The organism is Candidatus Poriferisodalis sp. (genome assembly GCF_965237655.1).
Taxonomy (GTDB): Bacteria; Actinomycetota; Acidimicrobiia; order Acidimicrobiales; family Poriferisodalaceae; genus Poriferisodalis.
Genome location: NZ_CBDEGB010000002.1, coordinates 455,661 through 511,786, shown reverse-complemented (window position 1 = coordinate 511,786; position 56,126 = coordinate 455,661). Strand labels below are relative to the sequence as shown.

The window sequence follows — 56,126 nt, the reverse complement described above, 5'->3', positions numbered from 1 at the left end:
TTCGGCGAGCAGCGCCTGGGCTGTGGGGTAGCGGCCGCGGTCCTCGCCGATCTCTGAGATCAGCTCGGCCGCGGTGACACGGCCAACGGCGGGGAAGCTGTCGATGATCTGATGGTCGGGATGGTCGGCGAGGAGTTCATCGAGGCGCCGGTTGTAGGACCGGAGCTGGTTGTTCAGCAGCTCGAGCTGGTCAGCCAACGCCAGAGCCGCGTAGCTGTGTCCGGCGACGCTGCCCTCTGCTGCGGTGAGCAGGTTGGTGCGGAGCCGCTCGGCGAGCACAGCAGGCGGGACCCGGCCCGAGTAGCCCGTACGGCGACAGAAGCCGGCCATGCGCGCTTCGCCGACCCGGCCAGCAGCCGCCGGGGTCGGGTAGTCACGCAGAAAGGCAAGCGTGACGTCGCGGTCAACGCTGGAGAACAAGCCGGTCACAGAGGGGTGATACGCGATCAGGGTCTCGCGTAGCTGCGCCTCCACGGTGATCTGGTTCTCGACACACTGGCGTCGATGCCGGGTCACGGCCCGCAGCTCGGCCCCCAGCGCCGACGCGGGCGAGAGCGGCCGCCATCTCCAGCTGTCGGTTCGCATCAGGTCGGCCAACACGAATGCGTCGAAGCGGTCGTTCTTGCGAACGGCGGCCTGGTGCCGTTCGCGGGCAGCTGCTGAAACCCGCGGGCTCACCGGGAACACTGCGAAGCCCTCGCTGTGGAGCCGCTCGACGAGCAGCCCCTCGCTTCGCTCGATCGTGACTCCAACGAGTTCGTCGTGACCGCGCAGCACAACGACGAGCTCGTCGATGCCCGCTCGGTCGTGGGCGAAGCGCTGGTTGGTCAGCTCTCGCCCGATGTCATCGACGACTGCGGCTTGGTGATGAGCCCCGCCCCAGTCGATGCCGGCAAAGGTTGCCATGTGTTGTCCTCCGTCGAGGTCGGCTCATCCGCCTCGACAGGCCACCACCGTCACTCGTTTCGGCGCTCGCAGCGCAACTCCTGATTGCAGTTCGAAGCCCGCCATCGACGGAAGGAACAGGTCTGCGTCTGGACCTCCCGGGTCGGTCTGCACTGGTTCTCTTCCGCCGATGCGGATGACACCCGGAACCTTTCCGGGCCCGCCCATGATGAACCAACGAGGTCTGCACCGTGGCCGTCGGGCCAGGTGGCCCGGATCGACTCGGGCAGACCCCGCAGACCGTCGCAGCACACGATCAAAGCGTCGGCCAGGCCGCGGTTTCGCAGCTCGGTGAGCATCGCAGCCCACTGCTTGGCGCCCTCCCCGCCGGCGGGGCCCAGCCACAGCCCCAGAACGTCGCGCTCGCCTTGAAGATCGACCCCGATGGCCACATACACGGGCCGGTTGGCGACCTGGGAGTCACGGACCTTCACGACGATCGCGTCGAACGCAGCACCGGATACACCGGATCGAGGGGCCGGTTCTGCCACACCGCCATGTCGGCCACGATCCCCTCGGTGATCTTCGAGATCGTCTCCCGGCTCACCGACGTGTCATAGATCTCGGCCAGGTGCGCCTGGATCTCGCCGGTCGTGAGGCCCTTCGCGTACAGCGAGATCACGTTCCCCGACAGGCCCTCGAGCCGGCGCCGATGCTTGGGGACCGTCACCGGCGCGAACGTGCCCTCTCGGTCGCGAGGCACCGCCAGATCGACCTCGCCGATCTCGGTCTTCACACGCTTGGGCGTCGACCCGTTGCGCGAGTTCGGCGTCCCGCGTCCCTCGGGGGCATGACGCTCGTAGCCCAGATGCTCGGCCATCTCGACCTCCAGGCCGGTCTGGAGCACCTGGCGCACCAGACCCGTCAGCAGCCCCCCGTCGCCGGTCAGCTCCACGCCCTCGGTGCGCGCCCTGGCGACCAACAGCTCGGCCCAGTCCTTCATCGCCGCCTCGCCCGCAGCGTCGCCAGCCGGCAACGCCGACAGATTCTGATCAGTCACAGACATGATCCTTCCCGGCCCACAGCACACAGCTGCGGACCCTCAGACCACGCCCGATACACAAAATTCCGGACAGTCCCCTGCCGATCGGCATTCCAGCTATAAGCGCCGGGGCAATCCGGGCGCTCGGTGCTGTCGTGGTCGTGGTCGGCAGGGGTTGAGGTGTGGCAGGTGCCTGAGCCGTGGGGGTGCTGGTGCTCGGTCGTCTCGCAGTGGTGGTTAGCCGGGGTCTCGGTGTGGCAGCTCGTTGAGCCGTGCCAGTGCCCGGTACCGGTGCAGTGGTGGCTCGTCGCGGTGTTCGTGTGGCATCCGCCCGCGCCGTGTGTGTGCTGGTGCTCGGCGGCGTCGCAGTGATGATTAGTCGGGGTGGACGTGTGGCAGTTGGTGCTCCCGTGAGTGTGCGCGGTGCCGGTGCAGTGGTGAATGGTCGCGGTGTTGGCGTGGCAGGTGCCTGAGCCGTGGGGGTGCTGGTGCTCGGTCGTCTCGCAGTGGTGGTTAGCCGGGGTCTCGGGGTGACAGCTCGTTGAGCCGTGCCAGTGCCCGGTACCGGTGCAGTGGTGGCTCGTCGCGGTGTTCGTGTGGCATCCGCCCGCGCCGTGTGTGTGCTGATGCTCGGCGGCGTCGCAGTGATGATTAGTCGGGGTGGACGTGTGGCAGTTGGTGCTCCCGTGAGTGTGCGCGGTGCCGGTGCAGTGGTGAATGGTCGCGGTGTTGGCGTGGCAGGTGCCGGTGCCATGAGGGTGCTCGTGGTCGGTGCCGGTGCAGTGGTGATTGTCCGGCGTCTTGGGGTGACAGCTCGTGGTGTCGTGGTAGTGCGCGGTACTGCTGCAATGGTGATTCGACGGGGTGCTCGAATGGCAGGTGCCGGTGCCATGAGGGTGCTGGTGGGCGGCGGTGCTGGTGCAGTGGTGGTTCGCGGGGGTCTCGGTGTGGCAGTCGGTGGTGCCGTGGTCGTGCTGAGTCGAGCTGCACTCCGGCGGCGGGCAGGGGCGTCGGGGCACCGGGGTGTGGCCGTGGCCCGGGCTCCATGTCCCGGTGCCGCACGATGGCGGGGTGAAGCTGTGCGCGTGGCAGTTGCGGCCGGCTCCGCCGTTTGAGTGCTGCCCCGATGGGCACGACGGCGGGCGGGGCGTGGTGTCGGGCGGCGGCGCAATGATCGGGGCGGTGTGCGTGTGGGTCACCGGCACCTGTCGGCAGTTGAAGGGAACGTTGGTGAGGGGGTCGTAGTCGCAGCGCTGCTCGGTCTGGTCGTGCGCGGCGGCTTCGTCGGCGGTGGCTGCGGGCACTGTCACCAGCACCGCGGCGAACAGCAGGAATATCGCACAGGGGGCTCGGCGTCGCTGGCTGCGTCGGATCATGGCGGGTACCTCCGGTTTGTGTGGGATTCCTTCGTTTTGCGCACGCGGGAATCGGACAGAAACAGACACGGCACGGAGAGCCGGCTGGTCGCGCGGGTGCGCGACGCCGGGGCAGGCGTTCTTCAGCGGCTACGCGGGTTTGCGGCTATCGCGCGCTGTTCGGCATGCCAGCAGAGCCCACGCGGCGAATTGGCTTGACAGGCCCACGTGGACGCGCTAGCAATACGAACGTTTCACGCACACCCCAAAACCGCCTCTGAACTGCGGTTTCAGGTAGCTGTCAGCTTCCGGGAGGCCTTCGGCTGGCGAGCACGTGAACTGAGGCGTGGCCTGCAAGTCCGGCTACGGCGCCGTATGCCCCGACGAGCAGAGAGCCCAAGCCCTGGCCAAGTTGGACAGCGGGCGAGACTCCGTCAGGGGCGCACTTCGACGAAGCCCGCTGCGCTGAAGTCGCCGTCGAATGCAAGCGCTTCGGTGATTCTCTCGCGGCGCATGATCTCGAAGCTCGTGGCGTCGACATAGGAGTACGAGCGCTCGTCGTGGGTGGCCAGCCATTCCCAGGCCCGTTCGTCAACGGCGGAATCGGCCAGCGCAATCGAGACGCGCGGCGACTGTCTCACCAGGTTGACGAAGCGCAGAGCCGCCGAATGGCCAGCACGGCGGCGCAACCACGTCCAGGTCTCCCCCATCACCAAGTTGGACGTCCGCAGCGGACTGTTGCCCGGCCACAACGCGGCTGCGTCGCTATGGCGGCGATCGCCGGGGACCAGCAGACCGATCCAGAAAGAGGTGTCGACGAACCTCACGACTCAGTGTCGTAGATGACCGCGTCCAGATCATCGTCAGGGGCGACGTCGATGCTGCCGACGAGCGCGTCCAGCGGGTCCGGGGCAAGCACACCGCCATCACCACGCAGCGCAAGGCGGACGGCCTCGCGCACGAGTGCCGAACGCGAGACCCCGCGTCGGGCGGCAACCGCCGACAGCGCATCGTCGATGTCTGGCTCAATGTATAGCTGTATACGCCGCATATATGGAGTATACATTACTTCTCGCACCATCAGCGGGCCCGGCCGGCGAGACCTCAGAGCTGCCAACCGACTCAAGGCCCAGCGGCCGACGCGCTAGGAGCTGCAGGAGAGCTGGCTGCAGCCGACGCGGGTGCGCGCCCAGTCCGGGCGCAGCGCGGCGTAGGACTCCCGTTCAGGCTGTTCGTCGTAGGGACGGCGCACGACGTCGAGCAGCTCGCCGATGGCATCGGGCCGTCCCTGCGTTGCGCTGTCGATGGCCAGCTGCGCCAAGTAGTTCCGCAGCACGTACTTGGGGTTGACCCGGTTCATTGCCTCGGTCCGGGCCGGGTCGGCAATGCCCAGTGCCCGTGCCCGCGCCGAATAGTGCTCGACGAACTCGGTTGTCGCCGAGCGGTGCTCGTCGGTCACCTCGGCGGGCCGGTAGTAGGCGTTTGCCAGCGGGGCGATGCGCTCAGCCGAATCCAAGCCGTCGGCTGTGACCACCGTGGCGAGACGCCGCCAGAACACCGTCATGTCGGTCTCGACCAGCCGCAGCACCGCCAGCACGCCCGAGGCCAGCTCACGGTCAGCATCGGAATCGATAGCGGGCAGCCCCAGCTTGGCGGCCATCATCGCCGACCACTTCTGCTCGAAATACGGCACGTAGCCGTCAAGCGCCGCCTGCAGGCCCTCTGCCTCGCCGATCAGCGGGTACAGCGCGTTGGCAAGCTGCATGAGGTTCCACTGTGCGACCGCCGGCTGTGTGCCGAACCGGTAACGGCGGTGGGCCGCGTCGGTGGTGTTGGGGGTCCAGTCGGGGTCGTAGTTGTCAATCCAGCCGTAGGGGCCGTAGTCGATGGTGAGGCCCAGGATCGACATGTTGTCGGTGTTCATCACGCCATGGACGAAGCCGACACGCAGCCACTCGCAGACCATCTCCGCGGTGCTCCGCACGACTTCGTCGAAGAACTGCACGTATCGACCGGGTGCGGGTTCGCCCGCCAGATGGGAGAAATCGGCACCAATGACAAAATCCGCCAGCGTGCGCAACGTCTCGATGTCGCCCCGGGAGGCGAAGATCTCGAAGTTGCCGAATCGCACGAACGAGGGCGCCACCCTGCAGACCACTGCTCCCGGCTCAGGCGCCGGGTTGCCGTCATAGAGCATGTCGCGGATGACGAAGTCACCGGTCCCCACGAGGCTGAGCGCCCGCGTGGTGGGCACGCCGAGGTGCGCCATGGCCTCGCTGCACAGGAACTCGCGTACCGAACTGCGCAGGACCGCCAGCCCGTCAGCCGTGCGGGAGTACGGGGTCGGCCCGGCCCCTTTCAGCTGCAGGGTTTGGTGCTGGCCGTTGCGGTCGACCATCTCGCCGAGCGCAATCGCCCTGCCGTCGCCGAGCTGACCGGCCCACGAGCCGAATTGGTGCCCGCCATAGCAATGAGCGTGGGGGTCCATGCCGTCGAGCAGCGTGCTGCCGGCGAACACGGCGGCGAACTGGGGATCGCTCACCAGGTCGGGGTCGAACCCCAGCAGGTCGACCATCTCGGCGCTGTGTGCCAGCAGGTGCGGCGTGGGCGCCGGTGTTGGCGCGACCCGCGAGTAGCAGGCGCCAATCACCTGCCGGCGGTGGTTGACGGTGTCGGGATCGGCCGGGAGCGAGGACGTGAAGCGGTTGTCGAAGCGGACCTCGTCCAGCGAGGAAATCGGCTCCGCCCCTGAGCCAACCATCGGCTCCGCCGATGTGCTCACAACAGCTTCAATCCTTCGTTGTAGCGGCGGGTCGGCAGGTGTTCCTCGCAGAGCAGGCGCGCCATGTCCCGGAATATGCCGGCGGTTTCGCTGTCGGGGTCGACAGCCGTGATCGGCATGCCTTCGTCTCCGCCCGCACGCAATTGCGGCACCAGCGGCACCTGACCCAGCAGCGGCACATCCATCTCATCGGCCAGGGCCTGGCCGCCACCCGAACCGAACAGCTCGTAGCGCTTGCCGTCGTCACCGGTGAACCAGCTCATGTTCTCGATTACCGCCCGCACCTGCAGGTTGACACGCGAGGCCATGTGGGCGGCACGCTGAGCGACCTTCTGGGCCGCGGGCTGCGGTGTGGTCACCACCAGCAGCTCCGAGCGGGGCAGGAATTGCGCCAGCGACAGCGAGATGTCGCCGGTGCCTGGCGGCAGGTCGATGAGCAGGTGGTCGGGATCGTCCCAGAAGACATCGGTGAGGAACTGTTCAAGCGCTTTGTGCAGCATCGGGCCGCGCCAGATGACCGGTTGGTCCTCGCGGGCGAAGAAGCCCATGGACATGCACCGCACACCGTGCGCCTCGGTGGGCACCACCATCTGGTCGATCACGGTGGGGGGACGGTTCACGCCGAGCATCCGGGGAATGGAGAAGCCCCACACGTCGGCGTCGATGACTGCGGTGCGCGTGCCGCGTTGGGCCAGCGCGATCGCGAGATTGACCGTCACGCTGGACTTGCCGACGCCGCCCTTGCCGCTGGCCACCAGCAGTACTCGGGTCTTGTTGCCAGCTTGGGCGAACGGCACGGACCGCCCTTCGGCGTGACCGTGACCTTCGTGGGTGCCCGCGGTGGCAGCAGGATCGCCGATGAGCTGAGCCCGCAGCGCCGATTGCTCGGCCTCGTCCATCACGGTGAATTCCACGACCACGTCGTCGATGCCGTCGAGCGCACACCCGGCCTCGCTGACAGCGTGCGAGACGTGTCCGGCAGCGGGCCAATCGCGCGACGGCAGGGCGACCAGCACCTGTGCGGCACGCCCCGCGACGGCCGCAGCGCGCAGCATGCCCATCTGGCCGATGGGCCGGCGCAGCTCCGGGTCGATCACGTCGGCCACAGCGGCGGCCAGCTGCTGATCGGTGACGGTCGCTGCTCGGCTGTCGGTGGCTGAATCTCGGCGCTTGGCCCTCACTGGGTGCCCCTGACCGGTTGCGATCGATTGCCGCGTGGTGACTGCACCGGCGTTGCAGCCGCACCAGCGGCCCGCCTCGCACGCTACTGGCGCGACCGTCAATCAGCCCACTCATTCAGTTCACAACTGTTCTCTATTCACTGCGAATGTGAATCAAGCTGACTACATGGCAAGGGGAGGAAATTCACAGTTGGTACTATATTCACAATGAATGTGAATAACAATATTGAGTGGCATCTAGGGGCAGAACTTGAAGCTGAGGTATTCCGCATCCTGCGAGCGATCCCAGAATTCAGCGTCACGGTGGAGCAAGGCCACATTCACCACGCCGATGCCGTCGTGCGCCACGGTGGCTCAGCGACACCGATAGCGATTCAAGTCAAGACCCGAGTCAGCAGCGCCGCCGCCCATCACATCGCTCATCAGGCACGACAGCTCTCGATACCGACGGTGGTCATCGCACGCGAAATGACCGACAGGGCTCGCGAAATCCTCGGCACGGAAGACATCGGGTCGATCGACGGTCTCGGCAATATCCGCTTGAACTTGCCCGGACTCATCATGAGAATCACCGGCGAGCCGCGTCCCAAGCGTGCCCCTCCCCCGACCCGCCTGTCGGGCAAGTCCAGTCTGGTGGTTCAAGCGATGCTCCTTGAGGCCAAACGCCCCTGGCGCGTTACTGACTTGGCAAAGCGAGCCGGGGTGTCGGTCGGACTTGCGCATCGAGTGTTGCAGCGCCTCGACGGAGAGGGTGTCGTCGAATTTGACGGTGCCGGACCGACCAAGACTCGGCGCCTCGCCAACCCAGCGGCCTTGCTCGATCTGTGGGCGGAGGAGCACCGTGACCGGCCGCTGCGACGACCTGCATTCCTGCTTACGCCCACCGACAGAAACCTGGCAGACGCGCTCTGCGATGGACTCGAAACGACCGCGATCGACTACGCCCTGACCGGAGCGGCAGCGGTCGCGCGTATCGCGCCACTAGTCACCAACGTCGCTGTCGCAGAAGTCTGGCTGGAGGCCACCGCAGACCCCAGCGCCGTCTGTGAAGACCTCGGTGCGCTGGAGGTCGCTTCGGGTCCGAATGTCGTATTCCTCCAAGAACCAGGTGATGCGCCGTTGGCATTTCGCACCCGCGATAACGGCGTATGGACCACCAATCGCTTCCGGCTCTTTCTCGACCTCCGGCGCGACCCAAAGCGCGGGCGTGAGCAGGCCGACTATCTGCGTCGCGAGCTCATTGGCTTTTGATGACGCCCAGTCACCAGGGCGAATACAACGCCGCAACGACGGACCTCTGCGAGCGAGTCTTGGTGACCTCGTGCTCGCCGGGCTGCTGCTGCGATCGAGATCTCGCCGCGCAACACAGCCAGCACGATTCTCGTCTTGTCCTCCACGGACTTGGTGGGCTGACGGCCCATCAGGGTTCTCCTTCAGGTCAGCACCAAACCATGACCTGTCTCAAAAAGCCTGACACGGGACACGTCCACAACGCCGCCACGAGACCCTGTGGCGGATCTGGCGGCGGCCGCCCAAGGAATACTCCGACGTGCAACGCGAGAAACCCGAGCGGGTGCTAATCATCGCTGCGATACGTCGTTGTGTTCTATGATCATGCGCCGCGGAACCTCGGATTCTGAAATCGGTTGATGACATGGGTAACGGAAGTGCTCGGCAGGGTCCGTTGGTCTGACGGACGTCTCGCCAGTTATCGGCAGGACCATGTCGCGTTTGGCCTCCACCTGTTGTCCATGGCGTCGGCGATCACAGTGACCATCCTGTGGATGGTCACTTCGAGATGGGCGATGTGGTGGGTGCTGGTACCGATGAGTATCGCGAGCAACCTTGCGCTGGAATTCATCGCACGGATCCGCTTGCGTCGCACCGTGCGTCGGGTCGAAGCTCTCGGCGTTGCAGGGCGGGATCGAGTCAAGGTGAGTCTCAAGGAAGAGATCAACCACCAGCTCAGCCACTTCGACGACTACGCGATTCGGAGTTGCGATCGGAAAGCGGAGGAGTTCCTGGCTCGAGCCGCGACGGCGAGAGCCAGCGGAGGCAAGAAATCTGATGCCAAGTACCTACGACGAGCTGAGCGTGAGCGCAAGTACAGCGAGTGGTACAGGCGCATCGTCGAGTACAACGCCCGCCGATGCTGAACGCGTCTTGTCTTCGAAGCTGTCGGCGATTCGGCTTGCGCAGGCGTGACGCTGGATCCGCTCGGCCTGCGGTCGATGCGCCAACCGGAGTGGACCCGCGCTCGGAGGTGTTCGACTGCGCGTCTTTGCTCTCGCCCTACGGTCAGCTATTCGAGTTCGGCCTGCATCTCTGTGATCGCGCTCTCGAGGGCCGCTGCCATGGCGGGGGGCGGGTTGCGCTGGAGCGCCGACTGGTAGTAACGGATGGCAGCAGGCAGGTCGCGTTCGACAAAGCGGGCCGTGTAGCCGCGGAACACCCACGGATCGAACTCGCCAGGGTTGAGCGCCACGGCCGCATCGAGCGATGCGATGCCCGCGGTGATCAGCTCGGGATCGAGGATGCGCACCAGCAGCCAGCCACGAAGGGCCAAGGCCTCGGTGTCGTTGGGATCTTCGGCCAGCACCCGGTCGAGATCGACCAGCGCCGACTGCAGGTCGCAGCCGGCGACAAGTGCATCGGCGGTTTCGCCGGAACTGGACGAGCCCTGAGCTGACAGCGATTCGCAGTGACGCAGGTGCAAGCGAGCAGACAACACCAGTGCGCCGCGCAGGTCGCGGTCGAGGCGGAAGATCTCCTCCAGCGTGGCGCGGGACTCGTCGAGCTGGTTCGCAGCGAACTGGCGCTGACCATCGACCAGCAGCGAACGGGCCGAGCGGTCGATATCTCCCGAGATGGTCTCGCCCGACAGGCGCAGCCCGACCGAACGCGCCACGAGCACGCCAGCCAGCGCGCCGACGAGCACGAGGGCGCCGACGGTCACGACCGAGACAAAGCGAAATCGCCGCGGCCGTGGCTCTTCAGGCGGATGCTGAGGCGCAGAAGCTTCCCCGGCGCCGTCTCGGGGTGGTTCGTCAGCACGCGCCCGAGCCCGCCAGCGACGAGTTGCGGCCCACAGGCCTGCCACAGCCGCGGCGAACGCGGCCACCGGGAGCGCCCACACCAGCGTGCCCACTCCCTCCCCTGGCGGTAGCGCGTTCACATCGTCGCCGTAGGCGGCAGCGAGGTCGGCCCGGATCTCCGAGTCGCTGCGACCGGCGTCCACCCAGAGATCGATCTGGCGCCGCATGGCAGCGGCCGCTGGCGCGTTCGACTCGAGCACGCTCTGGCCGTCGCAGACCGGGCAGAGCGTGGCTTGCTTCAGCTCGTAGGCGCGCTCGGCCTCCGTCGCGGGCGGGCGTGACGCCGTGGCGGCAACGACGGCAGCGATGATCGCCACGGCAACGACGACGAGCCAGCCGATACGCCGCATTCTGGGACCACGGTGCTGCGGCCGGGTCGTCGCGGCGGGCGGGGTGCTCTCGGGCGAGCTCATGCTGCGCTCATGAACCGGGCTGCGACGTCGCTGCGCCCTCGCTAGCGGAACCCAGCAGCAGCGCTATGACAACGTCGGGATCGTCAGCGCTGATCTGACCCTGCCAGCGGGCCGCCACGATGCCCTCGGGCGTAATCAGGAACGACTCAGGCGGCCGCAACACTCCGAACTCGACGGCCCATCGGGAATCGGGATCGTCGATGACCGGCCAATTGCCTCCGAGACGCTCATAGAACGCGACGGCATCGTCGGTCCGATCGCCGAACGGGACGGCAATCAAGGCGCCGTCGTACCGATGGCGGAAGACCCATTCGGCCAGCGCAGGGTGTTCACGCTCGCACGGCACGCACCACGACGCAAAGAAGTTGACGAGCACCCACCGGGGCGACGCTGCATCGATGTCGAAGCGCGCCACACCGTCGGGACCGATATGCACACCCGGCATCGCCTGCGCACCGCCGGCCTGCACGAACTGCTCCTGCGGCCAGATCAGCTCGCCTCGAAGCGGTGGCACCAATTCGCCGATGAGCGGGCTGGCAGCCCGGATGCTGCCGCCGTCGGAGTCTCGCGTCGCCAGGAGCGCGATCAGGCCCGCCGCCGCCAGTCCGACGAACACCGCCGTGATCCGAACCCAGGCTCGGCGACGCGGCGCCACCTGGCGGCTGCCGCTGTCGCTGTCGAGGGGCGCTTGCGGCTCCGCGCTCGACATCCCTTCAGGTTCTGGCGTCACGAGCGGCGCTCCCCTGTAGCCGCACCGGCTCGCTCCTGTGCAGAGTCGACGGTTGGGCGAGCACCGCCCCCGCGCGGGACCCGGTCCCGCGCTCCGATGCGGTTCGGCACCAATGCCGCAGCAATGCCCAGCGCAAGCACGGCGCCGCCCAGCCACATCCACGCCACCAATGGCTTGATGAGCACACGCAGCGCCACCTCGCTGCTGCCTTCTTCGGGAATGGTCGCAAGCGCCAGGTACACGTCGTCGACCAGGCTCGTCGCCACCGACGGCGTCGAGATCGGCTGGCCGAATTCGGCGAAGCGCGTCACCGCAGGCTCGAAGGTGCCCCGGTTTTCTACGTCCACACGCACCCGAACCACCCGGTTGCCGTTCTCGATCGTGTCGGTCAGGCCCAGGTACGTGACCTCGTGGCCGGCAACCACGCCGGATTCACCCGGCGACAGCGTGAACTCGCCTTCGGACCCGTACGCGCTCGACGCGATGAAACCGAATGCGATCACGCCCACGCCGATATGGGCGATCATGCCGCCGCCGGTGCGGCCGAGCAGGCCACGCCAGCCGTTGCGCCGCACGCCCAGCCACAACAGCCGCGCGGCACTGCCGATCACGAATCCCCCCAAGCCCAGCGCCAGCACCTGCCACAGGCCGCGCGCACCGGCCCACACCGCCAGCACCATGGTCAGCGAGCCGATCGCAGCCGGCCACAGCATCCGCCGCGAACGCAGCTCAGCAGGCGTGTCGCGCCAATTCAGCGCCGGGGACAGGGCCATCAACCCGAGCAGTGCAATGCCCACCGGTGCCAGCATCCGATCGAAGTACGGCCGCCCGACAGCCAGCCGTTCCTGCGACACAGCTTCGGCCAGAAGCGGGAACACCGTGCCAAGCAGCACCACGAACGCCGCCACCGCGAAGAGCAGGTTGTTCCCCAGGAACGACCCTTCCCGCGACCAGATCGATCCCAGGCTCGCGGGCTTTCGCAGCGCTTCGCCGCGCCACGCCACCAGCACCACGCCGGTCGCCACGATCACGGCGAAGAACGCGAGCAGTAGGGGCCCCAGCGAGGACTCGCTGAACTCGTGCACCGATTCGAGCACGCCTGAGCGGGTCAGGAACGTGCCGAAGATCGTCAACGCGAACGTCACAATGAGCAACGACAGATTCCACACACGCAGCATCTGGCGCCGCTGCTGGGTGATCAGCGAGTGCACGAACGCTGTGGCGGTCAGCCACGGCAGCAGCGAGGCGTTCTCGACGGGATCCCACGCCCAGTACCCGCCCCAGCCCAGGACCTCGTACGACCACCAGGCGCCCAGCATGATTCCCGTGCCCAAGCTGCCCCATGCCACGAGCGTCCAGCGGCGTGTATCGGCCAGCCAGCGGCTGTCGAACCGCCCCGTGACGAGCGCAGCCACAGCGAACCCGAATGGCACGGTGAAGCCGACGTAGCCGAGGTACAGCATCACCGGATGAATCGCCATCAGCGGGTGGTTGCGCAGAAGCGGATTCAAGCCGCCGCCGTCTGCGGGAGGGTTGGCCAGCGTGGCGAACGGGTTCGCCGGACCGGCGAGGAGTGCAAAGAAGAAGATGCAGACGCCCAGCATCACCGCTAGCGCCCATGCCACCGTCGGTTCGGCAGTCCGGCCGCGAAATCGCCACGCGGCGGTGCCGACGTAGCCGCACAGCACCAGTGCCCACAGCAGGATGGACCCTTCGAGCGCGCCCCACAGTGTCGCCATCTTGTAGATGAACGGGGTGGCGATGGTGGAGTTGCGCGCCACGTAGGCGACCGAGAAATTGTCGCTGAGCAGCGCGAACTCCATCGCGCCGACGGCCAGCACGCAGCCCGCAGCCATTGCCGCGATCCACGCCAGCGCCTGGCGGCACCGCTCGGGCTGCCCCAGTGCTCTCGCAGCGACCAGCGTTCCGGCACCGCCGAGCGCGCTGACGAGGCCGACGGCCACGCCGAGCGTGCCCAGCACGGCGATCACAGCCGGGGCACCTCGAACGGGCAGCTGTCAAGGAAGCCCTCGGGCGGTTCGTCGGGATCTGGGATCCGTTCCGCGTTCGCCGCCTCGTACTCATTGGTGTGCTTGATGAGCATGTTGTCGCTCGAGAAGAAGTGCGTGTCTCGACCGGCAACCGTCACGACGCTCCCGGTTACCCAGCGGCCTTCGAGCACCACCGGGATCCACGGCGATTCGAACAGGTCTGGAGGGTCGACGGAGTGCCGCACCGACACCGATGCGCAGTTGTGGATCACCTCGAAGGTGGTCACGCCGCCGTCGAGTTCCACCGACCTAGGCACCACCCGTCCCTGCAGACGGAACCGGCGGTCGCCGAGTTCGACGCGCTCGGCGATGGCCTCATCGGCGTTGCGGAAGAACAGGGTGGCGTTGCGCAGTCCGGCGATCGCTGCCGCGCCGCCCGCGATGAGCAGCAGCAGCACGAACCCGCCGACCATGGCCTTGCGTCGGCGCCCCATCTCCCTGCGTGCCGCTGCACGATCGGGAGCCTCCTCGAGCGGGTGCCGGGGGCTGAGGTCCGTCATGTTTGTGCGGTCTCGTTGCTCGGATCCCCCGCAGACTCTGTCTTGCCAATCCCCAGGTCCCGACCGAGTGCGCGGCCGCGGCGGACTAGCCAGAGGGCGTAGGTCACAACTGCGGCCGCCACCAACACGTAACCCGTGAGCACGTTTGCTGCGTAGGTCATCGTCCCGCCGCCTGTTCGCTGCGGCGCTCTTCGAGGAGCTCTTCCAGGGTTGCTTCCTCGGCGAGTTCTTCGAGGCGCAGCACCCGGTAGCGGTGGATGCCGATCCACAGCGCCACCACAGTGAAGACGGCCCATGAATACAGGAGGGTCCAATAGATCTCGCCGGCGAAATTGCGGTCGCCCCCGAGCCCGAGGTTCAAGCTGGCCTCTTGATGCAGCGTGCGCCACCAATCCACCGAGTAGTGGACGATCGGCAGGTTGACGACCGCGATGAGGGCCATCACCGCCGACCGCCGCGCCCTCGAGCGAGGTTCGGCGGGCAGGCGCCGCAGCGCCAGGTAGCCGAGATAGGTCACGAACAGCAGGACGGTGGTGGTCAGCCGGGCGTCCCATTGCCAGTAGGTGCCCCAGGTCACCTTCCCCCACAGCGACCCGGTCACCAGCGTGAGTGCGGTGAACAGCACGCCGAGCTCGGCGGCAGCTCCAGCCACGCGGTCCCACTGCCGCGCCTGTCGATCCGCGATGACGCCCTCCAAGCCTCCGGCGCCGCTGCGGGTCCGCCACAGCACTTTGGCGCTGGCGAATGCGGTCAGCACAAAGCCGCCATAGGCGACCCAGATCGAGGGCACGTGCACGTACATCAGCCGGACGGCGTCGCCTTGCACCCTGTCGGCGGGCGAGATCCACAGCGCCAGCAGTGCCATCACGGCGACTGCCGCGATCGCCACCACACCCAGCACCCGGGTCGCGACGCTGCCGGTCATCGACAGCGACGCGGTGCGTTGCGCCTGCTGGCGCAGGTCGGGCTCAGCGGTCCCGATCATCGTGAGCCCGCGTTCATGACTCAGGCGTCCTCCAGCAGCGGACCAGCCGCCGCCCAACCCACTGCGATGTAGGTAACCAGCACCACTGCCAGCAGTGCTGTCCAGCTCCAGCCTTGGTCGGCGCTGGTCCCGAGCGCCACGTCGAACGCCCGGGTTCCGGCCAAGAGCACCGGTGCTGCCACCGGGATCAGCAGCAGCGGGAGCAGGGTATCCGCCGACCGCAGACCTACCGTCATCGCCCCGTACAGCGTCCCGCAGATGGCAAACGCAGCTGTGCCACAGAGCCCTGCAACAACGACCAGGAGCCAGTCGTCGACGGTGACCGAGTAGAGCACCAGCAGACCCGCGGCGGTGAATACGGCTACCACGATGAGCTGGATGGCCAGCGCTGCCGCCTTGCCCCAGAGGATGGCCGCGGGCACCAGCCCGCCGAGGCGCAGCGCGTCCAGGTTCCCACCTTCGGCCTCGATGTCGAAGCTGCGCTTCGCCCCGAGCACGCCTCCGAACAAGACGGCCACCCAGAACAGACCGCCCGCCCCGGCGCCAAGCAAGGACGGATTTGCGTCGAATGCGAATGCGAAGACCACCAGGATGAGCAGCACCGTCGGGACGATCTGGATGAGCGTTATACGGGCCCGTCGCTCGACGGTCAGGTCCTTACGGCAGACGAGCCAGATCTCACGCCACATCGGTTGGACCGTCCGTGCGTGGCGCGGGAGCGATCGCCTCGACCCGGCCGCCGGCGAGCACTACCTGGCGAGCGGCCGCAACCCGTGCACGGCCCGTCTCGTGCGTCGCGAACATCACCGTGGCTCCCGCCTCGACGGCGTAGGCCAGCATCTCGTCGAGCGCGTCCCTGCTCGACTCGTCAAGTCCAGCGTGCGGCTCGTCCAGCAGCCACAGCCGCGGGCGGGCGATGGTCAGGCAGGCCAGCGCCACTCGCCGCTGCTGACCCTCAGAGAGCCGTCGGATGGCAACTGCGGTCAGGCGACCACCGAGTGCAAAGCGTTCGACCGCGGCTGAGACCTCGGCGGAGGCCGCGCTATGCAGGGCCGCGCAGTGGCGCAGCTGGTCGTCAACTCTCAGATCGCCGTAGAGCGGGGCCCGATGTCCCAGCAATCCGACGTGACGCCGCACTGAGCGACGGTCTGCGATGAGGTCGAAGCCCAGCACCTCGGCTCGCGCGCCTCGTAAGGGCACGAGACCCGCACACGCCCGCAACAACGTGCTCTTGCCTGCGCCGTTGGGACCCCTCAGGCAGACCATCTCGCCGGCTTGCACCGTGAGGTCCACACCCGCCAATGCAGGAAAGCGGTCCAACAGGGCCACGACGCCCTCGAAGGCAACGGCAGCTGCCACGGAGCGTCAAGGCTACGGGTGGGTTCGGCCGCTCAGGGCGTGGCGACCACCGCAAGCACATCGCCCTCGGCGACGGTGTCGCCCTCGGCCACGTGCATCTCCGCCAACGTGCCGCCCTCGGGAGCAGTGACAGGAATCTCCATCTTCATGGACTCGAGGATGAGCAATTCGTCGCCGGCAGCGACGGCGGTTCCCACGTCGGCGACCACCTTCCACACGGTCGCAGTCAACTCAGCTCGAACGTCCAACAAGTCGTTTCTCCTCCACGGACCCGGGCCAAAAGCCTGCGCCAAGCTAATCGAGGCGGCGACCGAACGCCCAGATCTCGTGGCTGGCACCTCTGTCTGCGGCGTCATTCTTGGCGCTTCACCATCCACAAGTGCGCGCGAACCGGTCGGTACTGTCGACATGCGGTGTTCTTCATCGTGCTCGCGGCGACCATCGGAATTGGCATCGGCTTCGCTGTCGCCCTTGTCAATGGCGGCACGCCGCGCGAGATCTTCGGCAGGCTGCGAGCACTTCGGATCAACCATTGGCCAGTGTTCGCGCTCGGAGTTGTCCTGTCGCTCGCTGTCGGGTTGGACACCAACATGCTCGCGGGCCGCTTCGCGCTGGGCGTCTCGCTTGCGCTGCTGCTCGCAGGTTGCCTGCTCAACCGACACATCACCGGTGCGCGTATCGCTGCGATCGGCATTGCCGCAAACCTCGCAGTGCTCCTCGTGAACGGCTACCTGCCAGTGAACGAGGGCGCTGTGGTGGCTGCAGGCATCATCGACTTCGACGGACTTGACCGGGTACTGCTCGGCGCTGCCCGCCGGTGGTCCGACGACGCGACGATTGCCGCGTGGCTCGGCGGTGCAATCCCGCTTGCACCGCTGAGAGATGTCATCACGCTGGGCGATCTGGTGACCGCCGCCGGTTTGGCCAACGTCGGATTCCGGCTCATGTGGCCGGCGGCGTGGGTTCTACGACGGCTCGAAGCGGTGTCGGGAAGCCAGTTTGAGGACTACGACGATGGGACAGTCATGCTCAGGCCGGTGGCGCCGCCCACAACCCTGGAGCATCCGCCGCTGGTCGGCGCGGCAGCAGCGTCGCCAGCGTCGCCAGCACCAACGGCACCCGCAGCCCCGACGGAACCGCCGAGCCCAGTGCCGGCACACAACGAGCCGGCGTGGGCATCGCGAGTCGAACCAGCGCCGTGGCCGGCCCCGGCCCCGTGGCCCAATGAGATCGAAACCCCCGACCGCACCTCGAGCGGCGAGCCCACCGAAGCTCACGATCCGCAGCTCTTCGGAGCCTGAAGGCCTTTCGAGCTTTCTGTGTGCAAATTTGCCGCCTGTGGCGGCATTTCTGCACAGAGTTAGGGCGGTCGGGGCAGGCAGGCATCGCCGCCTATCCGCAGTCTCCGGCTGCGGCGCCGACGTAGTACCGCGCCTACGACGGCACGACGATGCCTGTGCCGTGATCCGTGACGAGATAATGGGGGGCCGTGGCCACCGCCCGGAAGTCCAATCGCGAGATACCTGACATCGATCGCGGCCCAGCGCATGCGGCAGGCGATCCCTTCGACGATGTTCTCGTCCGGCGAGCACGGCTGAAGCGGATCTCCAGCCTCGGACAACGGACGGGGTACGGCCTGTATGTGGCATCGCTTGTCTGCGGGGCCATCGGCATCCGCTGGGGATACACACCGCTGCTCGCCACGCTGATCGCCGTGGCGCTCGTGGTCGGATCGATGCTGCTTGCGCCCACCATCGTCATAAGCCACGGCATCAAAGCCGCCGAGCGTGAAGAGCGTCGAGCCGCGGCGACCAGATCGACACAGTGAACGAGGATCGAATGGCGCAAACTGCGGGCGACAACCCGCACTCAGGCGCTCTCGAAGGCATACGCGTTGTCGATCTGACGACGGTGCTCATGGGACCGCTGGCATGCCGGATGCTGGGAGATCACGGCGCCGACGTCATCAGAGTGGAAACGCTCGTCGGCGACTCCACGCGCAACGGCCTGCCGGCCCGATCCGCTGGCATGTCTGGGTTCAGCCTCAACATTCAGCGCAACAAGCGCTCGCTGGCGCTGGATCTCAAGTCCCCGGCCGGGCGTGAGGCAATGGAAAGGCTGCTGGCCAGCGCTGACGTGCTCATCACCAACATGCGAGCGGCGGCCCTAGAACGCCTCGGTCTCGATGCCGACACCCTGCGGGCTCAACACCCGCAGCTCATCTGCTGCCGAGGGAGCGGCTACGGCAGTGGCGGTCCATATCGCGACAAACCCGCCTACGACGACGCGATCCAGGCCGCTTCGGGCCTGTCGGATCTGATCGGCCGTATCACTGGCGAACCCGGCTTCGTTCCTGCCGTGATTGCCGACAAGGTCACCGGACTGCATGTCGTCGAAGCCGTGCTCGCCGCCCTCTTCCACCGTGAGCGCACCGGTATGGCCCAGACCATCGAGGTGCCCATGTTCGAGACCATGGTGGCGTTCAATCTGGTGGAGCACTACCGCGGCGCAGTCTTCGAGCCACCAGAGGGACCCTTCGGCTACGACCGGTTGCTGACTCCGCACCGGCGCCCCTACCCCACTGCCGACGGTTGGGTGTGCCTGCTGCCCTACAACGATGCGCAATGCCGGGCCTTCTTCACATTCGTCGACCGGCCCGAACTGGCTGACGATCCGCGCTTCGCCAGTCACAACTCCCGGATTGCGCACGTCCACGAGCTGTATGCGCTCTTCGGGGAGCTCTCGGTGCGCCGCACGACGGACGAGTGGATCACCTATTGCGACGAGCTCTCGATCCCGGCCGCGAGGGTCATGGACCTGGCTGATCTCGACGGCGATCCTCAGCTGGCGGCTGTCGGCCTGGTGAGCATCTCAGAGCATCCCACTGAAGGGGCGTACCGCTACGTGGCTGACCCGGTTGTCTACTCCGAGACGCCGACGCGCCTGCGCCGTCATGCACCGCTGCTGGGCGAGCACGCGGTCGAGATTCTCAGCGAGCTCGGCTACGACGCGGCCGAGATTGACGGCTTGCGAGACGAGGGCGTCATTGTCGTGCCGGGCTAGCGGTCACGTCGAGCCCCCAGCCGTTCCGAACTCATGGAGGGCAACGCAAAAGGCACCCCCCTGAAGGGGTGCCCCTACGTCGGCTCGTTGCCGATAGCGCGGCGCCCTCACTGGCGCCGCTCATGACGCTGGCTAGTCGCCGCGTCCTCCAATGCCCTGCTTCAAGGCGCTGATTGCAGCGTCTCGAACCGGGATGAACGCAACAATGGCGATGGCCGTGGCCACATCCATACCGAAGCGTCCGAGTGACAGCACTTCGAAACTGGCCCCGTACCCAAACAAGGCTCCGCCGTCATTGGCTTGCGAAACCAGTACTAACAAGTAGGCCCAGATCAGATTCAGGTTGCTGCCGATAATCGGTATGGACTTCAGCGTGTCGTTCACTTTGGCCGTGTCAAGGACACTGTCCACGACGACCATCGCTCCCTGGAACACCATGCCCAGGATGATCAGCGTCAAAATTGTCGTCATCATGCTTATCGACCCCCCTTTGGTCGGCAGTACTTGACTGCAGCTGCCTTCCGCCTCCGCAGTCGACAACCACCGTACACACTAGTCAATGTCGTTGCGCTTCTGTGACAATTCTGTAACAGTTCTGTTTTCTTGGGATTCACCTCGCGTGCGGGGCGGTCGCTCAGTCTCGGCCACCGCCCGAGCGCGCCGGTAGCTTTGCCGCGCATGACGCAGGTGCCCGACAAGCCCACGGTCGACGGGCTCGAGGCGAAGTGGTCGCAGCGCTGGGAAGCCGACGGCGTGTACCGCTTCGATCGCACTGCCACCCGCGAGCAGGTGTTCAGCATCGACACGCCACCGCCGACCGTCAGCGGCTCGCTGCACATGGGCCACGTCTTCAGCTACACCCACACCGACAACATCGCCCGCTACCGACGCATGGCCGGCGACGAGGTCTTCTACCCGATGGGCTGGGACGACAACGGCCTGCCGACCGAGCGGCGCGTGCAGAACTACTTCGGCGTGCGCTGCGATCCCTCGCTCCCCTATAACGAGGGCTTCGCGCCTCCGTCCGACGGCGGCGATCCGGCGGCGGTCGAGGCACGCGGCGAACTGGCGATCTCGAGGCGCAACTTCATCGAACTGTGTCATGTGCTCACCGCCACCGACGAACGGGCCTTTGAGGAGCTGTGGCGCCAACTCGGACTGAGCGTGGACTGGTCGATGACCTACGCCACGATCGACGAACGCTGCCAGCGAGTCGCGCAGCGTGCATTCCTGGAGAACCTCGCGCGTGGCGAGGCGTACCAGATCGAAGCGCCGTCGCTGTGGGACGTCACCTTCGGCACCGCAGTCGCCCAGGCCGAACTCGAAGACCGCGAGCGGCCCGGCGCATACCACCGCATCGCTTTCCATCGCATGGACTCACAAGGCGGCCGCAACGTCCCAGCATCGAGTGGCCCAGCGTCAAATGGCACAGTCGAGATCGAGACGACCCGGCCGGAACTGCTGGCCGCGTGCGTGGCGCTCGTGGCCCACCCTGATGACGAGCGCTACCAGCCGCTGTTCGGCTCAACCGTGGTGACGCCGCTGTTCGGAGTGGAAGTCCCAGTGGTTGCCCACAAGCTGGCCGAGCCCGATAAGGGCACCGGCATCGCCATGATCTGCACCTTCGGCGACACCACCGACGTGACGTGGTGGCGCGAGCTGGACCTGCCCGTGCGGGCGATCGTGGACCGCCGGGGTCGCATTGCTGCGGATCCGCCTCCGGGCATCGACTCGCCTGCGGGGCGCGAGGCGTATGAGCGCCTGGCAGGCCGCACCGTTGGAGGCGCTCGGATTGCGACCGTCGAGCTGCTGCGCGACTCGGGCGAGCTCATCGGCGAGCCACGACCCGTCACTCACGCGGTGAAGTTCTTCGAGAAGGGCGACCGGCCGCTCGAGATCGTGTCGAGTCGCCAGTGGTACATCCGCAACGGCGGGCGTGATGCCGAGTTGCGTGACGCGCTGATCGCCCGTGGCTCGGAGATGACGTGGCATCCGCCGTACATGCAGGGCCGCTACACGAATTGGATCGAAGGTCTGAGCGGCGATTGGCTGATCAGCCGTCAGCGCTATTTCGGCGTGCCGATCCCGCTTTGGTACCCGCTCGACGACGCCGGCGAGCCGATCTGGGAGCGGCCGCTCGTCCCCGACGATCGTGCTCTGCCGGTCTATCCGAGCAGCGACGTGCCGGCCGGCTACGACGAGTCGCAGCGTGGCAAGCCCGGCGGCTTCGTCGGGGATCTCGATGTGATGGACACCTGGGCGACATCGTCACTGACGCCCCAGATCGCATGCGGGTGGAGTGAGGATCCTGATCTGTGGGCGCGCACCTACCCGATGGACATGCGCCCCCAGGGTCACGACATCATCCGCACCTGGCTGTTCTCTACTGCAGTGCGGAGTCACCTCGGCCACGACTGTGCGCCGTGGCGGCACTGTGCACTGTCGGGCTGGATCCTCGACCCGGACCGCAAGAAGATGTCCAAGTCCAAGGGCAATGTGGTGACGCCGGTGGACCTGCTCGACACCTACGGCGCCGACGCCGTTCGCTACTGGGCAGCCAACGGACGGCCCGGCACCGACACCGCCTTCGACGAAGGCCAGATGAAGATCGGGCGCCGCCTGGCGATCAAGCTGTTGAACGCCGCGAAGTTCGCGCTGACACTGGCGGGCGATGCCGCCCACGGCGACGGCAGCCGCCCCGACGAACCAGTCGGCAATGCGCTCGACGCTGCGTTGCTCGCTGCGCTCGCAGATCTGGTGCGCGCCACTACCGACGCATTCGAGTTATTCGACTACGCGCGGGCTCTGGAACGGACCGAGCAGTTCTTCCGGCAGTTCACCGACGACTACGTCGAACTGGTCAAGGGACGTGCGTACGGCGGTCAAGGTGCCGAGGCGGCAGCAGACGCGCATCGCACGCTCACCGTGACGCTGGACACCCTGGTGCGCCTGTTCGCGCCGTTCCTGCCCTTCGTCACCGAAGAGATCTGGTCGTGGTGGCGCGACGGCTCGGTCCACGCTGCCAGTTGGCCGAACGCCGAAGACCTCACAGCACTCGCTTCAGGCAATCACTCTGGCGCTTTGTCCGTCACTGCTGCAGTGCTGAGCGAGGTGCGCCGCGCCAAGACCGAGGCGAAGCGGAGTCTTCGAGTGCCTGCGGACCACGTCACGGTCACCGCTTCGGCCGCCGACATCGCGCTGCTGGATCTCACTCGCAGCGATCTCACCGACGCCGGTCGCATCGGCGAGCTCTCGCTTCGCGCCAACGGATCGGCGACCCGTCCCGAGGTCGCCGTCGTGCTCGGCGACGCAGACTGACGCAAGACGGTCCCGAGCAGCTCGGTCCCAGCGCCGCTGCGGTGAGCGCTGCTCGGACGAGCGCCGCTCTTTGGGGTCTACAGGTCTGAGTCGCCGCCGTCGCTGTCGGATTCGGCGTGCCCGGCCTCGCTTGAGGCTGGCGCCACCGGACGATCGAATGCGGCCGCTGCTGCGGGCGCGGTCTGGTCTGGCTCGCCATTGCGCACCCAGACAGTGCGCTGGGGGAAGGGGATCTCGATGCCGGCCTCGTCGAAGGCGTCCTTGATGCGCTTGCGCAACAGGCGTGCCGTGGCCCACTGCTCAGCGGGCTCGGTCTTCACCATGACCCGGAGGGTGACCGCGTCGGCACCGAAGGCTTGCACGCCAACCACGTTGGGTTCCTCGAGGACCGTGGTGCTCTCGCCCTGCTCGTGCCATACGTCATCCGCAACCCGTTTGATGATCGCCATTGCCTCGTCGAGGTCGGTGTCATAGGCCACGTCAAGGTCGAGCGGCACGCGAGCCCACAGCTGCGACATGTTTCCGACCCGGGCGATCGCTCCATTGGGCACATGCCAGACCGTGCCGGACAGGTCCCTAAGACGTGTGGTCCGCAGCCCCACGGACTCGACGGTGCCGACCGCATCGCCGAGATCGACCACGTCGCCGACGCCGTACTGGTCCTCGATCAGCATGAAGACGCCCGTCAGCAGGTCTCGCACGAGGGACTGGGCACCAAAGCCGACCGCGACGCCAATGATGCCGGCGCCTGCGATGAGAGGGCCGAGGTTCACGTCGAACTCGCCGAGCAGCATCATCAGCGCGACAGCCCAGATGATCGTGGAGGCGACGCTCTTGAACAGCGTCCCGAGAGTCTTCGCCCGTTGGCTGGCGCGCACCGTTCGCTCCCGCAGCTGACTCATCTTGGCCGCGAGCCGGTCGGGATCCCACGTTCGGCCCTCTTCGGCAGTGCGGGCGGCCTCATGTTGCTCTGCGTTCTTCTTGTCGCTGGCGATCCGCTCCACCATGTGGTCGATGGCGCGCCGCATGACTCGGCGAGCGACAACGGTGAGCAGCAGGATCACCAGCACCGTGAGGGGCTTGTCCACGATCCATACCGACGCCGACGCCAGCCCCTCGCTGCCCGTCCAATCCAGTAGGCGTTCGCAGATCCAGCTGGGCTCGGTACCGCACACCTCCGTACTGCGGCTGGCTTCTAGGAGTGCATCCACCGCATCGGTAGCGGACTCGGCCTGAGCGAGGAGTGAGGTCATCCCGGGCAGCCTAGGAGTCGCCCCAAAGCCCGTGAGCCAGGGGCTCGGTGCCTAGCATCGCTGCGATGACTCAGGACAACGCTGGCAAAGACGCTCACGCCCGCACACCCACCGACGACCCTGACGCTGCTGCGCTCTATTCGGTGGCAGGCGGGGTGGCAACGATCACCCTGAACCGGCCCGACTACCGCAATGCGCTCAGCGTCGAGATCGTGAACGCGATCGGCGACCACTTCGAGGCTGCGCTTGCCGATCCCGAGGTGCGCGCCGTGCTGTTCACCCATGTCGGCAACACGTTCTGCGCCGGCGCCGACTTGCGGGCCGCCCAGCCCGGGGTGCCTCAGCCGACGCTTCGCTACAACTTCGTGGAGATCCTCGAGAAGATCATGACCTGCGACAAGCCCGTGGTGGGCCGGCTGGCCGGTCACGTCACCGCTGGCGGCGTGGGACTAGCAGCGGCGATGGACATCTCCATCGCGGCCGACGACGCAATCATCGGGTTCACCGAAGTCCGCATCGGCGTGGCGCCTGCGGTGATCTCGGTGGTGTGCTTGCCGAAGCTGCGCCGTGCTGATGCCAGCGAGCTGTTCCTCGAGGGCGAACGGGTGCCCGCACCGCGTGCCGCAGCGGCCGGGCTGATCAACCGTGCCGTACCCCGAGAGCTGCTCGACGACGAAGTCGCATCGACGCTGCGGCGGTTGGTGCGGGGCGGTCCCAACGCGCTGGCACACACGAAGCAGCTGGTTGCGAGGGTGCCGCAGATGCCCCGCTCCGAGGCCTGGGAGTGGACGACGGAACTCAGCCAGCGGCTCTTTCAAAGCGACGAGGCCGCCGAGGGCATCGCCGCCTTCCGGGAACGCCGCGACGCCAGCTGGGTCCCACCCGAGGAGTGACTTCGTTCTCTTCAATTGCCTGCAACGCGGCAGAGACTCGGGCGCCGGTAGGGCAGCCATGCCTATCGCTCCCGTCATGGCCACGGCACGACCGGTAGCGTCGGCCGCCGTGAGCGGACAGGTGCATCTCGAACGTGACGGCCACGTGGGCCGCATCATCTTGGATCATCCGGAGCGGCACAACGCCATCAGCGCGCAGATGTGGGACGGCATCACCGCTGCCGCCTCCGAGCTCGAGAACGACCACGAGATCCGGGTGGTGGTGATCCGAGGGGCCGGCGAGCGCGCCTTCGCAGCAGGTGCCGACATCAGCCAATTCGGCGCGCAGCGTTCCGATGCGAGCGGCAACCGCAGCTACGACGACACGACGTCACGGGCGCACGCAGCGCTGCTGGGCTTGTCCAAGCCGCTCATCGCCGCCATCGGTGGCTACTGCATCGGCGGCGGGCTCGCGGTGGCGCTGACGGCCGACCTGCGCGTCGCGGCCGAGGACGCCCAGTTCACCATCCCCGCCGCTCGCCTGGGACTCGGTTATGGCGCCGCAGGTATCGGCACGCTGATGCGTCTGGTCGGACCATCAGCGGCCAAGCGCATCTTCTTCCTGGCTGATCGCTTCGGAGCGCAGGAGGCACTGCAGATGGGCCTCGTGAACCGGGTCGTGCCCAAGGCGCACCTAGAGGCTTCCGTCGACGAATGGACCGAGCTGATCGGCCAGAACGCACCGCTCACCATTGCGGCGGCGAAGGCGGCGTTGACGCAGTGGCAGAAGCCGGAGTCTCAGCGCGATTTCGCCGAGGTAGAAGCGATGATCCGGGCCTGCTTCGACAGCGACGACTACCAAGAGGGCGTCGACGCATTCATGAACAAGCGCCCGCCCGAATTCAAGGGCCGCTAAGCGCGGCGCTGAGGCAGTACTTCAGCCAGACGCGCGCTAGCTGCCGAATGGATCCCCGGTATCCATGTCCGCCACGAGTTCGAGGTAGGTGCTCAGGCGCTCGGTTGGCAGCTCGCCGGCTGTCACTGCAGCCGTCACAGCGCAGTCCGGCTCGACGGTGTGCGCGCAGTCCCCAAAGCGGCAGCTCTGCGCGAGTGCGGCGATCTCGCCGAATGCCATCGCAAGCCCGTCAAGCGGGCCTGACGAGCGGGGCAACCCCAGATCGCCGCCCCAGGGGATCAGATCCTGCAAGCCCGGGGTGTCCACGAGCGTCCCTCCGGCCGGCCCGCCGACGGGAACGAGCTGGCGCCGCACGGTGGTGTGCCGGCCTCGACCATCGGGACTCAGCGGGGCGACCGGTACTACTTCGGCCCCTGCGAGCCGGTTCGCCAGCGACGACTTGCCCACACCCGACGGCCCGCTGAGCGCCACAGTCGCGCCGCCGCTCGCCAACGCTCCCAAGCCGTCAAGGCCGCGACCATCGACGGCGCTCGTCACCAGGATCGGCACCTCGGCTGCTGCGGCGCCCAGGCGGTGACGCAGGGCATCGACGCTCGCCTCGCACTCGGCGCCCGACACCGTGTCGATCTTGTTCACGACAATCACCGGTCGAGCGCCTCCGGCGAACGCCGCAGTCAGATACCACTCGATCCGATGGCCGACGCTGGCCGCTTCGGTCGAAGGGGAGTCGCTGGTTGGAGCAGGCGTGGTGACGACTGCGAGGATGTCGGCGTTCGCCGCCACCAGCTGCGGCCGTGCTCGTGGCCCAGAGGCGCGACGGCACAGCAAGCAGGTGCGCTCCAGCACGTCGGTGATCACGACGCGGCGGTTGTGTCGGACTTCCAGCGAGCGAACAACCCAGTCGCCGACGGTCGGATAATCCAACGGTGTTCGGGCTGCATCGCGGACAGCGGCATCCAGCGCCCCAATCCTGGGGCCCTCGTCGTCAAGGAGTTCATACGCGCCGCGGTGCTCGACGCCAACGCGGCTCACGGTGTGACCTTTCGGGATCTGGGGGGCCGGTCCGGTTCGTCGAGACCAGCCCAGCTGCTCGGGGTTCGGCATCGGCGGCGGTAACGATTCAGTGCCGTCACTCACGGCGCAGCCACACCTCGTCATAACGGCCGACACCGAGTCGCTGGCCTTGGACCACGCTGCCGTCGGGCAGCGTCGTGGTGCCAAGCCCGGCAACATCCGCCGTCGCTGCCACGACGCTCGAGGCGTAGCCCAGGTACACGTAGGGAGCCTCGTTGGTGAGCTCCAGCATGAGCTTCGCTACGGCTTGTCGTCGGTCGTCCCCCGCGTCGGTCGCCTTGATCAGGCTCGCCAACGCCGCGAGATGCTCGCCGGTGAAGTTGGACACGTTCAGCGGCGTGGTGCGGACCGGTCCGACAGCTGCGGACGCCAGCACCGCTGGATCGGACTCGCCGCCAACCCGCCAGCACGTGGCACCGAAGTCGCCAGCGAAGGACGGGCTCTGGACCACCGAGCCCATGACACGGCTGATGAGCCCCGTGCGGGCGACTGTCTCGACGTCGACATCGACAAGGCCGGTGTCCTCCCACTGGCGTTCCAGCGTTGCCGTCATCTGCGCTAGCGCGAGATCGTCGGTGCACAAGACGCGGATCCGCACTGGCTCGCCAGGATCTCGATCGTCGGAACGCTCGGGATCCTCCGTGTACTCGCGCAGCAGGGATTGAGCCTGCTGCAGGTCATGACCCGGCCAGGCTTCCGCAACCTCAGCGGAATGCCAGATGCTGCCGGGCGCCCACCACTGCGTTGCCGCGAGCCGCTCGACATCGGGTCCTAGCGCCTCGAGCAGTTTGGTCTGGTCGGCCGCCGCGATCAGCGCCCGCCGCACCCGGATGTCATCGAGAGGCGCTCGCAGCAGATTGAACAGCACGACGCCAGCGTTGTCGTCAAAGCGTCCGATCACGTTGAGCGGGCGACCTCCGCCATCGGTTGCGACGGCTGCGGCTGTAGAGAGCTCCGCCGATCTCGACATCAGAATGTCGCCGCCACCGCCCAGCAGTACGGCGAGCCGTTCACGCTCGTCGGGAATCTCGGTGAATTGGATCTCAGCAGCCCACGGCAGAGGCGAGCCGTCGGCTGCGGTACGCCAGTAGTCGGGATTGGCCTCCAGGACCGCTGGCTCACCCGCCGACCAGCGCCGAAAGAAGAACGGTCCAGTGCCGACCGGTCCTCTGGCAAAGATGTCCGGGTCCGCTTCGGCGGCTGCGATGGAAAACACGCGTCCGACGGGCCCCGCGAGCGCCACCGGCAGCCCGGCGTTGGGCTCGCTCAATTCGAAGATCAACCTGAGCTCATCGGCAACGATGACCGATGCGATGCGGGCATCCCGCAAATGGCCGCCGCTGGCCCGGCCCGAACGCAGGTAGTCGTCGACGCCGGTCTTGATGGTGAGCGCGTCCATCGGCTCGCCGTCGGTGAAGGTGATGTCGGGCCGCAGCGTGACGGTCCAGCGCTGCAGCGACGCATCGGCCGAGACCGACTCCGCCAGCCACGGCGCGACAGAACCATCCGGGAGGACCACCGTGAGCGTTTCGAGAACGTGGTCCAGCACGTTGCGACACGACCATGCGCACACGTGGTCCCACGGCGTCCAGCCGGTGATGGGCGTCGGGTCGGCGGCCATCAGCACGTGCAGCGTCCCGCCGCGGCGCGGCGCTGTGTCCGGGGGCGCCTGTGTGGTTGGCGCAACGGCCTGCCGCACCTCGGTGGTGGGTGCGGGCGCAACGGCGGAGGTGTCGTCGGGGAGTTGGGTCGCCGGTGGAGCGACGGTCGACTCGGCCGCCTCCTCGGCGCCCGGACTGCAGGCCGCAACCAGCAGCAGGACCGTTACGAGGGCCGTCGTGGGGGCGCGCCGAGGTCTCAGGAACCGCAGCCTTCGCCGCTCGTGAACCATTCGCGCTCGCCAGCGATCATGCAATACACCGACGCCGACGCTAGTGGCGCGACGGTGGGGCCCGGCTGCGCGGGTGTTCATCGGCGCAACCGCGTCGCACCCCCTCGCTAGACAATGAGAGGCGCCTTCGGGCAGGGCTCATCCCCTGACCGTCTGTCGCCAGCTTCCACCAAGGAGTGATCCATATGTCCACCGGCCTCGCAGTCGTCTTAGGAGTGCCGGCGGGCCTCGCCGTGGGCGGGGGCATCGCATGTTCGGTGCTGTCACGCCGGCTGGCGCAGGCGGGTGCAGCACACGACTCGATGGAGCGGCGAGTCGCCGAGCTGACCAGCGAGCGCGATGTGGCCCGCACTGAGACATCGCAGCACCGCGACGTCAACGCCGGTCTGCAAGCCGAGTTGGCGTCAGCGACAGCCGACCGCGACGCGCGCGTCGAGGAGATGGCCAAGAAACAGGTTGAGATCGAGGGTCGCTTCAAGGAGATTGCCGCCCAGGTCAGCGAGACCACGCGCGCCAACTTCATGAAGGAGTTTCGCGACCTCACCACCGAGCAAACGGTCAACGCAGGCAAGACCGTCAAGGAACTCGTCGAGCCCATGCGGGAACGTCTGCGGGAACTGCGGGACCACGTCAACAAGGCCGACAAGGCCCGAGTGGAGGACACGGCCAAGGTCTCACAGAGCGTCGATCAACTGGTCTCCGAGACGAGTGGTCTGCGCCAGATCCTGCGCGACTCCAAGATGCGCGGCGCATGGGGTGAGCAGCACCTCCGCAACGTCATCGAGGCCGCAGGTATGAGCCCCCACATCGACTACATCGAGCAAGCCACCGTCGGCGAACTTGGCGCCGAAGGACGGCTGCGACCTGATGTGGTGGTGAAGGTGCCGGGGGGCGCGAGCGTCGTGATCGATGCCAAGACGCCGTTTGCCGCATACGACCGGGCTGTGCGGACCTCGGATCAAGCTGAGCAGCAGCAGGCGCTGGCTGAGCATGCCGCGGCTCTCAGTGAGCGCGCCAAGGAGCTTGGCGACCGCGACTACGGCCGTTGGGTATCAGGATCGCCCGATTTCGTGCTCATGTACGTGCCGACCGACCCGATGCTCGACGTGGCCATGGACGCTGACGGCGATGTTTGGCAGAACGCTTGGCACCGACACCGAGTGCTGATCGCAACCCCCGGCCTGTTGATCGCCTTCTTGAGGACGGTGGCATTGGCATGGCAGCGACAAGACATCGCCCGCAACGCAGAGAAAGTCGCCGACCTCGGAAACGAGCTGTACTCCCGGCTTTCAAAGTACGTCGAGCACGTCGACAAGATGGGTCGCGGCCTACGTAGCGCGGTCGGCGCCTACAACGACAGTGTGGGCTCGTTCGGGCGCATGGTGCTGCCGCAGGCTCGACGCTTCCGTGAATTGGGCTCTGTCAGCAGTAACGACGAGCTCAACGAGCCCAACCTGGTCGAGCCGGACGTGCGCGCGGTCAACGCCCCTGAGTTGGGCCCCGCCGACTCAGGATGAGGCGACGAAGACGGGCATCTGCGGTAGCCCCGGCGTCACCACGCTCAGCCTGAAGCGCCCATCTCAATCAGAGCAGCGAGTCCGGCGTGTGGGCGAACGGGTTGACGACTCTGACGCTGCCGAGTTGCTGGCCGTCGGAGACGTCTTCGGTCAGGAGATGGTCACAGTTCGCAGTCTGCGCAGCAGCGACAATGAGCGCGTCCCAGTACGACAGGCCGAAACGCTCCTCGACCTCCCATGCCTGCGCCAAAACATGGGCGTCGATCACGGTTGGCTGCCACGCGCACAGATCGCGCACGTCGGCTCGGGCTTGGGGCGCGGGCATCGCCGGGGTGAGTTTGCGCGTCACGGTGACGTAGTACTCGTTGAGCACTTGAGTGCTCAGTCGGCCTTCTCTTGACGCCCACAGTGCGCTCATCCACACCCGGGCAAGCGCTTGCTTGTCTGGCTCCGATGCATCTCTCGCGTACACGAGCACATTGGTGTCAACGAATACCGGCACTCTGGCTCAGCGGCTGTGAAGATCGGCGCGAGTCGGATAGGGCCTACCGGCCTCGCCGAGCGTTAAGGCCTCTCGGCTCAAGTACGACTCGGCTGCTCGTTCGTACTCTCCGCGGTCGTGCATCCGATCTCGAAGTACATCGCAGACGAATCGAGACAGGCTCGAGTCGTGACGCGCCGCCTCGATCCTCGCCCAGCGGGCGGTCTCGTCGTCGAGACTTACCGTGACATTTCTCACGAACTCACGATATCACGGGTTCCGTGACATTTTCTTGCCATGCGGCACTGAAGGCCCTGGTCCGCGACTGTGTTTGCCTCGGTGATGGCTTGCCAGACGCGTTGCGGGGTGAGCGGCATGTCGATGTGACGGATGCCCAGATGGGCAACGGCGTCGATCACGGCGTTCTGGACTGCCGGGGTTGCACCAACCGTGCCGGACTCGCCGATGCCCTTGGCACCCAGCGGGTTGATGTGCGTCGGGGTTTCGAGCACGACCCGGTCGAAGAACGGCAGCTCCGCGGCTGAGATGATCGGGTAGTCGGCGAAGTTCCCGGTGAGGGGATTGCCGTCGTCGTCGTAGACGAACTCCTCGAACAGCGCCTGCGCCGCTCCTTGCGCCAGGCCGCCGTGAACCTGACCCGCTGCCAGCAGCGGGTTCAAGATGGTGCCGGCATCGTCACAGGCGACGAGCTGTCGAAGCTCCACGTCGCCGGTGTGGCGGTCCACCTCCACGACGGCCACATGGGTGCCGAAGGGAAACGTGGGCGCTTCGGAGTCGAACACCTCCTCGGCGTGGAGCAGTCGCGGCCCCGCCTCGCCAGTTGTCGAAGCGAGGTGTTCAGCTACCGCGCTCCAGTCCACCGAGACCGCCGGGGTGCCCACGACGTGGAACGCCCCGGAGGCGGTGTCGAGCGTGATGTCGGCCGGATCAGCTTCAAGCAGCGTGGCCGCCACAGCGCGGGCCTGATCCACCAGCGTGCCCGACGCCTCCCAGATGGCCGAGCCGGCCAACTGCACCGATCGCGATCCGCCGGTCACCTCGCCACGGGGCACTTCGTCGGTATCGCCGTGCACGATGTCGATCTGGTCCATCGGCACACCCGTGCGGTCCGAGATCAGCATCGCCCAGGAGGTGTGGTGGCCTTGCCCGTAGGGAGATGAGCCGGTACGGGCCACGATGCGACCTCCGGGCACCAGCTCCACTGCGCCGTACTCCGATCGTCCGATGCCCGCAGTGCGCTCGACGTAGGTCGCAAGACCGATGCCGAGCAGCTTGACGTCCCCGTCGGCGCGGCGGCGGGCCTGCTCGGCACGCAGCGCTGCGTAGTCGGCCGCTTCGAGCGCAGCGTCGAGGCTGGCTTCATAGGCGCCTGAGTCGTAGGGCATGCCAGTGCGAGTCTCGAACGGGAACACGTCAGGTTGCAGGAAGTTCTTCCGCCGTACCCCCGCAGGGTCCATGCCGATCTCGGCTGCGAACACGTCGACAGCGCGCTCGATGGCGGCTGCGGCCTCTGGACGTCCGGCACCGCGGTATGGACCGGTCGGCGTGGTGTTGGTCAGCACCGAGACCGAGGTGAATCCGAGCGTGGCGATGTCGTAGCAGCCCGTCAGCATCGCCCGGCCATTGTTCGGCAGCGCCGCGCCCATGTTCCCGTAGGCGCCGGCCTGCTGCACCACGTGCACCTTGAATGCGGTGATGCGGCCGTCACGGGTGCCGCCGATTCGGCAGTACTGGATCTGCCCGCGCCCGTGGACCAGACCCACCATGTCGTCGCTGCGCGAGGGCACCCACATGACCGGCCGGCCTATGCGCGCTGCCAGCCAGCCCAGCAAGGCCTCCTCGGGATGCGGCCGAGCCTTGGCGCCGAAGCTGCCTCCCACATCGCGCGAGAGCACACGCAGCTGCTCACGATCCAGGCCCAGGATCTTGGCGAGACCGGCGCGAACCGGGTGGGGTCCCTGGCCGGCGTTGACGTGGTGCAGGCGCCCGTCATCCGCCCATCGGCTCGCGGCCACACGAGGCTCCAGCGGGCACGGTGCGATGCGGTTGTTGATCGTGCGGACCTCGGCGACCGCTTCGCATGAGTCAAAGTCGGCCTGCTCGCCCTCGAGCGCCATGCGAACCACCACGTTCGGTTCCGCCATGCCCTCGAACAGCGCCGGCCCGTCCAGCGCAGCCTCGGGATCGACGAGCGCCCTCAGCGGCTCGTAGTCGACCACGACCAGCTCAGCCGCATCGACCGCCGCAGCCGGGGTGTCAGCCAGTACGACGGCGATGGGCTCGCCCACGAACCTCACCCGGTCGGTGGCCAGCATCGGGCGCACGATGGCGGCGTCGAATGCAGGGCTCGGCGACGGATACGGCTCGAGATCGACATCTGCTGCCGTGACGACATCGATGACACCGGGCGCGCTGCGGGCCCCGCCGACATCGAGACCGGCGATCACGGCATGCGACACGGTCGAGGTCACGTAGCAGGCGTGCGCCATGCCGTCCCAGTTGAGGTTGGCGACGAACTGTCCCTGACCCCGCAGCAACGGAGCGTCCTCGCGTCGCACGACAGATGTTCCTCGTAATGCCATGAAGTCGCTCCGTTGCGCGTCCGGGGGCTGAGCCCCGGCGATTGTGGCAGGTCCGCGCCCCGCTCACATGTGTCGCACGGTGCCAGAAGCACCGCCGACCGCCCTAGACCAAGGGGGTTCGCGCTACCAGATCGCCGAGGGATCGATCGAGAGCACCTCGACCATCTCGGCGTGCAAGGCCGCAAAATGGGGTGAACGCTGGCCGGCTCGACCGCTTGCCTGTGCTGGCGTGCCGTCGTGGGCAGGCCACTGCGGTTGGTACCCAGCCGCAGCGACCGCGTCGTCGACCGTTGCCTGCCACTCGGCACGCTGATCGCTCAACCCGCGGGCCATAACGCCCGAAGCGACAAGAGCCTCGTCCGAGCAGCCTGGCGGGACATCGAACAGCTCGCACGCCATCGGCGCGAATTGGTCGAACAGCGGGAGCAGTTGCGAACAACCCGTATCGGTACGCAGCAGCCGCGACAGCAGACCCGACGCGTGGCGCAGGTGCGACCGTTCCTCGGCCAAGGCTCGGCGTGCGACTGCACCGAGGGCCTCCCACGACGAGTTGGCCAGCGCCTCCCAGCGGACGGTCTCGGCGGTGTCGTAGAGGAAGTGCCGTACCAGGGTCTCTCCCCAGTCGCGGCAAGGAAGCTCGGTGAGATGCGCGCAGCGGTACTCGTGCGGCTGGCGCCCGTAGGCCAGCGCATCGATGTCGTTGCCGAGCAACCCGTACAGCGCCCGAGCGTGGCCCAGCTCGTCTTGGCTGATCGAGGTCAGCGCCAAGTCCTCTTCAAGAAACGGCCCGACAGCGATCCACCACGCCAAGTTCTGGCCGATGCACAACTCATCGTCGGCAAGCGCCAGCACCAATTCGTGCGCGCCGCCGACGCTCTCAGGGTCCACGTCTCTCATGAGGCCGGCGAGTCTGGGGCCCGTCTCAGATCCCGCAACAGCGCGCCGTCGTTGTGACGGTGTTCACGATCGGCCATCTGCAGCTCAGTGGGGTCGGCAACCAGCAAGTCCTCGCGGGCCACGACCCACATCTGCTCCCCCTCGGAGCGGCGCGCGTAGCAATCGCGGGCGAAGCTCAGTGCCAGATCGTCGTCGGGTGCTTCGAGTGCACCGACGTGGATGAAGGGATCCTTGCCAGGACGCTTCAGGAACACCTCGTAGGTCTTCACGCCGGCACCGTGGGCAGTGAAATGTCGACGCGGCCGACCACTTCCACCGGGTTACGGCATTCTGGACACCATTCGACGCTGCGGCACGGCATCGGCCCGAAGTCCGACCGGTGCTCCAGCGCTTGGTTCCCGCAGATCGGGCACGTCGCTTCGGCCCGTGCGTTACGGACTGCCACGGAGTACTCGCGGGCCATGAAGCTCACCGCCGAAGGCGCGATGCGATCCGGCGTCCAGACCGGATCGGCGACGAACACCACATCGATCGGAACGTCGGTGCCGGCAGATACCAATTGAGCTGCTGCGAGCACGTCGCGGCGAATCACGTCGAGAGCTGGACAGCCGAGCATGGTCGGCACCAGCTCGACTCGCACAGCCGAGCCGTCCTCGCTCAACGAGACACTCTCGAGAATGCCCAGCTCAGCGATCGTTACCTCCGGGTACTCGGGATCGCACACGAACGACACGGCCTCGCGCACGGCATCTACGACGCCTGCGTCCAAGCCGCGGGTGTTGCTCACGCAGCCACCGCCGCGGCCTCATCGAGCGCGGAGCGCACCCAGGCCGCGCCGTCCCAGGCATTGCGCGCGTCGCGCAAGCGTCGCTCGCTGTCAGGGCCCCGGCCTGCGATCGCATCGGAGAGCGCATCCCAATCGATCTCGCCGCTGATCCAGCGCCCGGTCTCGGGATCTTGGCGCAGGTCCGGGTCGGGAATGGTAAAGCCGGCAGCTTGCAGCTGGGGCACCATCTTCTGCACGAAACGGTCGCGCATCACCTCGTTGCGCTCGGACTTGATGTGCCAGCGCAGCAGCACATCGTTCGGCCGGGTGTCAGGCCCGAACAGCTGCACCGACGGCCACCACCACCGCTCGATCCCCTGCTGCATCAACTGGTGCTGCTGGGGCGTGCCCTTGGCCATCTTCAGCAGCAGCTCCTCGCCGTTGCGCATGTGGAAGCCCTCCTCGGCGATGATTCGCCGCAGGATGCGCTTGTAGGGGCCGTAGCTGCAGTTCTTGAAGACGGCCTGCTGGCTGGCGAGCGCGGCAGCGTCCACCAGGTACGCGATCGCGATCTGGTCCCCCCAGGTGAAGGCCCGGTAGTGGAACACGTTATGAAACGTGGTGCGCCCTGCCAGCAGGTCGACGGTCATCTCGTCACGGGTCTTCACACCCATGTCCGCCGCCACCATGTACAGCAGGTGCGCATGGCCGATCTCGTCCTGAGTCTTGGCCAGCGCCGTGAGCTTGTTGGACAGCCCCGGCGCCTTGGCGATCCAATCCCGCTCGGTCAGCCCACCCATGTACTCGCTGTTGGCGTGCAGCTCGATGAACCGAAAGACAGCCTCGCGGTACGCGTCGGGCATGTCGTCGTCAGGCTCAACTAGATCGCCGTCGTCCAGGAACGCCTCGAACTCCTCCATCGAGTTCCAGCTGCGCATCTGTGCCCCCCAGCTAACTCGGATTACTCGAATGCTACGCCTGAGCCGCGTGATGCCGATCGCGTGATGCTGATCGCGTGATATCACAACTCGGGAGCGCGCGAGTGATGATCGGTCACGCGCTGGAATACCTCGCCCACGACGCAAAGGGTCCTCTCGGTGAACGGCCGGCCCACTAGCTGAAAGCCGATGGGCATCCCATCGGGGCCGAAGCCCCCCGGCAGGGCGATCGCGGGGAGTCCGGCCCCGTTGACTGGGAACGTGAATTGCGTGGTCGCGGGAATGAGCGGCACCCCGTTGAGCTCGACCGCGCCGTGCTCAAGCACCTGGTTGGGATTGACCGGGGCAACGATCAAGTCGACTCCCTGGTCGTCGAACACGTCAAGGTAGGTCCGCTCGAACGCCACCCGATGGGCGAGGGCGCTCGCGACGGCCGTGCCCTCGATCGCCGTGCCGGCGTCGAGGATTCCCCGAACCTCTTCGCCGATCAGGTCGTTGTGTTCGGTTCGCACGCTCGCGAGCAGTGCTGCCGATTCGGCAAAGACGATCGCTATGCCCGCCTCGGCGTGCTCTGCATTGTTCGGCACGTGCGCCGATTCCACCCGCGCCACCAGCGAGCGGAGCACCTCGACCGCTTCATCCATCACTGCGCGCACGTTCGGATCAGTGTCGAACCCGTTGAAGAAGCTGTCGTCGGGTACGCCGAGTGTCAGTTCGCCCGGTTCTCGTGCATCTCTCAGCAGCGTCTTGGAGGTGAACGGGTCCGCCGGTGAATGGCCAGCGATGACCTCGAGCAAGATCCGGCAGTCTTCGGCGGTCCGCGCCATCGGGCCGACGGTGTCGTAGGTCCACGAGATCAGGTGGACGCCGTCGCGGGGCACGGTTCCGCGCGTCGTCTTGAGGCCAGTCGTTCCGCAGCAGTTCGACGGGATGCGGACCGATCCGCCCGTGTCGGTACCGAGCGTGCCGAACACCTGGCGTGCCGCCAAGCTCGCTGCGTTGCCGCCGGAGGAACCGCCCGTCGAACGTTGCGTATCCCACGGGTTATGCGAGGCCGGGCAGGAGACGCCGAACGCAAGCTCATGGGTGTTCGTCTTGCCGACGATCACCGCGCCGGCGTCTCGCAGTCGACCGACGACAGTTGCGTCGTGATCGGGCGCAAATCCCCGCAAGGCCTCGCAGTTCGCCTCGGTCGGTACCCCTTCCGTGAAGAAGAGGTCCTTGAGTGCGATGGGCACGCCGTGCAGCGGTCCCCGAATCTCGCCTCGGTCGAGTTGCTCAGCCGTGGTGCGTGCGGCTTCGACCTGGATCGAAGCGAACGCACTGACGGCGGGCTCGGTCTGTTCGATTCTCGCGAGGCATGCATCAAGCAACTCGACGGCAGTCACGTCGCGAGCCCTCACGGCTCCCGCCGCCTCGGCGAGGCTCATCTGAGTCAGTTCTGTCATGGCTGTCGTCCTTTGCTGTCAGATTGCGAGATGCTGGGCCAGTCGGCCGGCCAACGTGGGATCCCGGGCTGAGCCGCTGTCGACGATCTCGCCCTTCTCAAGCACGATGAAGCGGTCAGCTATGCGGGTTGCAAGCGCCAGATGCTGCTCGACGAGCAGTATTCCTCGGCCCGAGTTCCGAGCCGCGTCGAGACGATCGCCGAGCAACGCCACGTTGGAGGGCTGCAGGCCTTCAGTTGGCTCGTCCATCACCAGAAGGGACGCGGTCGATGCGAGCACTGAGGCCGATGCGAGCATCTTCTGTTCGCCGCCGGACAGGGTCCCGGCTCGCTGAGCTGCACGCCCAGCCAGTGACGCCCCGAACATGGCGAGTACCTCGTCGTGACTGGTGGGCGGGTATCCGTTCAGTCGCAAGTTGTCGCCCACAGAGAGCTGGCTGAACAGCGGTCGTTCCTGAAACGCCGCTCTCAAGCCCGCCCGGACGCGACCCGACGGCGGCAACCGAGTGATCTCCGTGCCGTCAAGCGTCAGCCGTCCGCCGGTTGCCCGCAGCAGACCCACAATCGTCTTGACCAGGGTGGTCTTGCCAGCTCCGTTCCGACCGACGAGCGCCACGATCTCTCCTCCCGAGACACCGAAGCTGACGCCGTGCAGGACTGGCACATTTCCGTGTCCTGAACGCAGCCCCTCTGCTTCAAGGCGCATCAGCTGTCGACCCCGGAATAGATCGCGTGCACGTCGGGGTTGCTCTCGACTTCGGCGACGGTGCCGTCCGCCAGCACCGCACCGAGCGCAAGCACGGTGACGCGATCTGCGACGGCGCGGATGAACGCCATGTCGTGTTCGACGATCACGATCGGCAGTCGATGCTCGGCGTGCAGTTCCCGCAGCAGTGCGGCTGCGTCGAGGCTCTCGGCCACGGTCATGCCCGCTGTGGGTTCGTCCAGGAGCAAGAGCCGGCACTCTCCCGCCGCCGCCATCGCGATCTCGAGCCACTGCTTGTCTCCATGGGAGAGCTCCCCAGCGGGCGTCTCGAGCCGTTCGTCGAGCCCGGTTCGTTCCAGAATCTCCAGCGCAGGCTGCGGGATGTGAGCGTTCCAGCTGCTGCGGACGAGGCTCCAAGGCGACGAACGAGTCCCCCACGCAGCGATAGCGACGTTGGCGGCCACGGACAGGTCGTCAATGAGCTGCGGCGACTGGAACTTGCGGCCCACGCCATGTCTCGCAAACTCCCATGGACGACGGCCGGTGCACTCTTGACCGAGCACCTCAACGGTGCCGGCTTGGCAGCCCTGCTGGCCGCCCAGGATGTCCAGGAGCGTGGACTTGCCGGCGCCGTTGGGGCCGATCAGGCATCGAAGCTCGGGCTCGTCCATAGTGAGCGTGACACCGTCGAGCAATCGGAAGAACCCGAAGTTCTTCTCGACATCGACCGCCTCGAAGATTGCTGCCCGTCGCACAGACGGACTCGTCGTGACCGCATGACTGTCGGATCGGATCAGTCTGGGTTGGCGGCGGCGAGCTGTCGGCAAGCGGAACAGCCGCTGCAAGCTCGGGACCAGTCCGTGGGGCATCACCACGACGACAAGCACAAAGATCACGCCGGTGGCGAGTGTCCAGTACTGCAGCCAGACGTCGGCCAGCGTCGCTGAGGCGAAGTTGATCGCCAATGCACCGATGACCGGTCCCACGATCGTGCCTCGTCCCCCGACGAGGGTCCACAGCACCACATTGGTTGCGAGAGCGAAGCCGAAGATCTGAGGCGACACGAAGCTCGTGCGATACACATACAGCGCACCTGCAAATCCGGCGACGGCTCCGCCGACGGTGAATGCCCAGATCTTGATCCGGACCGTGTCGTAGCCGAGTGCCTCCATGCGGCGTTCGTTGGAACGTATGCCGATGAGCACCGCACCGATCGGGCGGCTGACCACGACACCGACAACGGTGATGACCCCCAGTGCGAGCACTGAGATCCCGATGTCCTGCGCGGCATCCGGCAACTGGGTTCCGAACGCGCCGATGCGGGGGACGCCCGTCAGGCCGTTGAATCCGCCGGTGACATCCCGCCACTGTTCGGCGATCTGCTCAAGTGTCAGCGACAGCACCAATGTCAAGAGCCCCACGACGACCGCCGTCGGGCGTCGCCGGAGCATGGCCACGCCGACTCCTGCGGCAATCGCGGCGCCGACGATGGCTGCGACGATGAGCGCAGGCACGCTCAGCGACGGCGCGGCGGTGGCGATCTTCGCGGCCGTATAGGCGGCGATGCCGAAGGGCAGCAGCTGGCCTAGCGAGAGAATGCCCGTGTATCCCCACACGAAGTCGAGGCTCACGGCGAGCACGGCGAAGATCAGAAACAGCGAGAGCTGCCCAGCTCGAAAACCGCCAAGAGCCGCGCTCATGGCTATTGCCGCAACGGCGGAGACTGCGCCGACGGTAAGTGCGCGGCTCATGTGGAAGCGCTCTCCACGGAGAGCCGCCGGAACTGGAGAACGAGGACGGCGAGGCCCAGCGACGCGATCTGAGCCCACACGGCGTCGTAGAAGTGAATGACGCCGATCTGCACAGCGGCGACCGTCAATGCTCCGGCAACGACGCCCCAAAGTTTGTTGAACCCGCCGACGATCACGACGAGAAAGGCCCCGGGCAGATAGGGCAGCCCCGCCTGAGGTTCGATCGCACCGAGGGGGGCAACCAGCGCTCCTGCGATGCCAGCGGTCGCTGCGCCGATGCCGAACGCGCAGAAGTTGGCGATGCCGGTCCGAATACCGGATGCTTCGGCAAGATCTCGATCGGCGACGATGGCTCGGACGGTCAAACCGAAGCGTGACTTGGTGAACGCAAGCAGCGTCGCCACCACGACCACGACGGCAATGCCGACCAGAAGGTAGCGATACGTGGGAAACAGGACGCCGAAGGCCCGTGTCGCGCCTGGCACGGGATTGGGGACGCCCCGGAAGTCCTTGGTGAAGACCAGTTCAGCGGCCTGTCGGAGGCACACCGACAGGCCGAAGGTGGCCAGGATCGTGATCTCTGGCTGACGGTGAATTCGACGGATCAACACGAGTTCGATGACTGCGCCCAGCACGAAGAGCACGGCGGCTGCCACCGGTACCGACACCCAGTGGTTGAGGTCATTGGCGTGTACGACGTACGAGACGTACGCGCCGATCATCACGAACTCACCGTGCGCGAGGTTGATGATGCCCATCAGCCCGAAGACGATGCCGAGTCCGAGCGCGACGATCGCGAGGGTCGCGAACAGGCTGAGACCGTTGAGCAGTTCCAGTGTTAGCGCATCCAACGGACTGTGCCCCAGTGTCTACGTCTTGCTGAGATCCGGGCAGGGGGAGCGGCTGCTGGGGCTCGCTGGTCGCACCGACTGCCCAGGATCTTCACCAGGGAGGTCTCGGCCCTCAGCTAGGAGGGGTCGCAGATCTCGTCCGGCTCAACCGACGGGAACGACTCGACGATCAGCTGGGAACCATCGGGCTGAATTTGGGCCACGTAGATCGGCTGCGCCAAGTGACGGCTGTCGGTAACGGTGATGTCCCCCGTGGGTGTCGAGAGCGTCAGCCCCTCCAGTGCAGCGGCAACTGCCGCCGTGTCGGTCGTGCCTGCCGCATTCGCCGCTGCTGCATAGAGCAAGGCTGCGTCGTAGATGTGCGAGCTGAAGGTGGCGTGCGGCGGCGCGTCGGCACCGAAGCGCTCGTAGTAGCGGCGCACGAATTCGGCGTTCGCAGCGTTGTCGACTTCGGCGAAGTAGCCCATCGTGACGCGCATGCCAGCCGTGACCGACGGCCCCATCGCACCGAGGACATTTTCCTCATAGATGTTTGCCAGACGCGGAATGGCGTCCTGTCCGATGCCGAAGTCCACGGCCTGGGTCTCGAACGCGATCGCATCGCCGCCCACGAGCGCCGGGAAGATCAAGTCGGCACCGGAGCCTGCAATCTGCTGAGCGACAGACGAGAAGTCCTGCGTTCCCAGCGGGACGTATTCCTCGCCCACGACCTCACCGCCCGAGGCCTCGATGTACTCGCGTGCCAGCTCGAAGCTCCGCCGAGGCCACACGTAGTCGTTGCCGAGCAGGAACCACGTCCGGCCGCCCGTCTCGGACATCATCCAGGGGATGACCGGCGCGAGCTGCTGGCTCGGGACCTCACCGGTGTTGAACATCACCGGAGAGCACTCGCCGCCTTCGTACAGCGCCGCGTAGATGTACAGCACACCGGCGTCCTCTGCGAGCGGCTTGGCTGCCTCACGGGTCGCGCTGGAATGCGTGCCGAGCACGACGTCGACCCCGTCCGATTCGATGAGCTGCTCCATCGCCTGGCGACCGATTGCGGGATCGGTGGCGTCGTCGGCGAGGAACGTCTCGACAGGGCGTCCGTTGATGCCGCCGGCGGCATTGATGTCCTCTTCGATGAGCTCTGCGATGTTGGCCGTCGGGGGACCGAAGATGCCTGCCGGGCCGCTATTGGAGAACAGGATCCCGATACGCACCGGCTCCCCTGATGGTGCCTGGGGCTCATCGGGTTCCGGAGGCGCAGGTTCTTCGGTCGTCTCCGGCGCCGGTTCGTCGGTTGTGTCGTCGGCAGTCGGCGCGGCAATGGCATCGGTCGTCGCCGGCTCCGTCGCCGTCGGTTCGTCGCCGCTCGTTCCGCATGCGGCGGCGATCATCGAGAACAGAGCAACCAAGATGATCGCTGTTCGTCCGAGTGACCGCTTCCATGGGCTCCCTGGCGTTCCCATGACTTGGCCCTCCCCCTATATGTGAGTATCTGTTGACATATTGTCTTATCGGGAGGGCGCGGTCAAGTGCCGCCTGTGGCGTGGCTATCCGAGCACGGAGTTCTGCAACCGAGAGGCGAGCGCTGTCAGCGGGAGTGAGTCGCGGCGGGAAGTTCGTCCAGCACCTTGATGCCCGACGGCGTCGCCTCCCCCAGCAACAGCGACTCCAGTGATCCGCCACGGCCGCAGCGCCTCGGGCCACGAAAACCGGCCGTGCGAAGTCCTCCAAGCAGGGCGCTTGGTTCGGTGCCGCCACCGGACCGGCACGCGCTGGCCCATGTGTGGATGGCTTCGTACACCCCTTCTGCGGCAGCGGAGACCGGTGGGGCACACTGACCGAAGCGGTCCTCGTATCGCCGCAGGAACTCACGATTCTCTGTGGTGTCCATGGCAACGAAGTAGCCGAGGGCATTCCAGATGCCCACCCCTGAGGGGCCCAGGTGCTCGACGACGGCATCATCCATCAGCGGGGCAAAGGTACGAGTCGCCCCACGCAACCCGGATTCAGAGAAATCGCACTCGAAGCGAACGTGGTCCTGCCCGACGAAGCTCGAGACGACGTGGTCGGTTCCGCATTCATCGATGGCAGAAATCACCGGTGCGAAGTCCTGGGTGCCCAGTGGCACGTAGCCCTCGCCGGTGACTGTGCCGCCCATGCGCTCGATGACGTCCCGTGCCGCAGTGCCGATCGCCCGTGGCCACGAGTAATCGTTTCCGGTGAGGAACCAGCGAGTTCCACCCGTCGTCTTTGCCATCAGCGGCAGGGCACGGTGCAGCTGGTCCTGCGGTCGCTCACCGAAACGGATCAGGAGCGGATGCGTGGCCGTCGCCTCGCTGGTCGGGGTGTAGAGGTAGGGAATGGCGTTTGCGATGGCCATCGGCGAGGTGACCGCATAGGTCGCCGAAGAGTGCATGCCGATGACGGCGGGCATGCCGGACACCCGGCAGAGGCGACGCATCGCTATCGCGCCGACGCCGGGATCGGTGGCGTCATCCGCAATAACCAGGCGAACGTCACGGCCCATCACTCCGCCATCGGCATTGATCTCGTCGACTGCGAGCTGTGCACAGTTCACGGTTGAGCGCCCGAGGATCCCGGCGCTCCCAGACAACGACGTGAGCAGTCCGAGAGGAATCTCCCAGGCGTCGACGTCGGCGCCGGAAAGGAGTCCGAAGTCGGCACCGAGGCGCAGGAATTCGCGATCGTCGATCGTGACGCGGATGCGCAGGCGGGTGCCGCCGCCGCTGAGCGGATCGAGATGGCACACCACACGCCCAGCCCAAGGTGACTCGTGCACCAGATCGATCCGGCGCCCGGGCTTGCAGCGCAGAATCCGCGCCGTTCCGGGTGCACGTGCCAGATCTCCGATGGGGAGGCTGAGACGCACGAGTGCGCCGGGTCGCAGCGCATCGGCCTCCGACCCGAACAGCCACCCCAGCGACGGGTCGCCCGTACCGAACAGGGCGAACAAATCGCTGGGGCACGCCTCCAGCCGCGCCTCGCTGCTCAGAACGAGTTCAGCCATGGCTGCGCACCTAGGCGCTCAGCTCGTCTTCTCGCTGGACCGTGTTGCCGGCGGCTGCCACCGCCTCTGTGATGGCTGCTTCAAGTTGTTCCAGCGAGTTCTGGTACACCGAGGCAAGGAAGGCCACGACCGTGTCGGCGGGGGTCGATGTCAGCGAGTAGTGCCGGAAGCGGCCGTCCCGGCGTTCAGTGATCAGGCCTGCAAGGCGCAGGATCCGCAGATGCGAGGAGACGGCAGTCCGGCCTACGCCATCGAAACGTGATGCGATCTCTCCCACAGAGAGCTCGCCATGTTCACCGATCAGGCCGAGAATGGCCCGGCGCGTCTGGTCTGCCAAGGCAGAGAACGTGGCATCACTGATGGGATCGGTCATGTGCGGGCCCGTATCGGTTTGTCAATACTTGTGCACATATGCTGCCACACCGGTGGAACACGGCCCCCCGGCGCCGTCGGATGGCTAGATCGTTGAAACGGTGCGGCCCAGCAGGGCGAACAGCGGGTCCTTGGTGGCTTCAAGCGCCGTCGACACCTCTTCGTGGGAGATCTCGCCGTCGAACATGCCTGCGGCCATGTTCGCCACGACCGCCACACCGGCGTAGGGAATCTCGACCTCGCGGGCAAGCGCCACTTCGGGATAGCCGGTCATCCCGACGACGCTCCCGCCCATCTGGGCATACATGCGGATCTCTGCCGGTGTCTCGAAGCGCGGTCCATTCGTGCAGACATAGGTGGCGCTCGGTGCGACGTCGATGCCCTCGGCCAGGGCCGCGGCAGCCATCGCCGCACGCAGCGCTGGGTCGTACGGGGTGGTCATGTCGGTGTGGACGACCTGGCCCGGCTGATCGAAGAAGGTTGCGACACGGCCGGTGGTGAATTCCAGGTAGTCGTCGAGCAGCAGGAACGAACCGGTGCCGCGCTCAGGCACCATCGAGCCCACGACGCTCACGGCCAGGATGGCCGTGGCCCCGAGGTCGCGCATTGCGGCGATGTTGGCCCGGTAGTTGATCGCGGACGGCGGGATCGAGTGGTCGCCGCCGTGACGTGGCACGAACACGATGCGCCGCCCATGCCACCGGCCGGTCATCGCCCATGCCTCGCCCCAGTCGGTCTGCACCATGCGGTGCTCGACTTCCGTCAGGCCAGGCAGCTCGTAGAAGCCCGTCCCGGCAATGATCCCGACCGGGGGGCGCTCCGGGCTGGTCTCACTCGTCTCGCCAGCCTCGCTCATCGCGTTCACGTCCCCGACTCCTCAGCGAGCCGCTGCGCTCGATGCTGCACCTCGAAGCGGGCCCGTGCTTCGTCAACGGTCAAGCAGACCTGCCCGGCAACCACACGCTCGCCGCCCACCCAGACATCGGTGACGTGACGGCTGCCGCCGGACCACGCCACATGGGCAATCAACTCCTGCGGCGAGGTGACCGGCACGAACGCCACGTCGTCGATGTCGAGCCGGATCATGTCGGCCCAGCGGCCCGGCTCCAGCACCCCGATGTGCAGACCCAGCGCCTCGGCGCCGCTGCGGGTCGCCATCGAGATCACCTGTTGTGCACTCATCAATGTGGGGTCGAGTGCGGTCACCCGGGCCAACAGCGAGGCGATCTTGATCTCTTCCCACAGGTCTAAGTCGTCGTTGGAGCCCGGCCCGTCGGTGGCGAGCGAGACCGTGATGCCTCGTTCGAGCATTTCGGGTACCCGCGCCACGCCCGAGCCCAGCTTCATGTTGCTGACGGGGCAGTGGGCCACGGCTACGCCGGTCGATTCGTAGATGTCGAGGTCGGCGTCGTCGAGCCAGACGCTGTGCGCTGCCAGCACCCTGCCCTCCAGCACTCCGGCGTCAGCTAGGAGCTGCGGCACGCTGGCACCGCCGTGAGCAGCGGACAGAGCATCTCCCTCGGTGCGCGTTTCGGCCAGGTGGATGTGCAACAGCGTGTCCCGTTCGCGGGCGGCGGCTGCGATCTCGGCGCAGGCCTCCACACCTAGGTCGTAGGCCGAGTGCGGGGCGAACCCGACCGTGACGCGGCCGTCGGGATCGTGTTCGGCAGCGTGAAATCGAGCGATGTCGTCGATGCGGCCGGCCACGCTGCCCGATTGGTCGGCGTGCACCACCGACATCACGCCCGGGCACATGACCAGCCGGATGCCGGCCTCGCGGGCCGCATCGGTGACGGCCTGCTCGTAGGCGTACATCTCGCACGTCGTGGTCACGCCCGAGCGCAGCATCTCGACGGCTCCCAGCGTCATCCCCCACCACACATCGTCGGGCCGCAGCCGGCCCTCGCGGGGCCACATCACGTCGGTCAGCCACGCCATGAGCGGCAGCCCGTCGCCAGCGCCTCGCACCAGCGTCATCGGCGTGTGCGCGTGGGTGTTGACCAGCCCCGGCATCAACAGGCCGCCCACGTTGATCACGGGCGTGTCCGTCGCGGGCGCGTCCGCCACCGGGCCCACCCACGCAATGCGCCCGTCGGCTCCCACGTCCACCGCACCGCGCTCGATCGTCGAGAAACCCTCGTCACACGTCAGCACAACATCGGCGAGGAATCGAGCGCCATCTGTCCGGCCATCTGAATCATTCGGCACGTCCTCATCTTCGCACCGGTGCGCGCCTGCCCGTCAACGCGTCTGCTCATGCCACAATCGCGGCTTCATGACCCTGTTCCTGCAGCGGGTCTTCGACTCGTTCGCCAACGGCTCCGCGTATGCGGCCCTGGCAGTGGCTATCTCGATGGTGTTCCGCTCCACCGGGGTGCTGAATCTCGCGCAGGGACAGCTTGCGATGCTGTCCGCATACCTCGCGGTGGTGTTCGCAGCCGGCGCGGATCCATCGGTGGCGTTCTCGGGCTGGCTGGCGCCGTTCGCGACGCCATGGCCGATCTGGGCTGCAGTTGCCGGGGCGGTCGTCATATCAGCCATCTTGGGCGCGCTGCTCGAGTACACCGTCATCCGCCCGATGGCTGGCGACCCGGTGCCGACCATCGGCGCGACGCTCGGGCTCTACCTGCTTGTCGGCGTGTTCGTCGTCAAACACTTCGGCGGCCGCACACGCTTCTTGGGCTCCCCATTCCCGCAAGAGCACTCAGACCGCCTCTTGATTGCCGACGCCCGTTTGTGGTTCGACAGCATCGGCCTGACACTGACGATGCTCGGCGCGCTGGGCATCTTGGCCCTCCTCCAGCGCACGACAAAGATCGGGCTGGCCTTCCGGGCCATCACCTCCAATCGGGACAGCGCCGCGCTGGTGGGCGTCCGGGTGGAGCGGGTCGTGATGGGCGGCTGGGCCGTCGCCGCTGCTCTGGGAGCCCTCGCCGGCGGCCTCATCGCCGGCGAGATCAATGTGCGTCCCAACATGATGGAACGCCTGCTGGTCTTTGGCCTCGCCGCAGCCACGCTCGGCGGACTGCGCAGCCCGTCACTCGCGCTCGCCGGCGGCTACTTGTTCGCCCTGGCCGAGACGCTCATGTCCGGCTATGTCGGGTTCATCGACAGCCAGGTCACGCTGGTGTGGGCGCTCGGTGTGCTGATCGTGGTGCTGTCGTTGCGCCCGTCGGGGCTGCTGTCTCGCAAGTCGACCCGCAAGACGTTGCAGACGTGACGGACTCCGAGCAGCCGCCGGAGCAGGGCCCGGAGCCGTTGGTGTTCCACCTGGAGCCGCTGGTTCCCGCGGCACACGCTGCGCCGGGGCAGAGCGAACGGAAGCGTTTGCCTGGCGTGCTCACCGTCGCCTCGCTTGTGGTGATCGCCGTGCTGGCGGTCATCGTGCCGTTTCAGGCGTCGTCCATCTTCGTCACCGACTTCACCGAACTCGCAGCGTTCTGCTTGGTCTTTGCAGGTCTTTGGTTGCTCACCCATCGAATGGGTCTGCTCTCGATCGGCCATGGGGCGCTCACTGGTTGTGGCGCTTACGCAGCACTGCACGCTGCAAATGACTTCGGTTTGCCTCTGCTGCTGATGCCAGCAGTGGGCTTCGTCGCGGGCTGCGCGGTGGGAGCGCTGCTCGGTGTACCGGCACTGCGCCTGCCGAAGGCCTACCTGGCGCTGCTGACGCTGTCTGCTGCAGTGGCATTTCCAATCGTGCTGCGCCAGCTCGACGGCCCACTGCCGGTAACGCTGGACGGCGAGTTCATTCCGCCCGCCTGGACGGGAATTGCCCCCAATGACGAGCACATCTGGGAGTTCTGGCTTGTCGTGGTGTGGGTGGTGATCGCCTTCTGGTTGCTGCATCGACTGCTGGCGGGACCGATAGGGCGGGCGTTGGTTGCCAGCCGGGACGAGCCGATCGCGGCGGCAGCGTTCGGCGTATCGGTGTACCGGCTGAGGCTGGCGGGCGTGAGCGTCAGCAGCGGGCTCGCCGGCCTGGCTGGCGGTCTCATGCTCATCTCCACCAACTTCAACGACCAGTCGCTGTATCAGGAGGTGCTGTCGATCAAGTTGTTCGCACTTGCGGTCGCTTTCGGGAGCACAGCTATCGGCGGCAGTCGGCTCATTATGACCGTGCCAGCAGCTGCCGTGCTGGTGATCTTGCCGGTCTGGTTAGGCGATCGGCCCGGCTGGGTGACCCAAGGAGGCTGGATCGGCTTGCTGAAATCAGAGGCATTCCTGTACGCGGTGCTGCTGCTGGTTGCTGCCTACGTCCGCAGCCGCCGGGCACGAGCAGTCCGGTCCTACGGCGCGTGACCGCCGCCGACCGCTGGGACGCGATCTATGCCGATGTCGCCGCGCCAAGGTCACCTTCGGAGTTCGTGACGGGCCACGCAGAGCTGCTCGCGGGCTACCCGACCGCGGTGGATCTTGCCGGCGGCACGGGTGGCACCGCGTTGTGGCTCGCGAGCCACGGCATCGAGACAACGCTCATCGACGTCTCCCCACGGGCCTTGGAGATCGCCCGCGGCGCTGCCGACGAGCGGGGGATTCGGCTACGTACAGTGCGGGCTGATCTGGAAGCCGAACCGCTGCCGACCGTTCGCGAACTCGGCAGCGAACAAGGCTGGCACGCCGCTGTGTGCTGCAACTTTCTGCATCGTCCGTTGCTCAATTCGCTGGACCAGTTGCTCGTTCGGGGCGGTCTCGCCTTCGTGCAGATCGTCACCGTCAACAACCTGCTGGTCAATGCGCGCCCCAGCCGCAGCTACCTCGTCGAGCAGGGCGAATTGCCAGACCTCTGCAGTGGGCTCGAGACAGTCAGCTTCGAAGAGGGCTGGTTCGCGACGCGCCACGAAGCGCGCCTGGTGGCCCGCCGACCCGGCTGAACGACCCGCCAGCGGAGCGAACGATCAGCTGAGCAGCCAGTCCGCTGGGGTGATGTCGGAATCAGCGAACAGGCCAGCCTGGAGGCGGCGCATACCCGACAGCCACCGGTCGATATCCGATGCCTTGCGCTCGCGATAGGTCTGCACCTCGGGATGGGGCAGCACCAGGAAGCGCTCCTGCGCCATGGCCTCGATGACGGTCTGTGCCAGCTCCGATGGCTGCAGGATGCCGTCACCAGCTGCGGCCCCCGGCGTGCCTCGCCCCTGGTCGCCATTGCCGGTGCGGTCGGGGCTGTTGGCCAAGATGTTCGTCTCCACGGCCTGCGGGCACAGCATCGACACCACGATGCCCTTGTCGCCGTAGGTGATCGAAAGGAACTCGCCCAGCGACACCGCTGCCGCCTTGGTGACGGCGTACTGCAGCGAGCCGAGCTGCGTGAGCAGCCCCGCCGCCGAGGCGGTGTTCAGCAGGTAGCCGCCGCCGTTGTGCACCATGACGGGAACGGCTGCCCGGGCCGCGTACACGTGAGACATCACGTGGACTTCCCACATGCGCTGGATCTCGTCGTTGGAGACCTCGAGGCCGCCCTGGGTCACGTAGCCGGCGTTGGACACGAACACATCTAGTGCGCCGTGGGCTGCCACCGTGTCGGCCACAACCGTCTTGATGGCCTCCTCATCGGTGACATCGAGCCCGACGGCCGTGCCGCCAACCCGATCCGCCACGACCTGCGCGCCAGCCTCATCGCGGTCAACCACGACCAGCGCCCGCGCCCCTTCTGCCCCGAAGCGCTCCACGAGCGCCTCCCCGATTCCACTCGCCCCACCGGTGACGACAGCGACCTTGCCTGCAAGCTCCATGGCCCGGCAGCGTAGTGGCGCCCGCCCCGTTGGCTTCGTGCTGACATACCCTCCGTCGGGTCCCGCTGGCCGGGAGCACGGCGAGTAGCGCAGTGTCAGGCTGGTGCGGTCGACACTGAAGGTCAGTGCACCGTTGGAGGGCCAGTGGCAGCACCGTTGGACGATGTGAGAGTGATCGAGGTGGACAGCTGGATGGCTACGCCGTCGGCGGGGGCGATCCTGGCCGACCTCGGTGCGGACGTCATCAAGGTGGAGCCGCTCGAGGGCGATCCGGCCCGGGGCTTCAGCCGGCCGGCGAAGCTTCCGCCCGAGATCAAGGACTACGACTTCCAGTTCGACGTGGACAACCGCGGCAAGCGCTCCATCGCCGTCGACTTGGACTCGGCACCCGGCCGCGAGGTGGTCCACCGGCTCATCGCCGGCGCGGACGTGTTCATGTGCAACCTGCTCGTCCACCGCCAGGAACGCTTCGGGCTCGATCCGGCCACGGTGACGGCGGTCAACCCGCGCATCGTGCACGCCACGCTGACCGGTTACGGCACCACCGGTCCCGAGGCGTGGCGGCCGGGCTACGACGTGACCGCCTTCTTCGGTCGCTCGGGCATCTACGACGCAATGCGTGAAGGGCCCAACGGGACGGTCCCCATGGCGCGCCCCGCTCAGGGCGATCACACCACCGGTCTGGCTCTGGTAGGCGCGGTGCTGGCGGCCCTCCGGCTCGCTGAGCGCACCGGCGAAGCGCAGGTGGTTGAGACCTCGCTGTACGAGACAGCCGTGTGGACCCAGGCGTCCGACTACGCCATCACCGCCATGGACAAAGCACCGCTGCGCCAGCGTGCCCGCGAGAACTTGATCATCCCGACCGCCAATCGCTACCCCTGCGGGGACGGCAAATGGGTGGTCTTCAACATGCCCCAGGACAGCGCCTGGCCACTGCTGTGCCGGGTCATCGAGCGTCTCGACTGGCTCGAAGACGAGCGCTTCGCCGACATTCGCGGACGCTTCGCGCATATGCCCGAGATCGTCGCCGGCATCGATGAGGCACTGGCGCACCGCACCCGTGACGAGTGGGGCCAGATCTTCGACGCCGAGGGAATCATCTGGGGCCCGGTGCTGGGGCTGCACGAAGTGGCCGACGACCCGCAGGCCGAAGCGCTGGGCCTGTTCCCCACGCTCGACAGCCCCGACATAGGCGAGTACCGCAGCGTGGGCATCCCGATGCGGTTCGCGACGGCCGATGTCGGACCGCGTGGACCGTCTCCGAAGCTGGGCGATCACACACGCGAGCTGCTCACCGCCGCTGGCATGTCAGACGAAGCAATCGACAGGCTGATCGCCGAAGGCGCGGTGCACGAATCCTCAGCGGAGTGAGCCCGGTCGCCGCTCGGCTAGTCCACGATGGTCACCGCGAGGGTGGTGGGCACCAGGGTGATGCGGTTGTCCGTGAGGAAACCGCCGAACAGGGTCAGGGTGACCCGGCGCCGATGATGGCCACCCGTGCCATGGTTGGATCGCCCCTGTAATGAGGTGCGCATGTAGCGACAGCAAGGACCTATAGGACGCACGGGACAAAGACAGCCGCTATTCCAGCAGTTCGTCGAGAGCGGCCAGCACGAGGGTCACGTTGCGGGGCCGGGCTGTGTGGCCCATGCAGCCGATGCGCCAGCACTTGCCCGCGAAGGCCCCCAGTTCGAAGCCCCGGGCCACGAGACCAACCAGTCTGAGTGTCAGCGATCATCCCCATGTCCAGGTATCAGGACCGGGGCCGGTGGAGGATCCACTCCACCGCCCGGGGCGAGACGCTGATGGGGGCCAGCCCCGGTGGCACGCCGAGGCATTTCTGGGTGCCGCAGTAGGCGATGTCCACCCCCCAGTCGTCGACTCGCACATCGATGCCGCCCAGCGACGTCACGCAGTCGGCCACCAGCAGGGCGTCTCCCTTGGCCGAGCACCGGGCGGGTGCAGGCCGCTATCGCCGCCGGGTACGGATTGGAGGGGCCGGGGCCCATGAGAATCCGTTCGCTGTGCTGCGTCATTGAGATATCCTCCATCAGATTAGTGATATCACCCACCACATTAGTGATAAGGTCGCGCGATCCGCCGACAGGGAAGCCGCTGTGTGGAACAGAATCCATTACATTTTCAGGGCTGACCCCCCCTGGGCCGGCCGGCAGATCGGATGCACCCCATGAGCCATCACCAAATCACCGAGCGGAGGCGCAGGCTGCATCGCAGCGAGCTGGCCGTGCCCGGATCGCTTCCCTCGCTGTTCGAGAAGGCGGCCGCGAGCTCCGCCGACTACGTCTTCTTGGACCTTGAGGATGCGGTGGCGCCCGACGACAAGGAATCGGCTCGGCACAACGTGATCGAGGCTCTGGCTGGCATCGACTGGCGAGCGGCCGGCAAGACGGTCTCAGTGCGGATCAACGGGCTCGACACCCACTACATGTACCGTGACCTGGTCGATGTGGTGGAGCAGGCAGGGGCGCACCTCGACACCGTCATGATCCCCAAGGTCGGGGTTCCGGGAGACGTGTACACGGTGGACGCCCTCCTCTCCCAGATGGAGCAGGCCCTTGGCCTCCGCCACCGCATAGGCGTGGAGGCTCTGATCGAGACGGCGCTGGGCATGGCCAACGTGGAGGCGGTTGCTGCGGCCAGCCCCCGCTTGGAGGCGCTGCACTTCGGAGTGGCCGACTACGCGGCCTCATGCCGGGCTCGGACCATGACCATCGGCGGGCTCAATCCCGACTACCCCGGCGACCAGTGGCACTCGGCCCTGTCCCGCCTGCTCGTGGCCTGCCGTGCCAACGGTCTGCGCGCCATCGACGGACCGTTCGGCGACTTCTCCGATCCTGAGGGGTTCATGGCCGGAGCCCGACGGGCCGCCGCCCTCGGATACGACGGCAAGTGGGCCATCCACCCGTCCCAAGTCGATCTGGCCAACGAGGTCTTCACGCCGCCGGCAACCGAGGTGGAGCAGGCCCGGCGGGTGCTCGGGGCGCTGGATGAGGCGGCTGCCGCGGGGCGGGGCGCGGCCCAGCTCGACGGGCGGATGATCGACGCGGCGTCGGCCCGGATGGCCCGCAACGTGGTGGAGACGGCCGACGCCATCGCCGCCGTCACCGGCTGACGGCAGGCACCAGGGCCGTCGAAGGGTCGGACACAGGGGCAGCCGAGGGGGCGCCGGGAGACGTCGCAGAGCGGGCCGCAGCCGCGGACCCCGCATCCAACGATGAACGGAGGGGCGTTCATGGAAATACACGAGTACCAGGCCAAGGCGATACTGGCCGACTACGGGGTGGCCATCCCGGAGGGCGGGCTGGCCTACAGCCCGGAGCAGGCCACCTACCGGGCCTCCGAGATCGGGGGCGAGCAGTGGGTGGTGAAGGCCCAGGTCCACGCCGGGTCCCGCGGGCAGGCGGGCGGCATACGGATCTGCAGCCATGAGGGTGAGATCTGGGAGGCCGCCGACGAGCTGCTGGGCAAGCGGCTCGTCACCCACCAGACGGATGCGCGGGGCAAGGGCGTGTACCGGCTCTATGTGGAGGCGGCAGTCGCGAGCGAGCGCGAGGTCTATCTCGGATTCGTGCTCGACCGTGCCGCTGAGCGGGTGATGGTGGTGGCGTCGGCCGCCGGGGGAACCGACATCGAGGAGATCGCGGCCAACGACCCGACTCGATCGTGCGGGTCAATGTGGAGCCGGCAGTGGGGATCCAGGCCTTCGAGGCCCGGGAGATCGCCTTCGCCGTCGGTCTCGACGCCAGCCTCGTCCCCCAGGCCGTGCATCTGATGACGGCCTGCTACCGGGCATTCCTCGACCTCGACGCCACCATGCTGGAGATCAACCCGCTGGCCGTCACCGCTGACGGCCGCCTGCTGGCGCTGGACGCAAAGATGACCTTCGACGACAACGCCCTGTTCCGCCACCAAGACGTGTCGGAGCTCCGGGACAAGTCGCAGGAGGATCCCCGGGAGCGGACGGCCAACGACCGGGGCCTCAGCTACGTAGGGCTCGAGGGCGACATCGGCTGCATCATCAACGGGGCGGGCCTGGCCATGGCCACGATGGACATGATCAAGCAGGCCGGGGGCGAGCCCGCCAACTTCCTCGACATCGGAGGGGGAGCATCCCCTGAGCGGGTGCTGAAGGCGTTCCGGCTGGTGCTCTCCGACGAGAACGTCAAGGCCGTGCTGGTGAACATCTTCGCCGGCATCAACCGCTGCGACTGGGTGGCCGAAGGCGTGGTGCAGGCCCTGCAGCAGCTCGAGGTGCCGGTGCCGGTGGTGGTGCGCCTGTCGGGCACCAACGTGGAGGAGGGGCGGCGCATCCTCGCCGAGGCCGACGTGGCCGTGATCACGGCCGACTCGCTGGCTGAGGCGGGCGTGAGAGCGGTCGAGTCCATCGCGGGGAGGGCGGCCTGATGAGCATCATGCTCGACGTAACGCAAGACAGCCGCAGATGGCGTGCGGGCACCCTGGGGAGGGTCGGGCGATGAGTATCATCCTCGACGAGTCCACACCCGTGGTCGTGCAGGGCATCACCGGGCGCATCGCCACCTTCCACACCTCCGAAATGCGCGAATACGGCACCAACGTCGTCGGAGGCGTCACGCCGGGCCGGGGCGGGATGACCCACTGCGGCGTCGACGTGTTCGACACCATGAAGCAGGCCGTGGCCGCCACCGGCGCCACCGCCAGCATCGTGTTCGTGCCGCCGCCGTTCGCGGCGGACGCCATCATGGAGGCGGCCGACGCCGGCATCGAGCACTGCGTGTGCGTCACCGACGGCATCCCGGTGCAGGACATGATGCGGGTGAAGCGCTACCTGCGCCGCTACCAGCACGCCAAGCGAATGTGCCTGATCGGCCCCAACTGCGCGGGGGTGATCAGCCCGGGTCGGGCCATGATGGGCATCATGCCCCCGCACATCTACGAGCGCGGCCCGGTGGGTGTCATCAGCCGGTCGGGGACGCTGGGATACGAGGCGGCGTCGCAGCTCAAGACGGTGGGGATCGGGGTCAGCACCAGCGTCGGGATCGGCGGCGATCCCATCAACGGGAGCTCGTTCCTCGACCACCTCAAACGGTTCGAGGCCGACGGCGAGACGGAGGCGATCGTGATGATCGGCGAGATCGGCGGGCTTCAGGAGGCCCAGGCCGCCCACTACGCCCGCGACCACATGTACAAGCCCGTGGTGGGCTACATCGCCGGACTCACCGCGCCCAAGGGCCGAACGATGGGCCACGCCGGCGCCATCGTGTCCACCGTCGGGGAGTCGGCCGCCGAGAAGGTGCAGCTCATGCGGGAGTGCGGCGTGACGGTGGTGAAGCTGCCGTCGGACTTCGGCACGACCGTCCCCAAGGTCCTGCGCCGCTGAAGGGGTCCGTGGAACCGGCGGATGCCCTTGCCGGCGCGCCGCCGGGGCGGGATCGGTGCTCCTGCTCTGCCCCGGCATCGCCCGCCTCGAACAAACCCAAGGCACCCCAGAGCCTCCAACAAACCCAGAGCGGTTCACAACACCTCAGCTCGCCCAGAGAATGCCGCCCCAGGAAACCGTCGACCACACCTCAGGCTAAGTTCGCCCGCACAGTTCTCTCCGCAAGGAGGCACGGGCATGCGACATGTCTTGATCGTGGCCAACCAGACCCTCGTCGGCAGCCACCTGCATGAGCGGGTCGAGCACATCTTGGCCGTCGACCCCCAAACCCGGTTCCACATCGTCGTGCCCGCGACGGGCGCCAATGGCCCCGACCCCGCGCGGGCGCTCGCGGGCGCTCGCCGTCGGCTCAGCCAGGCCTTCGAATCCCTCGACGACATCGGCGCCCGCGTCACCGGCGAAGTGGGTCCCGCACACCCTGTCGTAGCGGTCAACTTGGCGATCGACCGGCTGAACCCCGACCTCATCATCCTGAGCACGCTGCCCGCCGGTGCCAGCCGGTGGCTGCACCTGGACCTGCCGCATCGCCTCCAGCGACGCTTCGGTGTGCCGGTGGAGCACATCTCGGCCGCAACCCAGACCGTCGACCGTGCAGGGATCTTCGAGCCGCCCGTGCTGCACACTCCCGACGACACCGTCCACGTGCTGCTGGCAGAAGAGAACCAGCACGACGTCGACGTCATCACCCTGGCGCTCGCCGAGGCGGGAACTCGCAACCAGCTGCGTGTCGCCCACGACGGCGCCAACGCGCTGTCGTTCGTGCGCGCCGTGGGACCGTCGGAGGTCGATCTGGTGCTGTTCGACCTGAAACTGCCGATCGTGAGCGGATTCGACCTGCTCG

Annotated in this window: 55 protein-coding genes and 2 pseudogenes (2 of these 57 cut by a window edge); 17 read left to right on the top strand and 40 right to left on the bottom strand. The window is 67.0% G+C overall.

The genetic code is table 11. From position 1 onward, the window contains the following. From ACPXYO_RS10385 to ACPXYO_RS10355, 7 genes and pseudogenes are all read right to left on the bottom strand, one after another. Positions 1-906, bottom strand: the 5' portion of a protein-coding gene (locus ACPXYO_RS10385; RefSeq protein WP_423919916.1) for an IS110 family transposase. 285 nt of this gene lie to the left of the window's left edge; 906 of the gene's 1,191 nt are visible here — the first part of the coding sequence; the start codon lies at positions 904-906; its stop codon lies off the left edge, out of view. 208 nt (positions 907-1,114) lie between these two features. Further along, positions 1,115-1,888 (bottom strand): annotated as a pseudogene (locus tag ACPXYO_RS10380) (IS256 family transposase); the annotation flags it as partial. 53 nt (positions 1,889-1,941) lie between these two features. Further along, complete coding sequence (locus ACPXYO_RS10375) at positions 1,942-3,303, bottom strand: hypothetical protein (protein ID WP_423919914.1); 1,362 nt, start codon at positions 3,301-3,303, stop codon at positions 1,942-1,944. Positions 3,304-3,716: 413 nt separating this feature from the next. After that, positions 3,717-4,109, bottom strand: coding sequence for a type II toxin-antitoxin system VapC family toxin (locus ACPXYO_RS10370; protein WP_423919912.1), 393 nt, complete (start codon positions 4,107-4,109; stop codon positions 3,717-3,719). Continuing rightward, positions 4,106-4,333: a CopG family transcriptional regulator gene (locus tag ACPXYO_RS10365; RefSeq protein ID WP_423919909.1), complete on the bottom strand. Its 228-nt coding sequence runs from the start codon at positions 4,331-4,333 to the stop codon at positions 4,106-4,108. Before ACPXYO_RS10365 ends, ACPXYO_RS10370 begins: the two co-directional genes overlap by 4 nt. A gap of 93 nt (positions 4,334-4,426) precedes the next feature. Continuing rightward, the gene (locus tag ACPXYO_RS10360) at positions 4,427-6,043 is read right to left on the bottom strand and encodes a protein adenylyltransferase SelO (protein ID WP_423923806.1); all 1,617 of its coding nucleotides are present in this window, start codon (positions 6,041-6,043) and stop codon (positions 4,427-4,429) included. 17 nt (positions 6,044-6,060) lie between these two features. Further along, positions 6,061-7,245 carry an Mrp/NBP35 family ATP-binding protein gene (locus ACPXYO_RS10355; protein WP_423919906.1) on the bottom strand — a complete coding sequence of 395 codons (1,185 nt, stop codon included), beginning with the start codon at positions 7,243-7,245 and terminating at the stop codon, positions 6,061-6,063. A gap of 207 nt (positions 7,246-7,452) precedes the next feature. On the opposite strand from ACPXYO_RS10355, the gene ACPXYO_RS10350 reads away from it, so the two are divergent. Both ACPXYO_RS10350 and ACPXYO_RS10345 read left to right on the top strand, forming a co-directional pair. Further along, positions 7,453-8,496: a helix-turn-helix domain-containing protein gene (locus ACPXYO_RS10350; protein ID WP_423919903.1), complete on the top strand. Its 1,044-nt coding sequence runs from the start codon at positions 7,453-7,455 to the stop codon at positions 8,494-8,496. 398 nt (positions 8,497-8,894) lie between these two features. Beyond that, positions 8,895-9,401, top strand: coding sequence for a hypothetical protein (locus ACPXYO_RS10345; protein ID WP_423919900.1), 507 nt, complete (start codon positions 8,895-8,897; stop codon positions 9,399-9,401). 146 nt (positions 9,402-9,547) lie between these two features. Here the strand turns inward: ACPXYO_RS10345 and ACPXYO_RS10340 are convergent, their stop codons facing one another. Genes ACPXYO_RS10340 through ACPXYO_RS10300 form a run of 9 tightly spaced genes read right to left on the bottom strand, consistent with a single transcriptional unit; the run spans position 9,548 to position 16,629 of the window. Then, complete coding sequence (locus ACPXYO_RS10340; RefSeq protein ID WP_423919898.1) at positions 9,548-10,753, bottom strand: cytochrome c-type biogenesis protein CcmH; 1,206 nt, start codon at positions 10,751-10,753, stop codon at positions 9,548-9,550. A 7-nt stretch (positions 10,754-10,760) separates the two neighbouring features. Beyond that, positions 10,761-11,483 carry a TlpA family protein disulfide reductase gene (locus ACPXYO_RS10335; RefSeq protein WP_423919895.1) on the bottom strand — a complete coding sequence of 241 codons (723 nt, stop codon included), beginning with the start codon at positions 11,481-11,483 and terminating at the stop codon, positions 10,761-10,763. Beyond that, on the bottom strand, positions 11,480-13,474 hold the full coding sequence (locus ACPXYO_RS10330; protein WP_423919893.1) for a heme lyase CcmF/NrfE family subunit: 1,995 nt from the start codon (positions 13,472-13,474) through the stop codon (positions 11,480-11,482). The genes ACPXYO_RS10335 and ACPXYO_RS10330 overlap by 4 nt, the downstream gene beginning before the upstream one ends. Then, positions 13,471-14,034 (bottom strand): cytochrome c maturation protein CcmE, encoded by a 564-nt coding sequence (locus ACPXYO_RS10325; protein WP_423919890.1) that lies wholly within the window; start codon positions 14,032-14,034, stop codon positions 13,471-13,473. Before ACPXYO_RS10325 ends, ACPXYO_RS10330 begins: the two co-directional genes overlap by 4 nt. Continuing rightward, positions 14,031-14,195, bottom strand: a complete 165-nt coding sequence (locus ACPXYO_RS10320) for a hypothetical protein (RefSeq protein ID WP_419554180.1) — start codon at positions 14,193-14,195, stop codon at positions 14,031-14,033. Before ACPXYO_RS10320 ends, ACPXYO_RS10325 begins: the two co-directional genes overlap by 4 nt. Then, positions 14,192-15,019, bottom strand: coding sequence for a cytochrome c biogenesis protein CcsA (gene ccsA, locus ACPXYO_RS10315; RefSeq protein WP_423919886.1), 828 nt, complete (start codon positions 15,017-15,019; stop codon positions 14,192-14,194). The genes ACPXYO_RS10320 and ccsA overlap by 4 nt, the downstream gene beginning before the upstream one ends. Positions 15,020-15,039: 20 nt before the next feature. Beyond that, entirely contained in the window at positions 15,040-15,708 is a 669-nt protein-coding gene (locus tag ACPXYO_RS10310; RefSeq protein WP_423919883.1) for a heme exporter protein CcmB, read from the bottom strand. Continuing rightward, positions 15,698-16,378: a heme ABC exporter ATP-binding protein CcmA gene (gene ccmA / locus ACPXYO_RS10305; RefSeq protein ID WP_423919880.1), complete on the bottom strand. Its 681-nt coding sequence runs from the start codon at positions 16,376-16,378 to the stop codon at positions 15,698-15,700. The genes ACPXYO_RS10310 and ccmA overlap by 11 nt, the downstream gene beginning before the upstream one ends. A gap of 32 nt (positions 16,379-16,410) precedes the next feature. Continuing rightward, positions 16,411-16,629: a biotin/lipoyl-binding carrier protein gene (locus ACPXYO_RS10300; protein ID WP_423919877.1), complete on the bottom strand. Its 219-nt coding sequence runs from the start codon at positions 16,627-16,629 to the stop codon at positions 16,411-16,413. Positions 16,630-16,791: 162 nt separating this feature from the next. On the opposite strand from ACPXYO_RS10300, the gene ACPXYO_RS10295 reads away from it, so the two are divergent. The 3 genes from ACPXYO_RS10295 to ACPXYO_RS10285 all read left to right on the top strand — a co-directional run bounded on the left by ACPXYO_RS10295 (position 16,792) and on the right by ACPXYO_RS10285 (position 19,441). Then, positions 16,792-17,679, top strand: a complete 888-nt coding sequence (locus tag ACPXYO_RS10295; RefSeq protein WP_423919875.1) for a DUF5317 family protein — start codon at positions 16,792-16,794, stop codon at positions 17,677-17,679. Positions 17,680-17,867: 188 nt separating this feature from the next. Then, positions 17,868-18,206, top strand: a complete 339-nt coding sequence (locus ACPXYO_RS10290) for a hypothetical protein (protein WP_423919872.1) — start codon at positions 17,868-17,870, stop codon at positions 18,204-18,206. An 11-nt stretch (positions 18,207-18,217) separates the two neighbouring features. Next, positions 18,218-19,441, top strand: a complete 1,224-nt coding sequence (locus ACPXYO_RS10285; RefSeq protein ID WP_423919870.1) for a CaiB/BaiF CoA transferase family protein — start codon at positions 18,218-18,220, stop codon at positions 19,439-19,441. A 132-nt stretch (positions 19,442-19,573) separates the two neighbouring features. On the opposite strand, the gene ACPXYO_RS10280 is transcribed toward ACPXYO_RS10285, so the two are convergent. Continuing rightward, positions 19,574-19,915 (bottom strand): hypothetical protein, encoded by a 342-nt coding sequence (locus tag ACPXYO_RS10280; RefSeq protein WP_423919867.1) that lies wholly within the window; start codon positions 19,913-19,915, stop codon positions 19,574-19,576. 204 nt (positions 19,916-20,119) lie between these two features. Here ACPXYO_RS10280 and valS point away from each other — a divergent pair, with 204 nt between their 5' ends. Next, positions 20,120-22,759, top strand: coding sequence for a valine--tRNA ligase (valS, locus tag ACPXYO_RS10275; protein ID WP_423919864.1), 2,640 nt, complete (start codon positions 20,120-20,122; stop codon positions 22,757-22,759). A 77-nt stretch (positions 22,760-22,836) separates the two neighbouring features. On the opposite strand, the gene ACPXYO_RS10270 is transcribed toward valS, so the two are convergent. Beyond that, entirely contained in the window at positions 22,837-24,012 is a 1,176-nt protein-coding gene (locus ACPXYO_RS10270) for a mechanosensitive ion channel family protein (protein WP_423919861.1), read from the bottom strand. Positions 24,013-24,077: 65 nt separating this feature from the next. On the opposite strand from ACPXYO_RS10270, the gene ACPXYO_RS10265 reads away from it, so the two are divergent. Both ACPXYO_RS10265 and ACPXYO_RS10260 read left to right on the top strand, forming a co-directional pair. Continuing rightward, on the top strand, positions 24,078-24,905 hold the full coding sequence (locus ACPXYO_RS10265) for an enoyl-CoA hydratase/isomerase family protein (protein WP_423919858.1): 828 nt from the start codon (positions 24,078-24,080) through the stop codon (positions 24,903-24,905). A 109-nt stretch (positions 24,906-25,014) separates the two neighbouring features. Then, the gene (locus ACPXYO_RS10260; protein WP_420621557.1) at positions 25,015-25,800 is read left to right on the top strand and encodes an enoyl-CoA hydratase; all 786 of its coding nucleotides are present in this window, start codon (positions 25,015-25,017) and stop codon (positions 25,798-25,800) included. Between the two features lie 36 nt (positions 25,801-25,836). Here ACPXYO_RS10260 and rsgA read toward each other — a convergent pair whose 3' ends face one another. Together rsgA and ACPXYO_RS10250 are read right to left on the bottom strand one after the other, a co-directional pair. After that, positions 25,837-26,832, bottom strand: a complete 996-nt coding sequence (gene rsgA / locus ACPXYO_RS10255) for a ribosome small subunit-dependent GTPase A (RefSeq protein WP_423919854.1) — start codon at positions 26,830-26,832, stop codon at positions 25,837-25,839. 97 nt (positions 26,833-26,929) lie between these two features. Continuing rightward, positions 26,930-28,765, bottom strand: a complete 1,836-nt coding sequence (locus ACPXYO_RS10250) for an ABC transporter substrate-binding protein (RefSeq protein WP_423919851.1) — start codon at positions 28,763-28,765, stop codon at positions 26,930-26,932. 185 nt (positions 28,766-28,950) lie between these two features. Here ACPXYO_RS10250 and rmuC point away from each other — a divergent pair, with 185 nt between their 5' ends. Beyond that, positions 28,951-30,282 (top strand): DNA recombination protein RmuC, encoded by a 1,332-nt coding sequence (rmuC, locus tag ACPXYO_RS10245; RefSeq protein WP_423919848.1) that lies wholly within the window; start codon positions 28,951-28,953, stop codon positions 30,280-30,282. Positions 30,283-30,349: 67 nt separating this feature from the next. Here the strand turns inward: rmuC and ACPXYO_RS10240 are convergent, their stop codons facing one another. The 16 genes from ACPXYO_RS10240 to ACPXYO_RS10165 form a co-directional block, all read right to left on the bottom strand. Then, positions 30,350-30,784, bottom strand: coding sequence for a PIN domain-containing protein (locus ACPXYO_RS10240; RefSeq protein WP_423919845.1), 435 nt, complete (start codon positions 30,782-30,784; stop codon positions 30,350-30,352). A gap of 6 nt (positions 30,785-30,790) precedes the next feature. Then, positions 30,791-31,021: a hypothetical protein gene (locus ACPXYO_RS10235; RefSeq protein ID WP_423919842.1), complete on the bottom strand. Its 231-nt coding sequence runs from the start codon at positions 31,019-31,021 to the stop codon at positions 30,791-30,793. Beyond that, positions 31,018-33,366 carry a xanthine dehydrogenase family protein molybdopterin-binding subunit gene (locus tag ACPXYO_RS10230; RefSeq protein ID WP_423919840.1) on the bottom strand — a complete coding sequence of 783 codons (2,349 nt, stop codon included), beginning with the start codon at positions 33,364-33,366 and terminating at the stop codon, positions 31,018-31,020. Before ACPXYO_RS10230 ends, ACPXYO_RS10235 begins: the two co-directional genes overlap by 4 nt. Before the next feature lie 123 nt (positions 33,367-33,489). After that, positions 33,490-34,263 (bottom strand): 1,2-phenylacetyl-CoA epoxidase subunit PaaC, encoded by a 774-nt coding sequence (gene paaC, locus ACPXYO_RS10225; protein WP_423919837.1) that lies wholly within the window; start codon positions 34,261-34,263, stop codon positions 33,490-33,492. Further along, entirely contained in the window at positions 34,260-34,532 is a 273-nt protein-coding gene (locus ACPXYO_RS10220) for a 1,2-phenylacetyl-CoA epoxidase subunit PaaB (RefSeq protein ID WP_423919834.1), read from the bottom strand. The genes paaC and ACPXYO_RS10220 overlap by 4 nt, the downstream gene beginning before the upstream one ends. Beyond that, positions 34,529-35,050: a metal-sulfur cluster assembly factor gene (locus ACPXYO_RS10215; RefSeq protein WP_423919831.1), complete on the bottom strand. Its 522-nt coding sequence runs from the start codon at positions 35,048-35,050 to the stop codon at positions 34,529-34,531. The genes ACPXYO_RS10220 and ACPXYO_RS10215 overlap by 4 nt, the downstream gene beginning before the upstream one ends. Further along, positions 35,047-35,967: a 1,2-phenylacetyl-CoA epoxidase subunit PaaA gene (gene paaA / locus ACPXYO_RS10210; RefSeq protein WP_423919828.1), complete on the bottom strand. Its 921-nt coding sequence runs from the start codon at positions 35,965-35,967 to the stop codon at positions 35,047-35,049. The genes ACPXYO_RS10215 and paaA overlap by 4 nt, the downstream gene beginning before the upstream one ends. A gap of 83 nt (positions 35,968-36,050) precedes the next feature. Further along, positions 36,051-37,415: an amidase gene (locus tag ACPXYO_RS10205; RefSeq protein WP_423919826.1), complete on the bottom strand. Its 1,365-nt coding sequence runs from the start codon at positions 37,413-37,415 to the stop codon at positions 36,051-36,053. 18 nt (positions 37,416-37,433) lie between these two features. Next, positions 37,434-38,120 carry an ABC transporter ATP-binding protein gene (locus ACPXYO_RS10200; protein ID WP_423919823.1) on the bottom strand — a complete coding sequence of 229 codons (687 nt, stop codon included), beginning with the start codon at positions 38,118-38,120 and terminating at the stop codon, positions 37,434-37,436. After that, a complete protein-coding gene (locus ACPXYO_RS10195) occupies positions 38,120-39,871 on the bottom strand; it encodes an ABC transporter permease subunit (protein ID WP_423919821.1) in 1,752 nt (583 codons plus the stop codon). Before ACPXYO_RS10195 ends, ACPXYO_RS10200 begins: the two co-directional genes overlap by 1 nt. After that, positions 39,868-40,722 (bottom strand): branched-chain amino acid ABC transporter permease, encoded by an 855-nt coding sequence (locus ACPXYO_RS10190; protein WP_423919818.1) that lies wholly within the window; start codon positions 40,720-40,722, stop codon positions 39,868-39,870. The genes ACPXYO_RS10195 and ACPXYO_RS10190 overlap by 4 nt, the downstream gene beginning before the upstream one ends. Before the next feature lie 116 nt (positions 40,723-40,838). Next, entirely contained in the window at positions 40,839-42,173 is a 1,335-nt protein-coding gene (locus ACPXYO_RS10185) for a substrate-binding protein (protein ID WP_423919815.1), read from the bottom strand. Positions 42,174-42,298: 125 nt separating this feature from the next. After that, entirely contained in the window at positions 42,299-43,738 is a 1,440-nt protein-coding gene (locus ACPXYO_RS10180) for an ABC transporter substrate-binding protein (protein WP_423919812.1), read from the bottom strand. Positions 43,739-43,748: 10 nt separating this feature from the next. Next, the gene (locus tag ACPXYO_RS10175; protein WP_423919810.1) at positions 43,749-44,111 is read right to left on the bottom strand and encodes an ArsR/SmtB family transcription factor; all 363 of its coding nucleotides are present in this window, start codon (positions 44,109-44,111) and stop codon (positions 43,749-43,751) included. A gap of 84 nt (positions 44,112-44,195) precedes the next feature. Next, a complete protein-coding gene (locus ACPXYO_RS10170; protein WP_423923804.1) occupies positions 44,196-44,966 on the bottom strand; it encodes an S-methyl-5'-thioinosine phosphorylase in 771 nt (256 codons plus the stop codon). Positions 44,967-44,971: 5 nt separating this feature from the next. Continuing rightward, entirely contained in the window at positions 44,972-46,318 is a 1,347-nt protein-coding gene (locus ACPXYO_RS10165; protein ID WP_423919807.1) for an amidohydrolase family protein, read from the bottom strand. Between the two features lie 67 nt (positions 46,319-46,385). On the opposite strand from ACPXYO_RS10165, the gene ACPXYO_RS10160 reads away from it, so the two are divergent. The 3 genes from ACPXYO_RS10160 to ACPXYO_RS10150 are packed head-to-tail and all read left to right on the top strand — an operon-like array spanning position 46,386 to position 48,984. Continuing rightward, the gene (locus ACPXYO_RS10160; protein ID WP_423919805.1) at positions 46,386-47,330 is read left to right on the top strand and encodes a branched-chain amino acid ABC transporter permease; all 945 of its coding nucleotides are present in this window, start codon (positions 46,386-46,388) and stop codon (positions 47,328-47,330) included. Next, positions 47,327-48,412: a branched-chain amino acid ABC transporter permease gene (locus ACPXYO_RS10155; RefSeq protein ID WP_423919802.1), complete on the top strand. Its 1,086-nt coding sequence runs from the start codon at positions 47,327-47,329 to the stop codon at positions 48,410-48,412. The genes ACPXYO_RS10160 and ACPXYO_RS10155 overlap by 4 nt, the downstream gene beginning before the upstream one ends. Continuing rightward, positions 48,409-48,984, top strand: a complete 576-nt coding sequence (locus ACPXYO_RS10150) for a class I SAM-dependent methyltransferase (protein WP_423919799.1) — start codon at positions 48,409-48,411, stop codon at positions 48,982-48,984. Before ACPXYO_RS10155 ends, ACPXYO_RS10150 begins: the two co-directional genes overlap by 4 nt. A 24-nt stretch (positions 48,985-49,008) precedes the next feature. On the opposite strand, the gene ACPXYO_RS10145 is transcribed toward ACPXYO_RS10150, so the two are convergent. Then, positions 49,009-49,845, bottom strand: coding sequence for an SDR family oxidoreductase (locus ACPXYO_RS10145; RefSeq protein WP_423919796.1), 837 nt, complete (start codon positions 49,843-49,845; stop codon positions 49,009-49,011). A gap of 144 nt (positions 49,846-49,989) precedes the next feature. On the opposite strand from ACPXYO_RS10145, the gene ACPXYO_RS10140 reads away from it, so the two are divergent. After that, on the top strand, positions 49,990-51,216 hold the full coding sequence (locus tag ACPXYO_RS10140; protein WP_423919793.1) for a CaiB/BaiF CoA transferase family protein: 1,227 nt from the start codon (positions 49,990-49,992) through the stop codon (positions 51,214-51,216). 17 nt (positions 51,217-51,233) lie between these two features. Here the strand turns inward: ACPXYO_RS10140 and ACPXYO_RS10135 are convergent, their stop codons facing one another. The 3 genes from ACPXYO_RS10135 to ACPXYO_RS10125 are packed head-to-tail and all read right to left on the bottom strand — an operon-like array spanning position 51,234 to position 51,769. Beyond that, a complete protein-coding gene (locus ACPXYO_RS10135; protein WP_423919791.1) occupies positions 51,234-51,380 on the bottom strand; it encodes a hypothetical protein in 147 nt (48 codons plus the stop codon). Positions 51,381-51,426: 46 nt separating this feature from the next. Next, complete coding sequence (locus ACPXYO_RS10130) at positions 51,427-51,552, bottom strand: hypothetical protein (protein ID WP_423919788.1); 126 nt, start codon at positions 51,550-51,552, stop codon at positions 51,427-51,429. 46 nt (positions 51,553-51,598) lie between these two features. Beyond that, positions 51,599-51,769 carry a hypothetical protein gene (locus ACPXYO_RS10125; protein WP_423919786.1) on the bottom strand — a complete coding sequence of 57 codons (171 nt, stop codon included), beginning with the start codon at positions 51,767-51,769 and terminating at the stop codon, positions 51,599-51,601. Between the two features lie 264 nt (positions 51,770-52,033). Here ACPXYO_RS10125 and ACPXYO_RS10120 point away from each other — a divergent pair, with 264 nt between their 5' ends. The 4 genes and pseudogenes from ACPXYO_RS10120 to ACPXYO_RS10105 all read left to right on the top strand — a co-directional run. Further along, positions 52,034-52,978, top strand: a complete 945-nt coding sequence (locus tag ACPXYO_RS10120; protein ID WP_423919783.1) for an HpcH/HpaI aldolase/citrate lyase family protein — start codon at positions 52,034-52,036, stop codon at positions 52,976-52,978. 120 nt (positions 52,979-53,098) lie between these two features. After that, positions 53,099-54,270: pseudogene (locus tag ACPXYO_RS10115) on the top strand (malate--CoA ligase subunit beta). Between the two features lie 70 nt (positions 54,271-54,340). After that, positions 54,341-55,225 (top strand): succinate--CoA ligase subunit alpha, encoded by an 885-nt coding sequence (gene sucD / locus ACPXYO_RS10110; RefSeq protein ID WP_423919780.1) that lies wholly within the window; start codon positions 54,341-54,343, stop codon positions 55,223-55,225. 237 nt (positions 55,226-55,462) lie between these two features. Continuing rightward, positions 55,463-56,126 carry the 5' portion of a response regulator gene (locus ACPXYO_RS10105; protein ID WP_423919777.1) on the top strand. Its footprint extends 182 nt past the window's final position, so only the first 664 of its 846 coding nucleotides appear in the window; it begins with the start codon at positions 55,463-55,465; the stop codon falls past the right edge of the window.

Excerpts from the sequence above, each read along its gene's own strand:
- ACPXYO_RS10250 (WP_423919851.1), bottom strand. The coding sequence starts at position 28,765 with ATGGTTCACGAGCGGCGAAGGCTGCGGTTCCTGAGACCTCGGCGCGCC.
- ACPXYO_RS10180 (WP_423919812.1), bottom strand. The coding sequence starts at position 43,738 with ATGGCTGAACTCGTTCTGAGCAGCGAGGCGCGGCTGGAGGCGTGCCCC.
- ACPXYO_RS10345 (WP_423919900.1), top strand. The coding sequence starts at position 8,895 with ATGACATGGGTAACGGAAGTGCTCGGCAGGGTCCGTTGGTCTGACGGA.
- ACPXYO_RS10285 (WP_423919870.1), top strand. The coding sequence starts at position 18,218 with ATGGCGCAAACTGCGGGCGACAACCCGCACTCAGGCGCTCTCGAAGGC.
- ACPXYO_RS10160 (WP_423919805.1), top strand. The coding sequence starts at position 46,386 with ATGACCCTGTTCCTGCAGCGGGTCTTCGACTCGTTCGCCAACGGCTCC.
- ccsA (WP_423919886.1), bottom strand. The coding sequence starts at position 15,019 with ATGATCGGGACCGCTGAGCCCGACCTGCGCCAGCAGGCGCAACGCACC.
- ACPXYO_RS10170 (WP_423923804.1), bottom strand. The coding sequence starts at position 44,966 with ATGAGCGAGGCTGGCGAGACGAGTGAGACCAGCCCGGAGCGCCCCCCG.
- ACPXYO_RS10325 (WP_423919890.1), bottom strand. The coding sequence starts at position 14,034 with ATGACGGACCTCAGCCCCCGGCACCCGCTCGAGGAGGCTCCCGATCGT.
- paaC (WP_423919837.1), bottom strand. The coding sequence starts at position 34,263 with ATGAGAGACGTGGACCCTGAGAGCGTCGGCGGCGCGCACGAATTGGTG.
- paaA (WP_423919828.1), bottom strand. The coding sequence starts at position 35,967 with ATGCGCAGCTGGAACTCGATGGAGGAGTTCGAGGCGTTCCTGGACGAC.
- sucD (WP_423919780.1), top strand. The coding sequence starts at position 54,341 with ATGAGTATCATCCTCGACGAGTCCACACCCGTGGTCGTGCAGGGCATC.
- ACPXYO_RS10320 (WP_419554180.1), bottom strand. The coding sequence starts at position 14,195 with ATGACCTACGCAGCAAACGTGCTCACGGGTTACGTGTTGGTGGCGGCC.
- ACPXYO_RS10270 (WP_423919861.1), bottom strand. The coding sequence starts at position 24,012 with ATGACCTCACTCCTCGCTCAGGCCGAGTCCGCTACCGATGCGGTGGAT.
- ACPXYO_RS10230 (WP_423919840.1), bottom strand. The coding sequence starts at position 33,366 with ATGGCATTACGAGGAACATCTGTCGTGCGACGCGAGGACGCTCCGTTG.
- ACPXYO_RS10310 (WP_423919883.1), bottom strand. The coding sequence starts at position 15,708 with ATGTGGCGTGAGATCTGGCTCGTCTGCCGTAAGGACCTGACCGTCGAG.
- rmuC (WP_423919848.1), top strand. The coding sequence starts at position 28,951 with ATGTCCACCGGCCTCGCAGTCGTCTTAGGAGTGCCGGCGGGCCTCGCC.
- ACPXYO_RS10205 (WP_423919826.1), bottom strand. The coding sequence starts at position 37,415 with ATGACAGAACTGACTCAGATGAGCCTCGCCGAGGCGGCGGGAGCCGTG.
- valS (WP_423919864.1), top strand. The coding sequence starts at position 20,120 with ATGACGCAGGTGCCCGACAAGCCCACGGTCGACGGGCTCGAGGCGAAG.
- ACPXYO_RS10200 (WP_423919823.1), bottom strand. The coding sequence starts at position 38,120 with ATGCGCCTTGAAGCAGAGGGGCTGCGTTCAGGACACGGAAATGTGCCA.
- ACPXYO_RS10265 (WP_423919858.1), top strand. The coding sequence starts at position 24,078 with ATGACTCAGGACAACGCTGGCAAAGACGCTCACGCCCGCACACCCACC.
- ACPXYO_RS10280 (WP_423919867.1), bottom strand. The coding sequence starts at position 19,915 with ATGATGACGACAATTTTGACGCTGATCATCCTGGGCATGGTGTTCCAG.
- ACPXYO_RS10145 (WP_423919796.1), bottom strand. The coding sequence starts at position 49,845 with ATGGAGCTTGCAGGCAAGGTCGCTGTCGTCACCGGTGGGGCGAGTGGA.
- ACPXYO_RS10350 (WP_423919903.1), top strand. The coding sequence starts at position 7,453 with ATGAATGTGAATAACAATATTGAGTGGCATCTAGGGGCAGAACTTGAA.
- ACPXYO_RS10375 (WP_423919914.1), bottom strand. The coding sequence starts at position 3,303 with ATGATCCGACGCAGCCAGCGACGCCGAGCCCCCTGTGCGATATTCCTG.
- ACPXYO_RS10360 (WP_423923806.1), bottom strand. The coding sequence starts at position 6,043 with ATGGTTGGCTCAGGGGCGGAGCCGATTTCCTCGCTGGACGAGGTCCGC.
- ACPXYO_RS10175 (WP_423919810.1), bottom strand. The coding sequence starts at position 44,111 with ATGACCGATCCCATCAGTGATGCCACGTTCTCTGCCTTGGCAGACCAG.
- ACPXYO_RS10120 (WP_423919783.1), top strand. The coding sequence starts at position 52,034 with ATGAGCCATCACCAAATCACCGAGCGGAGGCGCAGGCTGCATCGCAGC.
- ACPXYO_RS10185 (WP_423919815.1), bottom strand. The coding sequence starts at position 42,173 with ATGGGAACGCCAGGGAGCCCATGGAAGCGGTCACTCGGACGAACAGCG.
- ACPXYO_RS10340 (WP_423919898.1), bottom strand. The coding sequence starts at position 10,753 with ATGAGCTCGCCCGAGAGCACCCCGCCCGCCGCGACGACCCGGCCGCAG.
- ACPXYO_RS10135 (WP_423919791.1), bottom strand. The coding sequence starts at position 51,380 with ATGCGCACCTCATTACAGGGGCGATCCAACCATGGCACGGGTGGCCAT.
- ACPXYO_RS10365 (WP_423919909.1), bottom strand. The coding sequence starts at position 4,333 with ATGCGGCGTATACAGCTATACATTGAGCCAGACATCGACGATGCGCTG.
- ACPXYO_RS10195 (WP_423919821.1), bottom strand. The coding sequence starts at position 39,871 with ATGAGCCGCGCACTTACCGTCGGCGCAGTCTCCGCCGTTGCGGCAATA.